Annotated in this window: 52 protein-coding genes (2 of these 52 cut by a window edge); 43 read left to right on the top strand and 9 right to left on the bottom strand. The window is 45.7% G+C overall.

Going from position 1 to position 57,671, the window contains the following annotated elements:
• The 4 genes from JFQ59_RS08760 to JFQ59_RS08775 form a co-directional block, all read left to right on the top strand.
• Positions 1-463, top strand: the end of a protein-coding gene (locus JFQ59_RS08760) for a nucleotide sugar dehydrogenase (RefSeq protein WP_230972423.1). 710 nt of this gene lie to the left of the window's left edge; only the last 463 of its 1,173 coding nucleotides appear in the window; the start codon falls outside the window, past its left edge; its stop codon occupies positions 461-463.
• A gap of 3 nt (positions 464-466) precedes the next feature.
• Positions 467-1,462 (top strand): MraY family glycosyltransferase, encoded by a 996-nt coding sequence (locus tag JFQ59_RS08765; protein ID WP_202320051.1) that lies wholly within the window; start codon positions 467-469, stop codon positions 1,460-1,462.
• A gap of 115 nt (positions 1,463-1,577) precedes the next feature.
• A complete protein-coding gene (locus JFQ59_RS08770) occupies positions 1,578-2,018 on the top strand; it encodes a VanZ family protein (RefSeq protein ID WP_202320052.1) in 441 nt (146 codons plus the stop codon).
• Entirely contained in the window at positions 2,015-2,335 is a 321-nt protein-coding gene (locus JFQ59_RS08775; RefSeq protein WP_202320053.1) for a DUF1616 domain-containing protein, read from the top strand. The genes JFQ59_RS08770 and JFQ59_RS08775 overlap by 4 nt, the downstream gene beginning before the upstream one ends.
• On the opposite strand, the gene JFQ59_RS08780 is transcribed toward JFQ59_RS08775, so the two are convergent.
• Entirely contained in the window at positions 2,305-2,745 is a 441-nt protein-coding gene (locus JFQ59_RS08780) for a hypothetical protein (protein WP_202320054.1), read from the bottom strand. The genes JFQ59_RS08775 and JFQ59_RS08780 overlap by 31 nt on opposite strands.
• A 72-nt stretch (positions 2,746-2,817) precedes the next feature.
• A complete protein-coding gene (locus JFQ59_RS08785; RefSeq protein ID WP_202320055.1) occupies positions 2,818-3,618 on the bottom strand; it encodes a vWA domain-containing protein in 801 nt (266 codons plus the stop codon).
• Positions 3,619-3,867: 249 nt separating this feature from the next.
• Between JFQ59_RS08785 and JFQ59_RS08790 the strand changes: the two genes are divergently transcribed.
• The 11 genes from JFQ59_RS08790 (at position 3,868) to JFQ59_RS08840 (ending at position 15,584) form a co-directional block, all read left to right on the top strand.
• Positions 3,868-5,286 (top strand): hypothetical protein, encoded by a 1,419-nt coding sequence (locus JFQ59_RS08790; RefSeq protein ID WP_202320056.1) that lies wholly within the window; start codon positions 3,868-3,870, stop codon positions 5,284-5,286.
• Positions 5,283-5,906 carry a PIG-L deacetylase family protein gene (locus JFQ59_RS08795; RefSeq protein ID WP_202320057.1) on the top strand — a complete coding sequence of 208 codons (624 nt, stop codon included), beginning with the start codon at positions 5,283-5,285 and terminating at the stop codon, positions 5,904-5,906. The genes JFQ59_RS08790 and JFQ59_RS08795 overlap by 4 nt, the downstream gene beginning before the upstream one ends.
• A gap of 37 nt (positions 5,907-5,943) precedes the next feature.
• Complete coding sequence (gene artC, locus JFQ59_RS08800) at positions 5,944-6,768, top strand: archaeosortase C (protein ID WP_202320058.1); 825 nt, start codon at positions 5,944-5,946, stop codon at positions 6,766-6,768.
• A gap of 142 nt (positions 6,769-6,910) precedes the next feature.
• Positions 6,911-7,813 carry a hypothetical protein gene (locus tag JFQ59_RS08805; RefSeq protein WP_202320059.1) on the top strand — a complete coding sequence of 301 codons (903 nt, stop codon included), beginning with the start codon at positions 6,911-6,913 and terminating at the stop codon, positions 7,811-7,813.
• Between the two features lie 40 nt (positions 7,814-7,853).
• Positions 7,854-8,915: a DUF354 domain-containing protein gene (locus JFQ59_RS08810; RefSeq protein WP_202320060.1), complete on the top strand. Its 1,062-nt coding sequence runs from the start codon at positions 7,854-7,856 to the stop codon at positions 8,913-8,915.
• Between the two features lie 11 nt (positions 8,916-8,926).
• A complete protein-coding gene (locus JFQ59_RS08815) occupies positions 8,927-10,267 on the top strand; it encodes a phenylacetate--CoA ligase family protein (RefSeq protein ID WP_202320061.1) in 1,341 nt (446 codons plus the stop codon).
• Positions 10,268-10,278: 11 nt separating this feature from the next.
• Positions 10,279-11,649, top strand: a complete 1,371-nt coding sequence (locus tag JFQ59_RS08820) for a polysaccharide deacetylase family protein (protein WP_202320062.1) — start codon at positions 10,279-10,281, stop codon at positions 11,647-11,649.
• A complete protein-coding gene (locus tag JFQ59_RS08825; protein ID WP_202320063.1) occupies positions 11,650-12,678 on the top strand; it encodes a GNAT family N-acetyltransferase in 1,029 nt (342 codons plus the stop codon).
• Positions 12,675-13,142 carry an acyltransferase gene (locus JFQ59_RS08830; protein WP_202320064.1) on the top strand — a complete coding sequence of 156 codons (468 nt, stop codon included), beginning with the start codon at positions 12,675-12,677 and terminating at the stop codon, positions 13,140-13,142. Before JFQ59_RS08825 ends, JFQ59_RS08830 begins: the two co-directional genes overlap by 4 nt.
• Entirely contained in the window at positions 13,142-14,161 is a 1,020-nt protein-coding gene (locus JFQ59_RS08835; RefSeq protein ID WP_202320065.1) for a lipid II:glycine glycyltransferase FemX, read from the top strand. The genes JFQ59_RS08830 and JFQ59_RS08835 overlap by 1 nt, the downstream gene beginning before the upstream one ends.
• A 4-nt stretch (positions 14,162-14,165) precedes the next feature.
• Positions 14,166-15,584, top strand: coding sequence for an MATE family efflux transporter (locus JFQ59_RS08840; protein ID WP_202320066.1), 1,419 nt, complete (start codon positions 14,166-14,168; stop codon positions 15,582-15,584).
• Here the strand turns inward: JFQ59_RS08840 and JFQ59_RS08845 are convergent.
• Positions 15,581-18,970 (bottom strand): hypothetical protein, encoded by a 3,390-nt coding sequence (locus JFQ59_RS08845; RefSeq protein ID WP_202320067.1) that lies wholly within the window; start codon positions 18,968-18,970, stop codon positions 15,581-15,583. The genes JFQ59_RS08840 and JFQ59_RS08845 overlap by 4 nt on opposite strands.
• Before the next feature lie 551 nt (positions 18,971-19,521).
• On the opposite strand from JFQ59_RS08845, the gene JFQ59_RS08850 reads away from it, so the two are divergent.
• The 6 genes from JFQ59_RS08850 to JFQ59_RS08875 all read left to right on the top strand — a co-directional run bounded on the left by JFQ59_RS08850 (position 19,522) and on the right by JFQ59_RS08875 (position 28,323).
• Entirely contained in the window at positions 19,522-20,556 is a 1,035-nt protein-coding gene (locus tag JFQ59_RS08850; RefSeq protein ID WP_202320068.1) for a radical SAM protein, read from the top strand.
• Positions 20,553-21,575, top strand: a complete 1,023-nt coding sequence (locus JFQ59_RS08855; protein WP_202320069.1) for an ABC transporter substrate-binding protein — start codon at positions 20,553-20,555, stop codon at positions 21,573-21,575. The genes JFQ59_RS08850 and JFQ59_RS08855 overlap by 4 nt, the downstream gene beginning before the upstream one ends.
• Positions 21,576-21,629: 54 nt before the next feature.
• Positions 21,630-22,646: a FecCD family ABC transporter permease gene (locus tag JFQ59_RS08860; RefSeq protein ID WP_202320070.1), complete on the top strand. Its 1,017-nt coding sequence runs from the start codon at positions 21,630-21,632 to the stop codon at positions 22,644-22,646.
• Positions 22,633-23,397: an ABC transporter ATP-binding protein gene (locus JFQ59_RS08865; RefSeq protein WP_202320071.1), complete on the top strand. Its 765-nt coding sequence runs from the start codon at positions 22,633-22,635 to the stop codon at positions 23,395-23,397. Before JFQ59_RS08860 ends, JFQ59_RS08865 begins: the two co-directional genes overlap by 14 nt.
• Before the next feature lie 248 nt (positions 23,398-23,645).
• The gene (locus JFQ59_RS08870; protein ID WP_202320072.1) at positions 23,646-27,293 is read left to right on the top strand and encodes a DNRLRE domain-containing protein; all 3,648 of its coding nucleotides are present in this window, start codon (positions 23,646-23,648) and stop codon (positions 27,291-27,293) included.
• Positions 27,294-27,369: 76 nt separating this feature from the next.
• Positions 27,370-28,323, top strand: coding sequence for a Gfo/Idh/MocA family protein (locus JFQ59_RS08875; RefSeq protein WP_202320073.1), 954 nt, complete (start codon positions 27,370-27,372; stop codon positions 28,321-28,323).
• A 249-nt stretch (positions 28,324-28,572) separates the two neighbouring features.
• On the opposite strand, the gene JFQ59_RS08880 is transcribed toward JFQ59_RS08875, so the two are convergent.
• Positions 28,573-29,934, bottom strand: a complete 1,362-nt coding sequence (locus tag JFQ59_RS08880; protein ID WP_202320074.1) for an Ig-like domain-containing protein — start codon at positions 29,932-29,934, stop codon at positions 28,573-28,575.
• 137 nt (positions 29,935-30,071) lie between these two features.
• Here JFQ59_RS08880 and JFQ59_RS08885 point away from each other — a divergent pair, with 137 nt between their 5' ends.
• Positions 30,072-30,719 carry an acyltransferase gene (locus JFQ59_RS08885; RefSeq protein ID WP_202320075.1) on the top strand — a complete coding sequence of 216 codons (648 nt, stop codon included), beginning with the start codon at positions 30,072-30,074 and terminating at the stop codon, positions 30,717-30,719.
• 4 nt (positions 30,720-30,723) lie between these two features.
• Complete coding sequence (locus JFQ59_RS08890) at positions 30,724-31,485, top strand: undecaprenyl-diphosphate phosphatase (protein ID WP_202320076.1); 762 nt, start codon at positions 30,724-30,726, stop codon at positions 31,483-31,485.
• Positions 31,486-31,487: 2 nt separating this feature from the next.
• On the opposite strand, the gene JFQ59_RS08895 is transcribed toward JFQ59_RS08890, so the two are convergent.
• Positions 31,488-33,740 carry a vitamin B12-dependent ribonucleotide reductase gene (locus JFQ59_RS08895; protein WP_202320077.1) on the bottom strand — a complete coding sequence of 751 codons (2,253 nt, stop codon included), beginning with the start codon at positions 33,738-33,740 and terminating at the stop codon, positions 31,488-31,490.
• A 157-nt stretch (positions 33,741-33,897) separates the two neighbouring features.
• On the opposite strand from JFQ59_RS08895, the gene ala reads away from it, so the two are divergent.
• The 9 genes from ala (at position 33,898) to JFQ59_RS08940 (ending at position 42,620) form a co-directional block, all read left to right on the top strand.
• Positions 33,898-34,866, top strand: coding sequence for an alanine dehydrogenase (ala, locus tag JFQ59_RS08900; protein WP_202320078.1), 969 nt, complete (start codon positions 33,898-33,900; stop codon positions 34,864-34,866).
• Positions 34,863-35,546 (top strand): diphthine--ammonia ligase, encoded by a 684-nt coding sequence (locus JFQ59_RS08905; protein ID WP_202320079.1) that lies wholly within the window; start codon positions 34,863-34,865, stop codon positions 35,544-35,546. The genes ala and JFQ59_RS08905 overlap by 4 nt, the downstream gene beginning before the upstream one ends.
• A gap of 151 nt (positions 35,547-35,697) precedes the next feature.
• Entirely contained in the window at positions 35,698-37,068 is a 1,371-nt protein-coding gene (gene sat / locus JFQ59_RS08910; RefSeq protein WP_202320080.1) for a sulfate adenylyltransferase, read from the top strand.
• Between the two features lie 10 nt (positions 37,069-37,078).
• Positions 37,079-37,426, top strand: a complete 348-nt coding sequence (locus JFQ59_RS08915; protein ID WP_202320081.1) for a DUF6955 family protein — start codon at positions 37,079-37,081, stop codon at positions 37,424-37,426.
• Positions 37,427-37,469: 43 nt separating this feature from the next.
• A complete protein-coding gene (gene aprB, locus JFQ59_RS08920; RefSeq protein WP_202320082.1) occupies positions 37,470-37,922 on the top strand; it encodes an adenylyl-sulfate reductase subunit beta in 453 nt (150 codons plus the stop codon).
• Positions 37,923-37,936: 14 nt separating this feature from the next.
• Positions 37,937-39,868: an adenylyl-sulfate reductase subunit alpha gene (aprA, locus tag JFQ59_RS08925; RefSeq protein ID WP_202320083.1), complete on the top strand. Its 1,932-nt coding sequence runs from the start codon at positions 37,937-37,939 to the stop codon at positions 39,866-39,868.
• Between the two features lie 78 nt (positions 39,869-39,946).
• A complete protein-coding gene (locus JFQ59_RS08930) occupies positions 39,947-41,248 on the top strand; it encodes a phenylacetate--CoA ligase family protein (RefSeq protein ID WP_202320084.1) in 1,302 nt (433 codons plus the stop codon).
• 11 nt (positions 41,249-41,259) lie between these two features.
• Entirely contained in the window at positions 41,260-41,673 is a 414-nt protein-coding gene (locus tag JFQ59_RS08935; protein ID WP_202320085.1) for an ACT domain-containing protein, read from the top strand.
• Positions 41,673-42,620, top strand: a complete 948-nt coding sequence (locus JFQ59_RS08940; RefSeq protein WP_202320086.1) for a potassium channel family protein — start codon at positions 41,673-41,675, stop codon at positions 42,618-42,620. The genes JFQ59_RS08935 and JFQ59_RS08940 overlap by 1 nt, the downstream gene beginning before the upstream one ends.
• A 2-nt stretch (positions 42,621-42,622) precedes the next feature.
• On the opposite strand, the gene egsA is transcribed toward JFQ59_RS08940, so the two are convergent.
• From egsA to JFQ59_RS08955, 3 genes are read right to left on the bottom strand one after another with little or no spacing between them, the layout of a single operon-like run.
• On the bottom strand, positions 42,623-43,678 hold the full coding sequence (egsA, locus tag JFQ59_RS08945; RefSeq protein ID WP_202320087.1) for a sn-glycerol-1-phosphate dehydrogenase: 1,056 nt from the start codon (positions 43,676-43,678) through the stop codon (positions 42,623-42,625).
• Between the two features lies 1 nt (position 43,679).
• Entirely contained in the window at positions 43,680-44,555 is an 876-nt protein-coding gene (htpX, locus tag JFQ59_RS08950) for a zinc metalloprotease HtpX (protein WP_202320088.1), read from the bottom strand.
• Positions 44,556-44,585: 30 nt separating this feature from the next.
• Complete coding sequence (locus tag JFQ59_RS08955) at positions 44,586-44,978, bottom strand: thioredoxin family protein (protein ID WP_202320089.1); 393 nt, start codon at positions 44,976-44,978, stop codon at positions 44,586-44,588.
• Positions 44,979-45,028: 50 nt separating this feature from the next.
• On the opposite strand from JFQ59_RS08955, the gene cobB reads away from it, so the two are divergent.
• Complete coding sequence (gene cobB, locus JFQ59_RS08960; RefSeq protein WP_202320090.1) at positions 45,029-45,766, top strand: NAD-dependent protein deacetylase; 738 nt, start codon at positions 45,029-45,031, stop codon at positions 45,764-45,766.
• Here the strand turns inward: cobB and truD are convergent.
• Positions 45,747-47,009 (bottom strand): tRNA pseudouridine(13) synthase TruD, encoded by a 1,263-nt coding sequence (gene truD, locus JFQ59_RS08965; protein ID WP_202320091.1) that lies wholly within the window; start codon positions 47,007-47,009, stop codon positions 45,747-45,749. The genes cobB and truD overlap by 20 nt on opposite strands.
• A gap of 242 nt (positions 47,010-47,251) precedes the next feature.
• Between truD and JFQ59_RS08970 the strand changes: the two genes are divergently transcribed.
• The 10 genes in view from JFQ59_RS08970 to JFQ59_RS09015 are tightly spaced (at most 49 nt apart) and all read left to right on the top strand, a layout consistent with a single transcriptional unit that may run on beyond the window.
• On the top strand, positions 47,252-48,412 hold the full coding sequence (locus tag JFQ59_RS08970; RefSeq protein ID WP_202320092.1) for an HD domain-containing protein: 1,161 nt from the start codon (positions 47,252-47,254) through the stop codon (positions 48,410-48,412).
• 40 nt (positions 48,413-48,452) lie between these two features.
• Positions 48,453-49,133, top strand: a complete 681-nt coding sequence (locus JFQ59_RS08975) for an aspartate/glutamate racemase family protein (protein WP_202320093.1) — start codon at positions 48,453-48,455, stop codon at positions 49,131-49,133.
• Between the two features lie 24 nt (positions 49,134-49,157).
• Positions 49,158-51,800, top strand: coding sequence for a UPF0182 family membrane protein (locus JFQ59_RS08980; protein ID WP_202320094.1), 2,643 nt, complete (start codon positions 49,158-49,160; stop codon positions 51,798-51,800).
• 45 nt (positions 51,801-51,845) lie between these two features.
• Positions 51,846-52,595: a slipin family protein gene (locus JFQ59_RS08985; protein ID WP_202320095.1), complete on the top strand. Its 750-nt coding sequence runs from the start codon at positions 51,846-51,848 to the stop codon at positions 52,593-52,595.
• A 25-nt stretch (positions 52,596-52,620) separates the two neighbouring features.
• On the top strand, positions 52,621-53,439 hold the full coding sequence (locus JFQ59_RS08990) for a ribose-phosphate diphosphokinase (protein ID WP_202320096.1): 819 nt from the start codon (positions 52,621-52,623) through the stop codon (positions 53,437-53,439).
• Between the two features lie 36 nt (positions 53,440-53,475).
• Positions 53,476-53,904 carry an adenylyltransferase/cytidyltransferase family protein gene (locus tag JFQ59_RS08995; RefSeq protein WP_202320097.1) on the top strand — a complete coding sequence of 143 codons (429 nt, stop codon included), beginning with the start codon at positions 53,476-53,478 and terminating at the stop codon, positions 53,902-53,904.
• Positions 53,904-55,022 carry a pyridoxal-phosphate-dependent aminotransferase family protein gene (locus JFQ59_RS09000; protein WP_202320098.1) on the top strand — a complete coding sequence of 373 codons (1,119 nt, stop codon included), beginning with the start codon at positions 53,904-53,906 and terminating at the stop codon, positions 55,020-55,022. The genes JFQ59_RS08995 and JFQ59_RS09000 overlap by 1 nt, the downstream gene beginning before the upstream one ends.
• On the top strand, positions 55,019-55,480 hold the full coding sequence (gene ribC / locus JFQ59_RS09005; protein ID WP_202320099.1) for a riboflavin synthase: 462 nt from the start codon (positions 55,019-55,021) through the stop codon (positions 55,478-55,480). The genes JFQ59_RS09000 and ribC overlap by 4 nt, the downstream gene beginning before the upstream one ends.
• Positions 55,481-55,529: 49 nt before the next feature.
• The gene (locus JFQ59_RS09010) at positions 55,530-57,299 is read left to right on the top strand and encodes a chloride channel protein (protein WP_202320100.1); all 1,770 of its coding nucleotides are present in this window, start codon (positions 55,530-55,532) and stop codon (positions 57,297-57,299) included.
• Positions 57,296-57,671, top strand: the 5' portion of a protein-coding gene (locus JFQ59_RS09015) for a dihydropteroate synthase-like protein (protein WP_202320101.1). The gene runs 1,058 nt beyond the window's last position; 376 of the gene's 1,434 nt are visible here — the first part of the coding sequence; it begins with the start codon at positions 57,296-57,298; its stop codon lies beyond the right edge, outside the window. Before JFQ59_RS09010 ends, JFQ59_RS09015 begins: the two co-directional genes overlap by 4 nt.

The raw sequence follows: 57,671 nt of genomic DNA on the forward strand, positions 1-57,671 counted from the left end.
CAGGAAATATGCAAATCACGAGTACTGCCACATCCACCTACCATCGACGGGAGTGGGGGGACACTGTATTCCTGTGTATCCATGGTTTTTAATTAAGGAGATGGAGAAGAGAGAAAAATTTGAAAAGGCCAGACTGCTGAGAACCGCCAGAGAGGTAAATGACGAGATGATTGATTACTGGATAGAGAAGCTGGTTCTGGAGTGTTTGAAGGTTGATAAGCCATTGAGCGAAGTGAAAATCTGCATCAGGGGTATTACATTCAGGGAGGGTGTTAAGGAAACGTATCACAGCAGGGCTCTGGCCATAGTTCAGCGTTTGAGAGAAAAGGGTCTGAATGTCGGGGCTTTTGACGAGATGTTCAGTCCGAAGGAGCTGGAAGAAATGGGAATTTCTCCTATGAAACCCGAGGATGCTGATATTGTATTCGATACATTCAATCTGAAATTTCATACGAGGGCGTAAAGCATGGAGAATTCGGGAGTTTACCTGCTGATTGCGATTTCTTTCTTACTCTCCGTTATCGTGGTTTCGGCGCAAATAAGGAAGTTCAGAAAAGTTGGACTGCTTGCTCCGGATTACTATAAACCAGATTTGAGAAAGGTACCAACGGGTGGTGGCATTTCGATACTCATTGTCCTGTCTGCAGTCTTTTCTCTTGTTTACATCTTAAACAGTTTCTGGAGCAACTCCATTTTACCCCCAATAACCCGGCTTGACTGGAAGGCATTGATTGTAATATGTTTTTTCGGACTTTTTGGGCTGCTCGATGACTATGCGGATGTTGGGAGAATAACGAAGATAATTTTGACGTTCTCCTTCTCTCTGCCCCTTGCAATTGAGGTTAGTACCGGCAGCATATTTCTGCCATATCTCGGCCTGGTATTCCTTGGAATCTTTTACTGGCTGATCGTCATTCCAATGTATATAATGGTTACTTCAAACCTCGTTAACATGCATTCTGGATTCAACGGGATGGCAGTTGGCCTTACGTCGATAATTATCGCTTTTTTACTGATTAAATCAATTTTATCCGGTCGTGATACTGTTTTTACACTTGCAACAATGCTGGGGGTGTTGCTGGGATTGCTGTGGTACAACAGATATCCGTCGAGGATATTTGAGGGTAATGTCGGGGCTCTATCAATGGGTGCGGCCATTGGAGCCAGCATCGTAGCTAACGGATTTCTGGTGTCAGGCTTTATTATGCTTGTACCCCACGTGGTTAATTTTTTGATGTACGTTTACTGGAGGCTGATGCGGAAGCTGCATCCGGAAGACCCAAGATGGGAATCTGTAAAATTTGGGAAAGTGCGGGAGGATGGAACGATTGAGGTACCGAACTCCCTCACCCTTAAATGGGTGCTGCCACATCGATTTAGAATGAAAGAATGGCAGATCGTGCTGGCTATGTATTCCCTGACATTCATTTTTTGCATTTTTGGTCTGTTTGTTGATTACTGATCCAACACTCACTAAGCTTGTCTCCCCATTCAAGCCAGATTCCTGCCAGATTCTGCAGAGTGATCCACTCCAAAACCTGCGGTAGATTTTTATATTTTCTTTGAAGGTATATGTTATGGCCAAAAAGTACCTGTTTGTGATTGTATCTTTTATATATGCAGTTATGATATTCTATCTGTCTTCGATTTCTTCTCCTCCAAACCCCGTTCCTTCGAGCCTCTTTTTGTTTTTGCACCGGAAAATGGTTGAATTGGGTGTCGAGTTTCTGGGCATTCCTTTTTATTTTGTGTATCGCTATCCCGACAAGTTCGCTCATATGATGCTGTACATGGGATTCGGTCTCGTTCTCAACCCGGCCATAAGATCGACCGTGGGGAGGCAACCGGAGCTGCTTTCGATCATAATCGGTGCGATTTATGGAGCAAGCGATGAGTACCACCAGAGTTTTGTTCCGTACAGGTCTGCAAGCACGTCTGATTTAATGGCAGATGTGGCTGGACTGGTTCTGTCGCAAATCCTGCTGATAGCTGTGGGGAGACTGAGGGTGGCAAAATGATTTTGCAGTTTTTCAGAATAGTTTTTGGATTGGCATTTCTGTTTTTCGTTCCGGGCTTTGCCTTCAGCCTCATACTGTTTCCAAAAAAGGAAGATTTGACCTTGACGATGAGATTGGGACTTTCAGGAGCCTTAAGCGTTGTATTCGATGTGCTGGTTACTCTATTCATCGATCTGGTTTTGCACATACCCACAACCCCTGTGAATATACTTGTGGCTCTCCTGACCTTCACTATGATCTGCCTGGCTGTTTGGAGACTGGAAATCTTGATTCTCACGAGAAAACATCAGGAAGGAGAGCCTCTAATCCAGAAATGAGCTTCGTACGTATCTTTGCCCACTTCAACAACAACACTCACTTTTGCGGGTAGTTTTACGTTCTTCGGGATGGTGACGGATTCCAGCTCCTCGAAAGTTTCCCCTCTTTTTATTTTAACCTGTTTGGACTTTATAAGCTTACCATTCAAAAAAATGCTGATCTTGTAAACCTCATCTCTTGTTTCGTGACTGACAATTCCGTATCTGAATGTAATCTCTTTTGGCAAATCTGAAACATTTATGTAGTTGGTGTAGCTGTCGGGGTAGATGTAGACTGCAGAGTAAGACTCCTGAAGGCTTGACCAGATCAGAAAAGCTGCTATGGCCACCCCCACGATCATGGCCACCATCGCACTTTTCTGGATGATGCCGTCATAAGCCTCATCGGTCTCACTGCCTCCCTGCTCCATGACCTGATTGTAATTTTATACAATATATTTGTTTTCCGCCATTACAGACAAAAAAATGGATAAAAAATATTTTTACTTTCTCCTTAGCAGCACTACCGCTCCGAACAGTCCGAGAGCAGCTACTGCTATTGGTGAAAACTCAGGGACTGATGGCGGTACGTTGTACTCGTTGTTGTCCTGCGGCGATGAGCACCCCGGATCGTTGGGATAGTCAATAAGCCCGTCCCCATCGTTGTCGATACCATCATTACATTGGGTGGTGACATTTTGCAGTGCCTGTGTACAGTTGTTTAGTATTATGTTCAGTGTACCGGTCGGATCGCTGTTGAAATCGGCGAGATTCACCTGAGTCCCACCTGTCGCAACCAGTCCGGCAACACCGTTGGGAGTACCGTAGTCATTCTGAGCTGATCCCCACTGTGGATCAAATATTCCGATGAAGTAGGCAGGTACGGAATCAAGTGCATTTACGGCATCGGTCTTGTTGTTGACTCCCGGATCCGCATCTTCGTCGGTGATCAGTATAACACAGGAAGCAACACCCCTCAAACCCAAAGCAGTCTGATTCGTTGCGAGCACGATTGCATCAAAACCCGGCTGATATCCGCCTGTGGGAACAATACTATCAAGGCAATTCGTGAATGTCGTACTGTCATCTGTTAGCTGACATACCACACGCGGATTATTTGGATTTGGACTGAAGGTTGCACCGAATCCCACCAGACCAACCTTAAAATCTCCATGCGACTGGAGGTAGTTGAAAATATACCCTACGTTATTCTTTACTGCGGTTATTTCATCGCCCATACTTCCTGATTCGTCTATAACAAACACCACATCACCCTGTAACTGCTGGGCAATTGCGTTTCCCATCGAAATCAGCAGAGCTACCGCAGCAACCAGTAAGAGTCCGCTTACTTTAATAGTATCACCCCCTTACTGTTTACGATTATTCATAACAAAACAAGATATATAAATATTTCCTTTAATTATAAAATTATAATTGTTATAGTTGTTGTACTTGTTACTATAATGAATTTCCCTTCCGGATCGAATTCAATCTCCATTAGTTAACTATAAATATTACAGAAAAATAAACAATAGAAGATTGGTGAAGGGTGAATGAATTGGGATGAGATTTTGAGAATCATTGGCAGGAATAAAATTAAAGACAGTGAAAATATGGACCCTGTTGTCAGATGTGCGAAAAAGTTTCACAGGCATGCGCGCATCGAAATGCCAGAAATTGATGGGGATGCGGTTGTGGAAACCGGGCATCAGCCCAACTTCCTTCCTCATCCGGGAACGTTCAAAAAAGCCTTCCTGGCCAGTTTTCTGGAGTCCGTCGGTGGAGTTATATCCTTATTTGGAATATATGACTACAATCCGGCAACGGCGAAGCTGCTGTATCAGAACAGGGTTCCCGACATCAGCAAAAACGGATTCAGGAAAATCGGGTTTAAGCTGAGTAAAAAAGACACCTTGAAGAGATTTGATCAGCTAGAGAAACCACCGAAGGAGGAATGGCGCAGAGAGATTGCAAAGATTGAGGAAATTTACGACAACGTTGACTGGATAGCAGGTGAAATGGAGAAAAGCTACAGGTTGGGAAAGAATTTTGCAGATGTGAATGCAATCCTTTTTGCGAGAATATGCCACCACCTTGGTTTTGACAACGTCCTGTATTTTAAATACTCCGACCTCCAGAAGAATGGAGTTTTTTTAAACGAGTGGCTGGAAATCTCAGGAGATGTGAGCGAGTATAACCAGATCTACAATGCCGCAGTTATCAAAAAAAGAATTTCTGATGGAAAAATTAACGATTTGACTCTTGCCCCCTTCTGGTACCTCTGTGACTGTGGAGGCAATGCTCCGGTTTACCATAAAACCGTTTTCACGGCAAAATGTCCAGTCTGCAAAGCAACCCATGAGTTCCACAGCATTGAAGAGGTTTTTGCCCGATTGTCCCCGAGAGCGGTATTTCGAAACCTCCTGTTTGCGAAGGGGCTTGGTACCTCGCTGTTCATCTCTGGAAGTGGCGGTAGCCTGAGGTATGGACAGATTTCCAATGAAATGTACGCAAAGTTCGGAATAGACAGGCCGCTGGTGGTGTACTGGAAAAGCAAGGACTATTATCTGTCTCCGATCCGCAGAAAGGTAATCACGGAGATTTCAAAACTGTACGGGAACGACTTTTTCGAGATCGATGTAATGAAAAAAAGACTGGAATGGTTCCATGGGTTGAAGTCAGATAGAAGATTTATGGGATATTACCTGTATTCCCATACCCTGCTTCAGATCGCTGCGAAGGTCTTTTCTCTCGATTACTCAATGGTTGATCTTCTGGCCAGCGCCGGTATCGATGAAATCGTGAGAAAATGGAAGGAATCGCTGGAGAATGCCAGCATTAACCTGAATGAATTCTGTTCCGTAACTTCGGATGTGGATTTTGGGTGTCTGAGTTACCACCGTCGGATAATGGAGCTGGTTGAGGAAAGTAAGGTTTCAGATCCTGCAAATTTGCTGGGTGATGGGAGATGAGGAGAGTACTGGTCCTGAGTCCGCATACAGATGACGGAGAGCTTGGTTGTGGTGGGAGTATAGCGAGATTTGTCGAGGAGGGTGTGGAGGTGTACTACGTGGCCCTCTCAGCATGTGAGAAATCCGTACCTGAGGAGTTTCCGCCAGATATTTTGAAGAGAGAGGTTAGAGAGGCGACTAAGATCCTGGGAGTCGACAGTTCAAATTTACTCCTTTATGATTTTGAAGTAAGGGAATATCCCATACTGAGACAAAAGATCCTGGACACCCTCATTGAGATAAGGGAGGAGGTGAAGCCTGACTGGGTGTTTGCACCATCATCCTTCGATACCCACCAGGACCACAAGGTCACGAGAGAGGAAACTTTGAGGGCGTTCAAAAAATACACCATTCTCGGTTACGAGCAACCTTGGAACAACATAACCTTCAACACGACGTGCTTTATCAAACTTGAAGAAAGACATGTGGATAAAAAAATAGAGGCTCTGGAATGCTACGAATCGCAGAGAGACAAGGCTTACATTGGAGAAAAGTTCATTAGAAGTTTGACGAGGACCAGAGGGGTGCAGATCGATGCAGAATACGCCGAGGCATTCGAGGTAATTCGCTGGATAATCTGATGCAAAGAATTTTATAATGTTTTAATAAAGAAGTTGTGTGGTTCAAAAGAAAAAAGGTCTGGCATTAGTTCTGGTGGCGTTATTTCTGGTTGCCGCATTTATCGAACTTAGCTACGGTTCTGTGTATTTTGGTCTGGTTTTCTTCGCTTTGATTGTGGTTTTTCTTTACCTGCTCACAAAACAGAGCGGAAGAAAAGAAATTAAATCGTCGAAGCTCCAGATTCTTTTTGGTGTACTCTTAATTCTTCTTGTTGTGGTTTACAATATTTACAGAAATTCGGAATTTCAGACACTGGACTCGATGGTGATGTTACTGGGCTTCTCTCTGATAATCTCAAATCTACGTCGATTTGCAGAGATTGGCAGATTTTCTGTTTATTTTTCCTTCACATTCCTCTTTTTTTACACCATTCTTTTCCTCATACCCGAGAATATTGGATTTGATCTGCCGTACTACTACGGCCACTATTTTGTTACGCTACCTGTGGTCACTCTAATGCAGAAAATTGGGTACAATGTTAGCATCCCGGCGATGAGACTGATTGAGGTGTGTGGTGTGGAGGAAACGGTGCTGAAAATTGATCTTGCGTGTTTTGGATGGTACTCGCTGATTTTAATAGTAAGTCTGGTTTTTGCCTATTCCGAGACAATTGAGAAGATACGGACAAAGAAATTGCTGACGATCTTGGTAATGCTTGTTCTGGCATCGTATTTTGCCAACCTTTTGAGAGTGGCGATTCTTGTCCATCTGGCCTATTTTTACGGCGTTGGAACGATGATGGAAGTTCACTCTCATCTTGGCTGGATACTTTTTGCCATTTTTCTTTTACCTGTGGCCTTTTTCCTCCTGAATAGAAACTGATTTCTACGATTTTCATAATAATTGTTATTCGATTATTGTAACTGTTGTAAGTATAATTGTAATTGTTAGTATAATAATAATTTTATTAAATAGGAAAATTATTTATACTCTTAAGTAACTATTAATGTTGAGGGGATGTAAAATGAAAGTATTGAAATCGACAGTTCTGTCGATAGTGATAGGAATACTAATGGCGATAACCCCCACTCTTGCCGTTGACGTTTCTGTTGACGGTGATCTGAGTGATTGGGGATTATCCCAGATTTTGACAGACGATTGGAGCAACAAAACCACATGGATTCCAACAGTGGATGGTATCAGCTTCTTTGTGGAGGACAATCAGGACCCTGCAAACAGCGCAGCGATAAACTACAACGCTTCTTACACAGGAGTGCACATTTACGGCAATACGACCTGGCAGGCACCCTACCGTGAACCGTTGCTGGTTGGGAACAGAGCGGAACCCTATGGTGGACCATCTGGAAAGTTTGGAGAAAAATTTGACATCGAGGCAATGTACGTTGCGGAGAACAGTTCACACATTTTCGTACTCATAATAACCTCTACTGCTACCGCCATGGGAGATCTGGCGCTTGATTTTGGGCCTGGCGGAGGGTATGGTTACGAGTATGCCGTGAATTTCCACAGATCGGGAGATACTGAAGGGGTTCTTGGTGGAGTTTATATGACCCCTACAAAGAACGACTGGACGAAACCGAGCCCGTTCCCGGAGAACGTGCCCGATAAGATCAATTTCTCAAGTGTTGATCCAATGAGCTATCTGTGTGTTGCGCAGATCAGCCTTACTGATCTGGGTGTGGATGATTTTGGCAGATCGAACTATGCATTTGAAGTGGCGATTCCGAAGAACTGTGTTGGAAACCCGGATCTGCCTGAAAAGCCGTCAACTGCTTTGAATAGATTCTGGATAACCGAGTACTGCGGAAATGATTCCGGACCAAGTATACCAGAGTTCATTTCGATTCTGATACCTGCAGGTATTCTTCTTGGTTCTGTGTATTATTTCACAAGGAGAGAAAGGTAAAATTAAATTTTAAATTATTTTATTTTTAAGGTTGAAAAATATGAAGATAATGGTTGATGTGGGGCATCCCGGACATGTCCACTTTTACAGAAATCCAGTAGCGAATTGGAAAAGAAACGGTCATGAGGTCCTTGTTGTTGCGAGGGATAAGGATCTCACCGTTAGCTTACTGAACTCGTTTGGTATCGAACATGTCAAAATAGGTGAGAGTAAAAATGGACTCATTGGTAAGGGTCTGGACATGATTGCCAAGGACTTGAAGCTCCTCAAAATTGCCAGAAAGTTCAAACCGGATATTCTTACCGGTATTTTCAGTCCGTACATATCTCAGGTCGGCTCGCTGATAAACAGACCTTCGGTGATATTCAACGATACTGAGATGGTGAGGTACAGCCAGCTCGTCACCACATTTGCTTCGGTGATATGCACGCCCAGATGCTTTCGTGGGAATGTGAGAAAGAACATCAGATATGACGGCTACCAGGAACTGGCGTATTTGCATCCGAATTATTTCGAACCTGACAGGTCAGTTTTGGAGGATCTTGGCATTGATGGTGAAAGATATATCGTGATGAGACTCATCTCCTGGAGTGCGTATCATGATTCCGGTCTCAAGGGGCTGGATTACAAGCAATTGCTTGAGACAGTAAAACACTTTGAGAAATATGGCAGGGTGTTCATAACTTCCGAGAGGGAAATTAACGGCCCTCTGAAGAGGCATCTCCTGAAAGTTTCCCCGGAGAAAATACATTCCGTTCTCCACCATGCCGATCTTTATTTTGGGGAGGGTGGCACGATGGCTGTCGAGTCTGCGTTGCTGGGCACACCGGCAATTCATGTCGAGTCCGATAAAAGCGGGAGACCAACCGGTGAGACGAGCGGAAACTTTGTTGAGCTCAGGGACAGGTACGATCTCCTTTTCTTTTACGCCGACCACGATACAGCGGTTGAAAAGGCTACAGAATTGCTTGAATCCGATAATACAAAGAGAGAGTGGCAGAAAAAGAGGGAGAAATTGATAAGAGATAAGGTTGATGTTGCGGAATGGGTAACGCAGTTTGTTGAAGAGTATCCAGAAAGTTTTTATGAATTATCATATTAGATAATTAGGAGATGTGGATGTCAGGTTACTCAACTTTGTTCAGGAGTTTGATTTTTCCAATAATGGAGAGATATCAGAGAACGGAGATAAGAAAACATCTTGCATGGCTCAAAAAAACACAGTGGCTGAGTCATAGCGAAATTGAAGCTCTGCAGAATAAAAAGTTAAGGGCGCTGGTTCGGCATGCATACCGGAACGTTCCATATTATCATAGGCTCTTCAAAACTCTGGGATTGACACCCGATGACATCAGGAGAAAAGAGGATCTATCAAAACTACCGGTGCTGAAAAAGGAGGATATCCGAAAAAATCCGGATCAGTTTCTGGCACGAAATGTTCCGGGATCACGGGTGATGGAAACTCAATCAAGCGGTTCGACCGGAGAACCGCTGAAATACTACATGGACAAAACGTCTTACAGTATCGGCTGGGCCCATACATTTCGGTGCTGGAGCTGGGCGGGGTACAGTCTGGGCGATCCCTATGTTAAGATCAGCATGAGTGCAAGAACAACTCTCAGAAAAAAAATTCAGGATATTTTGATGAACTGCCATTACATACACTTCTCAGATGTAAGTGTGGAAACGCTGCCGGGAATTCTGGAGGTCATGAAAAAGGGTAAAATAATCAGAGGTTTTGCATCTTCGATGTATCTGATTTCGAGAATGATTGAAGAGAGTGGCGTTGAGGACATACCAAAGCCCGCTGCCGTAATGACTACAGGAGACACGCTATTTCCACATTATCGGGAAGCTATAGAGTCTGTTTTCGACTGCAAGGTTTTTGATGGGTATGGTGGTGAAAGCACACCCATTGCATTTGAATGCGAGGAACACTTTGGTTATCATCTATGCGAGGAGAGTGTGGTTGTGGAATTTCTCCGGGATGGTGAGGAAGCGTCCCCCGGAGAGCTGGGCGGGATTGTTTTTACAAATCTGGATAATTTTGCCATGCCATTTATAAGGTATAAGATAAATGATGTGGGAGTGAAGGGGGAAGAGGAATGCCCTTGCGGTAGGGGACTCTCGTTAATGAGTTCTGTAGAGGGCAGAAATACGGACATTGTGGTAACACCAGATGGCCGGTACATTGTAGCCCAGTTCTTTGCAAACCTCTTCAAGTACATTGAGAGTGTGCAGCAATTTCAGGTAATTCAGGATCGTATCGACAGGCTTGAGGTAAGAATTGTTGCAAATGAGAAGTTCAGTGAAAGTGATGAAAGATACATCTATTCGAAATTAAGGGAGCAGGTAGGGGAGAATGTGGATCTGGTCATCAGGCTGGTAAAAACGATCCCCCCTGCAAAGTCGGGCAAGAGACGATTTGTGATCTCCAATGTTTCGCCATTTTGATAAGTGGTAGTATGGATAAGGAAGACATTTTCATGCTTCACGGAATAAAACACTTTGAGATGAAATACAAAGTTCATCCGGATGGTCAGCTTCTTAACGGGTGTTCCTCGATTGACTTTGCCAGAGATACGAACGTCTTTGGCTGGATAGGCAGGGTGCTGTCGGGACATATTGAGGAACACTATCACAGCAAAAATTCCAGGAAGGAGATTTCCAGAGAGCCATTTCTGGACATTGTCGAGAAGCGGATATTTGATGCAATTCTTAACGAGAACAGAGAAAAACCGGTGGTCAGGCACTCATTCTGGCCCCACGGTAAAAAGTTTGCGCTCCTCCTCACACACGATGTGGATGAAGTCAGAAAGACCTATCAGTATCTGACCTATCCCGCAAGACATCTCAGAAGGAGAAACTTCAGAGCCTTTAAAAATCAGATCATCTCGTTTGTTAAGAAATTGGGTGGTAAGGAACCTTTCTGGACTTTCGAGGAAATAATGCAGATTGAAATGGAGCTGGGTGTAAGATCCACGTTCTTTTTCCTCAACGAAACTGCGAAGGTGAATTTGCTCGACACCAAAACCTGGAGACACTACGGAAGAAAGTTCAACATCAGGGATAAAAAAATCACTGAGCTGTTGAAAACCCTGACCTCAGGGGGATGGGAAGTAGGTCTGCACGGCTCGTTCGAGTCCTACAGAGATTTTAAAAAGCTGAAAAATGAATTGATGGTACTGGAGGAAGTACTGGGCGAAAAAGTGTGTGGGACCAGGCAGCACAACCTGAATCTGGAAATTCCCGAAACGTGGAAGTACCATGAAAAACTCGGTTTGATTTATGACACAACTCTTGGATTTAACAGTTGCGCTGGATTCAGGTGGGGTACGAGTTTTCCATTCCACCCTTTGGATGCCGAATCTGGCAGGGCACTTGATCTTCTCGAAATCCCGCTCGTGGTCGAGGATATAGCTCTGTTTTCGTACGAAAAACCGTGGAAGGAGTTTTTGGAAATTGCCAGGAAGGTTGAGAGTTATGAGGGGGTTCTAACGATCCTCTGGCATCATTCTGTTTTTAATGACCTCGAATTTCCGGAATGGGGCGATATGTACAGGAAGATTGTGGAATACTGCCTGAATAGAGATGCCTGGGTTGCGACGGGGTGTGAGATCGCCAGATGGTGGAGAGAAAGGGAAATTTCCGACGTTAGGGTTGACTACGGCGAGGGCGAAATCACGATACGGCCGGTTCCGGCAGGGCGGCAGCACTTTCTTGATATTCACATTGAGGGAGATGCTGAAATCGAATATGGAGCTGAAGTGGTTAAAAGAGAAAAGGACAGAGTTACGATCCTCACTACAGGTGATGAGGTTAGAGTGGTGTTTTGAATGGAGATTCTGATGACGGACAGCAGAAAAGATTGGAATGATGTGGTTAACGTCTCTTCTCAGGCCACAGCCTTTCATGAGTATGAATGGCTCAAAATAATGGAGAAACATACGGGATTCAGACTTTATCCGCTGATTGCATTCAAGAATGGAGAACCGGTTGGTCTGTTTCCCCTTTTCTTTTACAGAAAACTTTTCTTGAGGTCCGTCTTTTCCCCACCCCCGGGTACGGCAACATCGTATCTGGGCCCGGTATTCGTGGAAGATGCAGGTTTAAGACTGTCCAGACGAGAGAGTCTGGGTACTGAGTTTCAGCAATCAGTCGATAATTTTATTGAGGAGACTCTTAAAGCCAATTATATCTATTTCTCTGCACCACCGGGAGTAAATGATCCGAGAGCTTTCCAGTGGCTGGATTATGAGGTCAGACCGGCGTATGGGTATATGATCGATTTAAAAAATGGACTGGACTCGGTTCTGGAAAGGGTAATGACGAAGAAAATCAGAAAAGAGTGTAAAAGGGCTGAAAGAAAGGGTATAGTCGTGAGGGAAGGGGGGAGGAAAGAATTAATCGCTATTTACGATCTGATGAAGGATAGGTACAAAAGGCAGAACAAACCCGTTACCGTGTCTGAAAAATACCTGCTGGAGTTATTTGACAAATTCAACTTAAGAGTTTTTGTTGCTGAGTATGAGGACGAGGTCGTGACGGGAACGGTTTGTATCGGCTACAGAGACCGATTTTTAAGCTGGATAGGATTTCCGAAACCGAGAATGAAGCTTTCACCTTCGCCAAACGATCTGCTGGTGCTGGAGGAGATAAGGTATGCATGTGAGGAGGGGTACAGCTATTATGAAATTATGGGTGCGGCAGGAGACAGAAGGCTTCACAATTACTATTCAAAGTTTAATTTCGATCTTATTGTTCGCTTTTCTGCAAAGAAGTCGTCTGCGATTGCATCACTGATCGAGAGAGCTTACATGAAGATGAAGGACAGGTTTGGGGTTAGCAGGAGGAGGGGACCATGAGCAAACTTCGTGACATCTACCTGGCCTTTTTACATTCGATGGCGATGAGCATCCCGCTGGGCAGGGCAAAGAGGGCACTGTACAGGTTAAGGGGAACGAAAATCGGTAGGGGTGTGGACATTGCAAATGGTGTATTCATTGAAGACTCGTTTCCAGAGCTTATAGAGATCGAGGATGGTGTTGATATCGGGCCAGGTGTAATCATACTTGCGCACGATTCGAGCGCTCACTGCATTGACTCCCGAATTCCAATAACGCTGAAGCCTGTTGTGGTTAAAAGAAACGCGTATATCGGTGCCAGAGCCGTAATCTTACCGGGTGTTACAGTAGGCGAATCGGCGATTGTTGCTGCAGGTGCTGTCGTTACGAGAGATGTTCCTCCCGGTAAAATTGTTGCAGGCGTTCCAGCGAGGATTATCGAGGATGTTTCAGAGTACATGAAAAAGTTCAGAGGTGAGGAATAATGGGCGTTGAAATTGAGCTGGCAAAAGATCCGGAACTGTGGGATGGTATTGTGAAGAGTTCTCCGCATGGTACAATTTTCCATCTCTGGGACTGGTTGAAGATTGTTGAAGGGTACACAGGAATGAAACTGTATCCTCTGATGGGCTACAAGGGCTCAACGCCAATTGGTGTATATCCATTCTTTGGAAAAAAGGTAAAATTTGCGAAAACACTCTTTTCACCCCCTCCCAAGGCTCTTCTGCTCTATCTTGGACCGGTAATAGCGAATTACGAAACCCTGAAACAGAGCAAAAAAGTCAGCCACTTTTACAGTTTCCAAAAGCAGGTCGATGAGTATGTTTTTTCCGAGTTAAATGCAAACTATGTACGGGTAAGAAGTGCACCACGTCTGGAGTGCAGACCTCTCATATGGTGCGGATATGATGTGAAACCACTCTATACCTACATGATACGTCTTGAGAAGAATCCGGAGATGGTGTGGAAAAAATTTAACAGGAAAACAAGAGTGAACATTGAGAAAACAAAAAGAGAGGGTGTTACCATTGAGATGGGCGATTATGATGATCTGGATTATCTCAGAAACGCACTCTACGGTAGATTCGAGGAGCAGGGATACAGGCCTACTGAGGATTATTACAGGGAATATCTCAATGATCTGATGGAGAGGTTTTACCCCGATAACATGAAAATATTTGTGGCCAAGTTAAATGGAGAGAGGGTAGGCGGACTTGTGACTCTCCACTATCGCAGATGGGCCGGTTTGTGGATAGGCATTCCGAAAACAAAACTGGCGGGAGTGTATCCCAACGATCTGGCACAGTGGGAGGCGATAAAATGGGCATGTCAGGAAGGGTACGAGTACTATGAGCTGATGGATTCGGGAGAAAATCCAAGGCTCGTCGATTACAAGTCAAATTTCAATCCGGAGCCTGTTCCGTGGTATTCGGCGGTAAAATACTCATCTCCAATTTTCGGAATTGCGGAAAAGATTTCCAGAGTCATCAGGATGAAAGGGTGAATGTATGAAAAGAGGCCTGCCCTTTTACACGCTGTTTTTCATATTTTCACTTGCGCTGATGAAACTGAGCGGTGTGATCAGCAAGATTATTGTTGCCAGGTTCATAAGTCCGTATGAATATGGAATAATAACCCTTGTTACGATATCTCTGCCGGCCATGTTCTTTTATTTCACAAACTTCTGTTTGCACGACCTTCTTTCAAATTCAAAAAAGGGAAGGAATTATTTTGGATTTGCATTCAGCTATTCGCTTACAGCATCTCTGATTGCAGCATTTTTTGTATTTACATTCCATAAATCCTTTTTCAGCTTTTTAAACCTGCCTCTTGACAACTGGGAGTTGTTATTCATTGCTTTCTTTGTCTCCCTTACTTCTGGAAGTTTATTGAATGACATTACCGGTCTCTTCAGGGGTTTGAAGCTTTATTCCTCAACAAGCATTATAGCATCACTTCCGGCAATACTCAAACTTCTCATGCTCGTTGGTTTTCTGGCAACACTGAGAAAACTTGATTTTATAATCGCCATTCTGGTGTTCTCGTTCTCCAGTTTTGTATCTCTTGGTTTTGTGCTCCTGTTTCATAGGGGAACGATATTTGGAAACTTCAGGTTAACACCACCCGACCGCGAAATACTGTATTTCGGAGCTTCCGTGTATCTGCTGGGCCTGTTCGGGGGACTCAGCCAGACGATAAGCAAGGTTGTGGTCAGCCATGACCTGGGAGTGACCTGGCAGGGCTATTTTGATGCGTCGCTGACGGTTATTTCAATACTGTCATTTGCGTTTGCGTCAATGAGCTTCATATCGATTCCGGAAGCTACAAGCAGTGCAGACAGAGATGAACTGCTTTATGAAACCGGAAAGCTGGGTGATGTCGTCCGGGCACTGTTTGCATTTTTGGTTCTGGGCATCATGCTGCTCTGCATGTATCCATCTCAGTTTGTGGGACTACTTTTTGGCAAGGATTACACAGTTTCGTCCAGATTCCTCCCTGTTCTGGCTGTCGGTTATATTTTTCTTTATGTTCAGCAGTTTCTGGCGTATCTGAATGTGTCCTACCAGAAACCTGCAGAGTACAGATCCCTTGTCTTGGCGACACTCATTTGCCTTCTGTTCCTTGTCCCGACTGTACACACTCTCACCACAATGGTGGGAATTTTGGGTACGTATTCGGTTTTAACCTTCTTTTATTTCCTCTATTTGTTGATAACCTTGAAACTTTCAAAGGATCTATCTCCCGCATCTGTATTCGTTAAAAAGATTCACAGGCTGGTCATCGCAACGGCGATCACCGCTTTCATTGGTTATTTCACATCATTTCCAAATTTTCTCTACGATGTCTTATTTGTTTCCATCATCTTTACACTGCTGATTTTTCTTACAGGCTACCTAAGTAAAGATCTGCTGAAAAGCATTTTTTAAATATATATCCTTACCGTCTTTGTTTCTTCGGGCATGATATCTGTTGAGATGTACCACGTGTCCCCTTCTCTGTACAGCAGCTTTCCGTTTTCTACCCTTGGTTTTGCAGGAAGAACTATTTTTAGAGTTAGCCCGTTTATGGCCACATTATTTTTATTCGTGATTGTTGCATTTATAACTCCGTTTCTGTCATCCGTGGATACGTTGATTGACACTTTTTTGAGGAGCATCATGTGAGATGCAAGTTCATATGGGTCGGAGATGGTCAAACCTCTTTTTTTGGCATATTCCAGTACCTGCAGGGCCATTTTTTGAACTGCAGAGCTGTTCAGGTATTCAGAATCCCATCTGAAAACTGTCAGAGAGTCATACCTTGCTGAGGCATCTATTACGCTGGCCATACTCGTGAAATCGGGATAACCTCCTTTCTTGATTGTTGGTTTGGAGATGGGTATCAGCAGTATGGGGGTCTCTTCTCCTCTGAAGTAGGCGAAATGTGGCACTCTAACTCCCTCTCTCCAGTATATGTAGAATGGAGAAGGAACCTCTTTGGAAAATACGAATCCTGTTCCCGTTTTCTTCATGGATTTTATGAGTTCCAGATTGTATTTCAGGTTTCTGGGGAAATATCCAACTGTTTTTAGGCCTTCTGGCAATTTCTGACTTCTGGACGTGTAAATAACGTCGCTGGTAATTCCTTTGAGCAGGTTCAGGTCACTTCCCACTTTCACGATTTCAAAGTAGTGCTGTATCTGGTGCTGTGCGAAAAATTCGTGTACGCTTTTGATAAGGTTTAACTCGTTCACCGACATGTTGTTCAGATCTCCAAGATAGCTGATGAGCACCAGAGGTTTGACCCCATTTGGGAATGGGTATATGGACAGGGAATACCTGTCAGTGCTGTTTGCGGTAAACTTTTCGTCACCCACAGAAATCCACTGGGTGATCTTTATCGATTCACCCGGAGATAGCTCATTCTGAAATGGATCCATAATCTGGTTGATCATGTAATATCCTGTCACCGACCCTGTGTAGATTATTTTGTTTGGATACGGGACGTTCTGGCCGTATTTAAACAGAATTCCCGTACCGTTGTGATGTATGAACATCTCGCTGAATTTTGTGTCCTTGAGCAACACAAAATCTTCATTCGGATAAAGCCTTCTTGTCTCTACGTTCTCACCGTATTTGATTTTGAACATATCCAGCGGAGAGTAGACTCTGACTGTGTAGCCCACCCTCATGGAGCTGTTACTCCAGTCGTTGGCTATGAGTATCTCTCTCTTAAATGCCCTTTCGAAGAAGGTATACTTGACGGACAGGGTTGCCATCTTCCGGCCATCTTCCGTTTTGACTGTTGTGGTGTATATTATCTGGTTCTTTCCAAGAGTGATTTCAGAATATGGTATTTCCTGAAGCCCGTAGATTACCTCCTTCCGTTCAGGAGTCAGCAGATTCAGATCAATGATGTCTGCAAAACCGCCTTCGCCCAGATAGTTCTTCAACCGGGTGCCCATGTACTGAATTTCAGGTGTTTCCTTACTGAGTCGGACTCTGTAGTACTCGGTGTCAATTAGGTAACTCCCACCCGCATCTTTGATCAGAACCCCGTCTTCAAAGTTAATCTTTGGGAGGATATTGGCTATCCTGAGCTTTGATGGAATCTGGCGGTAAATTGAGAAGAAATTTTTGGTGGAATATATCTTGTCAAGCTGCCTGTTGTTATCCACGGATAGATTTAGCGGTGATTGTCCGTATATTCTGAATATTTTGTCAGTGGAAACAAGATAGCTTATCCCGAAGGATGCCAGCAAGTCTTTGGTGCGATCTTCGTGCTGTGGACCAAAGTAGGTGTAGTACTCATCTTTTATCAGTCTGGACATCTCAGATCCTGCTGTAACAGATAAAACCTTTACAGGTATTTTATTGCTGTAAATAGCCAGTCTTGCTCCGACAGGCCCGGTTGCTCCCTCTTCCGAGTGGCCTATTCCGGAAAGCCATTTCAACCCGTCTATTTCATATTTTGAGCCACTAATGTCCTGATGGTAGTAGAGATTCCCAACCACGGGGATCGCAATAACTGAGAGAAAGACAATCAGATACGATGCGAAAGCGATGGTGTTTCTAAGGCCGGGCATCTTTATTCCCGAGATATACTGCTTAATGGCTGAAAAACCCAGTGCGGATAACGGAGGAACGATGAGAAACATGTAGAAGAGCTCTCTCAATGCTCTCTCACCTGCGAAAACTCCTGAGGGGAGTGCGATAACGGTAACTGAAATGATCAAACTCAGGATAAGCGGTTTTCTCGTTCTCAGCAGCCCAATAATTGCCAGAATTACGTTAACCGGACCGAGCCATACCGGCCAGAAAAGAGGGCCATGGGAGATTGTACCTGCAAGACCGGCCGGTAAAATTGCCTGAGAACTGATGCGAAATTCTTTTAGGGCTTTGGATGCGTATCTATTTATCCACACGACAAGGTAGCCGGCGAGAAACAGGAATGACATCCAGAAAACGATAAAGGATATACTAAGGTTAACAAGCAACTGATTGTAAAGCGTTTCCAGGATGGGCCTCATGGAGAGCGGTCCTATGGACATGAACTCTCCAATCGAGATTAAAATCCGCCCCTTCCCTATGTATTGAGAGTGGATGTGGGGGAACATGTGCATGGATATTACGTAGTACACTAACGTGAGCAGGGCTAGCAGGTACGATTCTCTATGCAATCTACCGGAAATTGCGGCAAAAACTATGAAGAACATCATCGAAAGAAAGATCATAAACAGGTATGTACCCGTGTGGGTTATGCTTAGGAAGAGGACGAAAATATTCAGCAGGATGAATCTTTTAACCGCACTCAGCCTCTCTTCTAGCAGCAGGTAGATGATCATAACATCCACGAACATCGCAAAAATGGATGTGGAGTATCCAAGAATGCTCAGTGATATTGAAGGGGTTGAAAGCAGGAACAGAATTGATAAAATTCTGGTTTTGCCATTCCGATCGAATATGCCCGAGTAGTGGTAGTAAAGCAGCAGCAGGATGGTGAGACAGCCGAAAGGTGTCAACAGGGCTAACTGAAGCGGCTCTGCTCCTGTTATTTTGGAAACTATTGAACCGAACATCCAGAGTCCGAAGGGGTAGTCGTATCCGATATATTCCTTTTCGAAGTTCATCTCGTAAAATTCGCTTAGAGAATTTGTTTTAGCCATCAGGTTGGTGTATATAAGATGGGTGAAAGCATCGGTGCCGTAGGGGATATCGACATAAACGAGGGTTGGCAGAATGAAGCCGAAAAATAAAACAAAGCAGAGTACGATTACAGGTGTGTTTTCACGGTTTTTTATGAATTTTAAGTAATTTTTTATTTCAACATCCATTTGCACTATACTGCCCTGCCCATTAATATTATTTTTCGTTACTCATCCTCTAACTCGGCAAGTCTTGCGGAGTTGAAGAGGGAGGCGGTATGGCCGCATCTTCTCTCTAGATCGCCTAAGAAAGCTTGGATATTTCGAAATACGAGTTGAGCAAAATAACTGGTCAGAATAGACAGAATCATTTCAACTTTCGAAAGAGACCCTGAGTTCTGGATTGAGCATGACTTGGGTCGGATATCCGACGATCTGCCTACCTCTGCGATGAAGAGGGGGCGGAGAAGGTTGAGGAGTTGCTTGAAAGAGCCGAGAGGGAGAGGTAAGGCTGTTCATGGACTACGTCTGAGGTTTACTACATTATTGCGAGAGAGTTGAGTGTTGCGAAGGCAAATGAAGACTACAAGACGAGAACGGCCCCTCAGACAGAGTGTTAAAATCTCTGGGAGCGAGGTACGCTGAGTCAAGACATGAGTATACACAACAGATTAAAAATGGCAACATTTAAGAACCTTTTAAGAAATTCAACACATATAGTGTTACGGAGGTGAATAATTGTGTTAAGTGACGTTTTACGTGAAGCTTTAAGCGATCCAGTAACACAAGATGAAGCTCTGTACATCCTGAATAAAGTGCAAACAATTGAAAATTTTTTAGAACTTGCGAAGGTTGCCTCTAAGGTCAGAGATGATGAAGTTGGAGCAGTTTTCAAGTTTGATGGGTTCATAGGCTCAGTAACTCCGTGCACAACGAATCCGCCTTGTAAGTACTGCAGCAGATCAACTGGAAACCGTCCAGATTTCGCAGAAAAACCACTGACAACTGAAGAGATTGAACTGGGTGCGAGGTTAATAGACAGCACAGGCACAAAAAGAGTCGAGCTTGGTGGGGGAACATTATGGAGTGGAGCGGGTGAAAAGGTAACAGAAGCTGTGAAGGCCGTTAAAAAGGTGTCCTCAATGGACATTTGGATAAACGTTGGTCCTGCCCTAAATAAGGACGACCTCATCAGGGTAAAGGAATTGGGTGTCAGGGAGGTATGCAGCAGTCTTGAAACCATAAATCCAAAAGTTTTCAAAGAAGCAAAGCCGGGAGACAGTCTCGAGGCTAGAATGAAGCTTGCAGAAGAAATAAACGAGGTTGGATTGGGTCTTAAAAGCGTTATGATGGTTGGATTAGGCAGTAGCTACGAAGATTACGTAAAACACATCTTCTGGTTCAAGAAGTTCGAGAATCTCAGTAGCATCTCTATAACTGGATTGAGACCAATTCCTGGAACGCCTTTTCAAAATAGGCCTATGGCAAATCCGCTTGAAGTTGCAAAAGTCGGTGCGGTTGCGAGGCTAGTTTTGAGAGATGTGGATGTGGGGTTTGGTGGGATAATGAATGATCCCCGACTGTTGCCACTCTGGATAATGGCAGGTGCAAATAGGGCAATTCATCTGGGTGCTCACGTTCACAGATTCTGGTCAACTCCGATAAGACATCCGAATACGTTCGTAGAGAAGCATGGTGATATAGAATTCATAAACATGCTACCCCTGACGACTAGACTTGTTAGGGAGATGGGAATGGAGGCTGATGTGGAATGAGGAAAATTTTGCCAGTACTTATTTTACTCATCATTGCATCTACAGTTCTTGGATGTGCTCAGCACAGAGAAGCGAAGATAAAGATAGTTGATCAGTCAGGGAGAGAGGTAGAAATTGGTAAGGTTGAAAGAATCGTCAGCCTATGGCCAGAAGCGACGAGAGTACTTTTTGCACTGGGTGTAGAAGATAAAATAGTTGGATTGGATAGCGATAGCAAGAAATGTCCAATTTTGACAAGAGCTTTTCCAGACAGGCTAAAAGAGATACCGGATGTTGGAAGCGCTGTCAGAGGAACTCTAAGCCTTGAAAAACTTGCAGAACTCAAACCTGATATCGTGTTCGTAAGGACTGAAGATAGAGAACTTGCGGACAAAATACAGCAAACTCTCGGAATTCCGGTTGTATGTGTCAGAATGGATAAATTCAATCCACCTCAGACGAGTTTTGATATTATTACGGTCATAGGGAAAAGTGTTGGAAAGGAGGAAAGAGCCAGGAAAATAAGAGAATACCTCGAACGTAAGATAGAGGAAGTCAAATCCGTAACATCAAAAATACCCAGTGCAGAAAGACCCAAGGTTTATCTTGCAAGCCCATACAATCTCAACTCTGTAATCGCTCTCGCTACGGATGTAGAAATTGCTGGAGGAAAGAGTCTGTCAGTTTACTGCAAGAGCTGGGCCTGCAGTGTAAGCTTTGAGCAGATCGCAAGCTGGAATCCTGACGTAATTTTGCTTCATGCTTATGGTAAGTTCATGCCAGACGATTTGAAGAAAGACTCTAACTGGCAGAAGATTAAGGCGGTAAAGGAGAACAGAATCTACAGAATACTGTTTGGTTACACAGGAAAAGATCCGGGACTCTTTGTTATAAACGTTCTAACCGAGGCAAAGATTCTGTATCCGGATAAGTTCAATTACGACGTTGAAAAGGAAGGAAATGAGATTTTCAAAATGCTTTACGGCGTTGATGGATTGTACACCAAGATAAAAGAAGATTTTAAGCTTTCGTCAGTTTAAAATTTTTATTGTCAAAGGGTTAAATAAGACTGGCGAATGGTGAGGCGAGCAACCGTGCCAACGGAATTTATGCGAAATTTCGAGAGGAAGTTTGAATTACTTTCGTACAAAGCCAGTTTGATCCTCTTACCTCTCTTGCTGTTTGTCCTGTATCTGTCCATTGGAAAATATGCAATATCGCTGGACTCACTACCGTCGGTCTTGTTTAACGATTCGATCGAACATACAATACTCCTCAATGTGAGATTGCCAAGAGCGATCGAGGCAATGCTTTTCGGAGCTTGCATGGGCATTTCGGGGGCAGCTTTACAGACAACACTTAGAAATCCACTTGTAAGCCCGTATATACTCGGAATTTCATCAGGAGCTGCTTTTGGAGCTGCTTTGGCAATAGTTTCACTTGGAACGGGCTATTTCTTCTTAATACAGCCTTCAGCTATCCTCTTCGCTTTGATTGCTGTTGCCATTACATTATCCTTATCGAAGTTCAGGGGGCAGTTTTCACCGGCATCCTTAGTTCTGGCAGGTATTATTGTTTCAGCTTTGTTTTCTGGTTTGATTTCGTTAGTTCAGATACTTGTCGAGCCTGAGAAGACTCAAACCATCGTTGCCTGGATAATCGGCAGGCTGTATGCAGTAACCTGGAATGATGTTGTTACCTCTGCTCCTCTGGCAGTGGTGGGGATACTGGGGCTTTTGGTTTTTAGGTGGAGAGTTTTTGCTCTTTCAATGGGTGACGAGGAGGCGAAATCTCTTGGTATTAATGTTGAAAGGGAGAGGTTGCTCGTAATACTGTTTGCATCAATTGCTACTGCATCGGTTGTTTCTGTAACCGGAATAATAGGATGGGTTTGCCTGATATCCCCACACATAACGAGATTTATAGTCGGCTCAAATCCGAAATATCTCCTCCCAGCTTCGATTTCGATCGGCGCCTCATTTATGTTAATTGCTGATTTGATTTCGAGAACTGTCTGGGTCTACGAGATACCCGTAGGGGTAATCACCACACTTATCGGAGCCCCCATGTTTCTTTATCTCATGAGGAGGGCTATGCATGAGTGGAGTTAAGGTGAGAAGCTTGAGATTTGGTTATGATGAAAGGACTGTGCTAAAAGATGTATCCTTTGAAGTTAATGAAGGTGAAATTTTAACGATACTTGGCCCAAATGGTAGTGGTAAAACCACTCTGCTTAAATGTTTAAACAGACTACTGAAACCAAAGGGTACGGTGTTTATCGACTCGTTTGAAATTTCAGGGCTTAACGAAAAGGAACTCGCAAAGTTCATTGGATATGTTCCGCAGATACATTCACCGGCATTTCCATATAAAGTCGTGGATGTCGTGGTCAGTGGAAGAACCCCACATTTAGGCCTTTCAATGCCAACTAAAAAAGATTACGAGCTTGCTTATGATGTTCTCGGCAAGCTTGGTTTAGGTCATCTGGCAAATAGGCCTTACACGCAGTTGAGTGGTGGAGAACTGAGGCTGGTCCTCATAGCAAGGGCTTTAATTCAGCGGCCGAAAATTTTACTCCTTGATGAGCCCACGTCTCATCTGGACCTAAAAAACAGGGTATCCGTTTTAAAAGTTTTGAAAGAAATTGCAAAGGAGGGTATTGCTGTAATAATGAGCGAACACGACCCGAATTTGGCCTCTCTTTTTTCGGATAAGGTTCTGCTGATGAGTAATGGCGGAATGGTTGGATACGGGAATGTTCGAGATGTGCTGACCAGGGAGAACTTAATGAAAGTTTATGGAGTTGATGTAAAAATTTTTGAGAACAATGGAAAGCGGTACATATTTCCGGTTATCGGTTAGCCTTTATGTCATTTACTGATAGCCCAGAGTGCTCTGTTCCTGTATATGCCAGCAGTCACGCATTCATCTTCCTTAAGCTTTAAACTCCCTAGCGAGTCCCGTTGGGCATGCGCGGTGGATTTTGCCAATTGCCATGGTTTTTTATGTCACCTCTTTTTTACGGGCATGTCCCTGGGCGTGCCCAACAACAGAAAGGTTTATCTGCCATCAGACGTAGATTAATCATTCAGTTTTGGTGATGATGAGGGATGAGTGGAAAACTTAACGCCGGGTGGATTGGTGCAATCCTGTTCCTGTTGATCGTGGCTATCCAATCTGCATCAGCCCAACCCCAGCTCATCGGCAAATGGGACTACGGTGCAGCTTTCGATGTGGCAGCTTCAGGGAACTACCTGTATGTTGCTGCGGGAGAGCAGGTAAGAATATACGATATCTCCACCAAAGCGAAGATAGAGAATATAGAGTTCACCCCTGTCAGACTGTTCAAGAGCTACTCCGATGTGGGTACCTTCAGGGAGAAAACGCCCCCCGTCAGTATCCTCCACACCAATGCTGGAGTTATTCAGGCCCTTTTCATTGATGGAAACTACCTGTACATAGCGGGAGAGAAGAAGTTCGTCATAGCGGACGTAACCAACCCTACATCCCCCCATACTCTCTCCACCCTCAACATCCCTGCCACCGATGTTGAGGTTAAGGGCAGCTACGCCTACGCAGTCTCACAGAAGAGCATAGTCATAATCGACATTTCAGACAAAACCAATCCGAAAGTTATCTCACAGATAAGCGTCAACGACAAAATCAGAAGGCTCTGCATCCACGGAAACTACCTGCTGACTGGAGGAAACGATATCTTCCTCTACATCTACGACATCTCCAACCCTGCAAACCCGGTCCTCCTCGGAAAGTGGGCCGATCCGAACAACGATCCCCGCAGAGTAGTTTCCAGCATTGCTGTGAAAGGTAACTACGCCTACGTGGTTGACTACCACTATGGCATTCACGTCGTCAACATCTCCAACCCTGCAAATCCTGTAGAAGTGAACTCCATAATTGGACAGAACGATCCCAATGCCAACGACATCAAGGTTTTCGGCAACTACCTCTTCCTCTCCACACGCTACGAGGGATTCAGAGTTTACGACATCTCCAATCCGGAAAATCCAGCACAGATATCGGTCTTCTCAGGCTTTCCAGGATACGTTGAGGGCATCTTTGTCTATCAGACCTCCTTCGGCATGTACGTTTTTGAAACAGGCTACTCAACAGGATGGGCAATAGTAAATGTCACAGACATCCACAACCCAACCCTCCTCGCCAGACTACCAGTCCCGACATGCGACAGCATCGCCGTAAAAGGAAACTACGCCTTCTACGGAGGACACAATGACGGCGTGTGGGTTGTTGATATCTCCGATCCCTCTCACCCCCAGGAAAAAATCCTGATCAAAAACAAGGGCAGAAACACCGGCCTTGCAATTGACGGCAACTACCTCTACATTGCAGGGAGCTGGGCGGATCTTACGATTGCAGACATCTCGAATCCCGAAGATCCGGTAATCACGGTATGGAACTTCGGAGGGAGTCTGGGAGGAAATCTCATCGTTGTTGACAACTACCTCTATGCGGGTGGAATCAAGATATTCGACGTATCGGACAAGCACAATCCGAAGCTCGTCTATTCAGCAGATCTGGGCTTTGGTAGAGGAGCCCAGCCCCTGGCGAGATATGGCAACTATCTCATCTTTGGCGGGCAGAACGGGCTTTTCATTGTTGACATCTCCAACAGAACGAACCCTGTTGTTGTGGCCAATTACAGCCTCAACATGTACACCGGAGATGCTGAAATCCACGGCACCACCCTCTTTGCGGTAGAGGGGACAGGAGGTATATACTCAATAGACATCTCCAACCCGGCAAATCCAAAGCTTCTGGACAGCATTACCAGCATCATCGCCAACAAAATCGCCATATGCGGTAACAAAGCCTACCTACTACCAAGAATCTCAAGCTGGGGAGGAATGAGAATCATCAACATCTCCGACCCCTCCAACCTGAAACTGGAGGGCACGGTTGATGGCGTGTATGGCAAGGATGTGGCCGAGTACAGCGGAATTCTCTACACTACAGAGGGACACGTAGTATTCACAGGTGTGACAGAAATACCACTAACGATCTCACTGCTGAGTGTACAGGATATCACTCAGAACTCCGCTGTGGTAGTCTGGCAGACAAACAAGGACTCTGATTCCCTCGTGGAGTACGGAACCGCTTCTGGTCAGTACACTGAAAGGGTCCATGATCAGACGATGACAAGGTATCATTCAATTACCCTGAGCAATCTCATCCCCGGAACCACATACTATCTCAAGGTTGTTTCCACCACCGGGAATGAAACTGCAGCGTCTGCAGAGATATCCTTCAAAACACAGGATCTGGTATTTACCGCAAACAATACTCTGAACAGTGCCTCTTCTGGTAACAGCAGTAGTGGTGGCAGTAACGGTGAGGCAGCAACCGTGAATGCAAAATCTGTTGCCAGAATCTACCCATCCAAAGACTCGAGAATATCTCCGATCTCGACCTGGAACAGCGGAGATAGGGATCTGGCAGTGGGCAGCTTCGACAGATACAGAACCGTGCTTGAGTTCAAACTTCCAGAAGGCACAGGTGAGATCAAGTCAATTCAGCTCTACCTCTACGTCAAGTCCACCAGAAACAGCCAGTACAACCACACAATTGAGCTTTACACACTCAACGGCGATTTCAATGAGCAGGAAGTAAACTGGACTCACAAAACCAGCAGCGAAAAATGGAGTACACCTGGAGGCGACCTGGGAATACTGGTCGACCACTACAATGCAACGGGAGACCTCTCAGGTAAGTGGATATCCTTCACTCTGAAAGGAAGTGATGCGGACAACTCCCTCAACCTCTCATGGGGAGACACGGTAAGGCTGATACTAGTCCAGAAAGTCACAGGAGACTGGCACAACAAGTACAGACACGATCACTTTGACTCAAGGGAGGGAGAGAACAAGCCATATCTTGTTGTGGATGTTGTAAAAGACCAGGATCCACCCACAATCACAATAATCAGTCCTGCAAACAATTCCGAGCTTCCAAGCAATACTGATAAGGTACTGGTCAGGATTGCAACGAATGAAGAGGCAAAATGTCAGTATGCTACAAGAGACTTTGTGTATGGAGAAGGAATTGATTTCCTGTCGAATGGAACGGAGCATACATTTGAGCTTAATGTAGAGAGCGGCAAGGAGTACACGTTTTACTATCGCTGCATTGACAAATACGGTAATGCAGATTTGTCGAGTGTGGTTCATAAATTCAGTGTACAGCCCTCTGGGCCAGCCAGAATCTACCCATCCAAAGACTCGAGAATATCTCCGATCTCGACCTGGAACAGCGGAGATAGGGATCTGGCAGTGGGCAGCTTCGACAGATACAGAACCGTGCTTGAGTTCAAACTTCCAGAAGGCACAGGTGAGATCAAGTCAATTCAGCTCTACCTCTACGTCAAGTCCACCAGAAACAGCCAGTACAACCACACAATTGAGCTTTACACACTCAACGGCGATTTCAATGAGCAGGAAGTAAACTGGACTCACAAAACCAGCAGCGAAAAATGGAGTACACCTGGAGGCGACCTGGGAATACTGGTCGACCACTACAATGCAACGGGAGACCTCTCAGGTAAGTGGATATCCTTCACTCTGAAAGGAAGTGATGCGGACAACTCCCTCAACCTCTCATGGGGAGACACGGTAAGGCTGATACTAGTCCAGAAAGTCACAGGAGACTGGCACAACAAGTACAGACACGATCACTTTGACTCAAGGGAGGGAGAGAACAAGCCATATCTTTTAATAATCCGGTAAAAATATCGAACCAGAATTTAAATATTTACCAAAATTTTTATTAAAGGATTTGCGTATATTTATTTAGTTGGTAATTATGAAAAGTCTCAGAGTAGGTGTTATCGGTGCAGGGATGATGGGAAGGCACCATGCGAGGGTGTACTCAGAGATACCATTCGCTGATCTCGTTGGTGTGGCAGATTCAAATGGGGAGAAGGCCAGGGAGGTTGCAGCAGAATTTAAAACTCGAGCGTTTACGGATTTTGGGGATCTTCTGGAAGAGGATCTGGATGCTGTCAGCATAGCAGTTCCGACAAGCATGCATAAGGACGTGGCACTGAGAGTTGCTGATTACGGGGTAAACATGCTTATAGAAAAGCCAATCGCCGATTCGATCGAAAATGCACGTAGGATTGTGAAAGCTGCAAGAATCAACGATCTGAAGGTGATGATTGGGCACATAGAGCGCTTCAATCCCGCTGTGTTAAAGCTGAAAGAGTTGATAAAGAATGGAGAGCTTGGAAGCATACTTGCAATCTCATGCAAAAGAGTTGGTCCGTACTCACCCCGCATAAGGGATGTTGGAATCATAATAGACCTGGCGGTGCATGAGATCGATACGATATCGTTCCTTTACGGGATGAGAGCGGATAACGTTTATGCTGTCGCTGGAAACAGTTTTCATAAATGGGAGGATTATGCATCGATTGTTGTTAAATTCAGTCCAGACAGGGTTGGACTGATCGACACAAACTGGCTGACTCCAACCAAGGTAAGGACTCTGAATGCGGTGGGAACTGGTTGTGTGGCAAATCTGAACTACCTTGAGCAAAGTCTTGAGATTGTGAGGGAGGATGGAAAGGTAGCTGTGAATGTCAGGAAAAGGGAACCTTTGAGGAATGAGCTGGAAACTTTTTTGAACTGCATTTTGACCGATACGGAGCCAGAACCTTCAGCGGAAGATGGCCTGTACGTTCTTTCTGTGGCAATTTCGGCAATAAAGTCCTACAAATCTGGTTTGCCTGTCGAAATAGGGGGTATAATCGTCTGATTGGGCAGATATGTCTGGGTTTTCAGTACATTGAGCTCAGTCAGAGGTATTCTTCCTCGTATCGCTCCGCCCAGAACCCTTCCAGCTCTTCAAGAATTTTCGGGTCTAGAGCAAACTCTTCCGTTTCAATATGTCTGATTCGCCTGTCTGATATCATTATAACTATTGTCCTAATAGTAGTATTTAAAATTAACTGGTCGTGAGTCAGGCTGTTCGAAAACTAAAAAAAAAATAAATAATAATTTATAATTATTCTCTTCTCGCTCTCAGCAGTACAATAGCTGCAAGCATTCCCAGGGCACCAACAGCCACTGGCGGAAATTCAGGAACCGATGGCGCTCCTTCCCACGTCTTCTCGACCTGATTTGACTGAACCGTAACACCCTGGCTGTTGACCATACTCGCCACAATCACATCTGTTCCGGCGGATGTACTGGTGTAAGTGAAGCTCGCCTGTCCGTTGATATCTGTAACTGCTATATCCGTCAATCCGGCATTCGGACCGGATACGATCGTAAACGTCACATTGCGACCGGCAATCGGCTGTCCATGGTCGTCCTGGACTGTAGCGGTCACCGTATGCTGGGTGTTGAGAGCATTTGTTGCTGAGACAGGAGATAGGACAATACCCTCACCGACAACGGCCGATGTTGACAGGAAGAACGCTGCGAAAAAGATATTATCATCGTTTGACGGGTTATCTGTGTAGACGGTTATGGTTGTGTCACCATCCGCAACGAGCGGGATAAGGCTGTAGAGCTCATCATCATATCTTGGACTCGTGGCATCGCCATGTGAGTAAGCATCGGCCGGATTTGCGTTGCTATCATCCAGTCCACCGACAGTTAATAAAGCACCGTTATGAGCCTGTCCATCATCATGCCCTCCTGCTGACGAAGTCAGGCGAACGCCGTTGACATCCACATTGCTGTACTGGGTGTAGTCACTTGAGTCCTGATAACCGTAGGAAATACCAAGTGACATGTCGAGCACCAGATTGGGATCACTCTTGTCTATCGGTTCTGCGAACAAAACCGCAAAGGTGTCGCCATTAACATCCTGCGCTCCAAAGAGCAGTATCACAGTGTTATCGGTCACCTGATTCGGATCATCGAATATCACCGCAAGAATTACACCATCTATACGATACGTGTTGGCTTCGCTTATGTTGAAATCAATCCTTCCTGCTGGAGCAGAATCAATCTTGGACTTCACGATTGAAGTCACATTGGCCCAGTAGTTCCACGAGCTTATACTGCTTGGAGTTTCAATATCCCATGAAACACCAACACCATCAATGGCCACATCACCATCGGATAGTTTATAGCGTGTAAAACCCGTAGTTGCTGCTGCCAGATAGGCCGCCCTTACCGTAGCACCATTCGGTTTCTCCACCTGAATGATGCCGCTGCTTGCAGGATATATGCCGAGACCATCTATTGACAGGCTGATTTTTCCGGATTCGGTTACAACCGGGACAATTGAGCCCATCGTAACCTCTGTTAACCCTGCATCATCGATATCGGTGCCTGTGTCGACAGCAGAAACGTTTGTCAGAAGTAGCATGAATGCTGCCATTGTTACCAGAACTGGCAGTAACGCTTTTTTCATTTTTACACCTCCATGTAATTTCTTAAACTCTACTTTTAACTATATAAATTTTCCTTTTAGAAAAATTTTAATTCTAATAATCATAATGAGATTTCCGGTTTGAGACCAAGCTTTTAATATCGGCGAGCTATTGAAAAATGATGCTGCGCATTCACGACTCCGTTAGGATATATGGTGATACCGAAATTGGGGATGACTCTATTGTAATGGAAAACGTCATTCTGGGATATCCATCCTCCGATTTATTGAGGCAGGAGTGGGAAAAGGTTAAGTTTAAGGGCGCCACCATAGGCAGAAACGCAATTATACGTTCGGGGACGGTTATTTACTGCAATGTAGAAATCGGGGATAACTTCATGACGGGACACAATGTGATAATAAGGGAGAGAACCGTAATCGGTGATAACGTTCTGGTGGGCACGAACACAGTTATTGAGGGAAGCACAAGAATTGGAAACTACGTTAGCATCCAGTCAAACGTTTTCATTCCGGTCAACACGGTAATCGAAGACTTCGTCTTTCTTGGACCCAATGCAGTCCTGACCAACGATAAATTCCCCCTGAGGAGAGATTATGAGTTAAGAGGTCCGACAGTAAGAAGAGGAGCAACAATTGGTGCGAATTCCGTAATTCTACCATCTGTGGAGATTGGAGAAGGCGCTTTTGTGGCTGCCGGGGCGGTAGTTACGAAAAACGTTCCTCCCTGGAGCATGGCTGTTGGCTCTCCAGCGAGAATTTACGATCTTCCTGATGAACTGAAAACTCTCAACAGGATGAAGAAGTGAAATCATGGTCGATATCATCACGTTAACACTTCTGAGTATTTTTCAGGGCATATTTGAGTGGCTCCCGGTTAGCAGTGAGGGAATCTCCGTCTTTCTGATGATTAACCTGTTCAAACTTGACCCGACCCCTGCCCTGTCTTATGCAATTTTTCTTCATATTGGCACGATGCTGGCGGTTCTGGTTAAATTCAGACGGGATTTTCTCAAAATGCTCCGGTTCAGAGACACAACACTCCTGAGTCTGGTGGCGGTTACGACAGTATTTACAGCCATAACAGCGATACCGATTCTGAAAACCATCAGTGGATTTGGTAACGGGGAAGTGGTCAATCTTCTCATAGGGGTTATGCTCATAGTTACTGGATTGATTTTGAGACTGCCGAAAACTGGAAAAAGATACCTTTACGAGCTTGGTTTGAAGGAGGCAGCATTGCTGGGTTTGGCGCAGGGGTTTGCAATAATACCGGGAATTTCAAGGTCCGGCGTAACTGTGAGCTTTTTGCTTTTGAGAAAGCTGAATGAGGAGGATGCTCTAAAGCTCTCCTTTATTATAAGCGTCCCTGCCGTTATTGGCGCAGTTGCGGTTAGTGGATTACCGGAGAACGTGACAGTTACATCATCAATTCTCGCAGTTTTCGTGGTTTTCGTTGTGGGCTACATGGCAATGGATTTGCTGCTAAAATTTGCAAGAGAGGTTAATTTCTCAACGTTTTGCATTGCTTTTGGCCTCCTGTCTGTTGTGACCACCACACTACTGATGTTTTGAAGTTATCCACATTTTGTAAATCCACAGAATTTGCATGTTGCGCAGCCCTCACCGTATTCAAGAACGTTACCGCACTCCGGACAGACTCCGCCAATCTGTTTCGTTCTTTTATCTTCTTCCGCGCCCTCTGCGAAAGCGGTTAAGGGCTTGATCCCCTCCACCTCAAACCTTATTCTCCTGTACTCTCCTTTGAGGTGCTTTTCCAGAACCTTTGCAACTCCATCGGCACACGAGGTGATAACCTCTCCACTGTCGAATCCAGGGGAGGGGCAGCGAATGTTCTTCAACTGTCTTATCAGCACTTCTGGATCAATCCAGCTCCTGAGAGCAATTGAAAGCAGTCTTCCCATCGCCTCAGTCTGCGAAGCGGCACATCCGCCACTCTTCCCGAGCTGCACGAATACCTCTGCAATCCCGTATTCATCCTCGTTTATAGTAACGTAAAGAGAACCGCATCCCGTCCTCGTTTCTATTGTCCTTCCAGTGGTTATCCTCGGTCTGGGTCTCGGTTCTATATACCTTGCCGGAGGTCTGGGTTTGCCTTCCTTCTTTTCATCCTCGGCCTTCTTCACTTTCAATACCTGTTCCTCCCTGCTACCGTCTCTGTAAACGGTAATGCCCTTACATCCAAGTTCATATGCGAGCAAAAAGGCCTTTTCCACATCTTTTCTCGACGCAGAGTTTGGAAGGTTAATCGTTTTGCTTACAGCGTTATCTGTGTATTTCTGGAATGCTGCCTGCATCCTCACATGCCATTCTGGCAGGATGTCAAGGGCACATTTGAATACTCTCTTGATGTCTTCTGGAATCCCGTCAATGTTCTGGATGCTACCCTCACCTGCAACCTTTTCTATCAGTTCCTTGCTATAGAGACCCCTTTCTTTCAGTACGTTCTCAAAAATCTCGTTAATTTCGAAAAATTCCTCTCCATCAAGAATGTTCATTCTTTTGTATGCCAGGGCAAATATCGGCTCGATGCCACTGGAACATCCGGCAATGATGCTTATCGTACCTGTTGGGGCAATGGTGGTTGTTGTTGCATTTCTCATCTTTATACCCTTTTTTTCCCATACGCTGCCCTTCCAGTTGGGAAAAACTCCCCTTTCTTCGGCCAGATGCTGTGAGGCTTTGTGACTTTCCTCCTGAATGAATTTCATTACCTTCTCAGCAAGCTGCAGCGCTTCCTCGCTGTCATAGGGGACACCGAGCAGGAAGAGCATGTCTGCCCAGCCCATGACTCCCAGACCTATTTTTCTGTTAGCTTTGGTCATCTGCTCTATCTCGGGGATTGGGTAGCTGTTGACGTCGATAACGTCATCAAGGAATCTCACCGCTGTCCATACGGTCTCTTTCAAACCATCCCAGTCTATCTCAGAACCATCAACGAATTTGGCGAGATTGATGCTGCCGAGATTGCAGGATTCGTATGGAAGCAATGGTTGTTCTCCACACGGATTTGTTGCCTCAATCTGGCCAACGTGGGGCGTCGGATTGTGCCGGTTTATGGTGTCAATAAAGATCATACCGGGCTCGCCGTTTCTCCACGCCCCCTCCACTATAAGGTTGAAAATTTTTCTTGCGGATATTTTTCTGACAGTTTCACCCGTTCTCGGGTTGATGAGTTCGTAATCGTTATCACTCTTTAAAGCCTCTATGAATGCATCTGTTACTGCAACGCTGATGTTGAAGTTCCTCAACACTCCTTCCTCCCATTTTGCTTTGATAAACTCCTCAATATCCGGGTGGTGGACGTTCAGCACGCCCATGTTTGCACCTCTCCTCCTTCCACCCTGCTTGATCTGTTCTGTTGCGGCGTCGAAAATCTTCATGAAACTTACAGGACCGCTGGCAACTCCCATTGTTGATTTCACAATGTCACCCTTGGGTCTAAGCCTTGAAAAGCTGAAACCCGTCCCACCACCGCTTTTTTGGACTCTTGCCATGTCCCAGAGAGCTTTGAAAATACCATCTATTGAATCGTCTATGGGAATAACAAAGCAGGCTGAAAGCTGATTTAACTCGGTTCCAGCGTTCATCAGGGTTGGAGAGTTTGGCATGAATTTCTGCTCCCATAAGAGCCTGAAGAATTTTTCAGCCCATCTCTCCACATCATTGCCGTAGTTTTCTTCGGCCTTAGCAATAGCCTTCGCAACTCTCCAGCACATTTCTTCTGGCGTCTCGATTACATTACCCTCATCATCCTTAAGGAGATATCTTTTCCTGAGCACAGTTTCGGCAGTTCGGTTAAGCTTCATCAGACCACCTGTAAAGATTGATTTGCCCTCCAATAAAACCGTTATGGCTGGCCTGCCACTGCACCCATTGAAGGAATTTTCGTTTGAGAAGATTTATTTTACACATTATCAAATTATCTTGACATTAGCTTTAAAATGGTTCGGCAATACTGGAAGTATGGAAACTTTATTGCTCACCCAGCAGGAGGTTGAGAAACTGATAACGATGGATGAAGCTATGGATTCGGTGGAGGAAGCTTTCAGGCTTTATGCACTCGGCAAGGCTTCGATGCCCCCCAAGGTATATCTCGAGTTCTCCGCTGGAGACCTGAGAGCGATGCCTGCACATCTGATGGGGTATGCAGGATTGAAGTGGGTAAATTCCCATCCTCAAAATCATGAAAAGGGATTGCCAACTGTGATGGCCTTGATGATTCTGAACGACCCTGAGACAGGCTTTCCACTTGCAGTGATGGATGCCACCTTCCTTACATCTCTGAGAACAGGAGCGGCCGGAGGAGTTGCGGCCAAGTTTCTGGCTAGGGAAGATAGCGAGGTTTTTGGTTTCGTTGGTTGTGGTACGCAGGCGTATTTCCAGTTCGACGCTCTTTCCAGAGCTTTTGATATACAGCTTGTAAGGGCTTACGATATAAGGAAAGAATCGGCAGAAAGGTTTGTGGGGTACTGCAAAAAAGCCGGTGTGGATGCGGAGATTGTGGAGGTGAAAAAAGCGTGCAGGTGCGATGTGCTTGTTACAACCACCCCATCTAGAAGTCCGGTTGTCAGGGCAGAATGGGTGGAGGAGGGCACGCATATCAACGCCATAGGTGCAGATGCTGCCGGGAAACAGGAACTTGAAATCGAGATTCTCCTAGCAGGAAAAATTGTTGTTGATGACATCGAGCAGGCGGTGCACGGAGGGGAGGTAAATGTGGCCATTTCGAGGGGATACATGGATGTGGGCAGGATTCACGCCACCCTGGGGGAGGTAATTGCCGGTCTGAAAAGTGGGAGAGAGAGTGATGATGAGATTACGATCTTCGATTCCACAGGACTTGCGATCCAGGACATAGCCGTCGGGAAGATTGTTTACGAAAATGCTTTGAACAGGAATACAGGTACCAGAATTCAGTTTTTCGGGCCATGAGGGTTGTTGCTCTAATATCTGGCGGTAAGGATTCCATGCTTGCGCTTCATGAGGTTGCCAGAGAGCACGAAGTAGTCGGACTTTTAAGCATACATCCGGACAACACAGATTCTTACATGTTTCATTCTGTTAATCTCCACATGCTCGATGCGATAGCCGCAAGCCTGAACTTACCACTGACCAAACTTAAAGTCTCCGGCATTGAGGAGATAGAGGTTGAGGAGCTTGCAGATCAGGTGAAGGGCATCGAGGCAGATGCGCTTTGCATCGGTGGTATAGAGTCAAATTATCAGAAAAAGAGGTTTGAAAAGATTTGCGACGCCGCTGGACTGGAGCTTCTTGCTCCACTCTGGAAAAGAAGCCCTGAAGATATAATGTTCAGGGTGGCGAGGGATTTTGAGGCAATAATTGTCAGTGTTTCAGCAATGGGTCTGAATGAGACTTATCTCGGGCGAAAAATTGATGAAAAGTGTGTTAGTGACCTTCTGGAACTTAATAGAAAGTATAAAATCCATGTTGCTGGAGAAGGAGGAGAATTTGAAACTCTTGTCCTTGATGCACCATTGTACAGACATAAAATTGTGGTAAACAGGGCCAGAAAGATCTGGGATGGGATGAGAGGATACTATTTTATTGAAAGTTATTCGAAATTTTCGAAATCGCCGAATGGAAAAATTTAGAAAACCTCCGCACTTCTTTTTCGAAAATTTAAAACAACTGCGGTTTTTACAAAGACGGAAAATTCGCAAACCTTTAATCATTAAAATATTTTTCGAAACCTTTATATAAGGTTTTGAAAAAAAATACATCATAGGCTAGGAGGTGGAAGAAATGCCCTTAATAAAAACACCGCCACCACACGGCGGAAAGCTTGTTGAAAGGGTTGTTAAAAAGAGAGAAGTTGCCGAAAAAATGATTGCCGGTTGCCCCACGTACGAATTGAAGCCCACAACACTTCCCGATGGGACGCCAATTCGCCATGTTTACAGAGAAATAATGTCCGTCTGTTATGGCTTCTTTAGCCCGGTGGAAGGTTCGATGGTTCAAAACGAGCTTGAGAGGGTTTTGAAAGAAAGGAGACTTCTCAGCGAGTGGATATTTCCGTACCCAATTCTCTTTGACATCAGTGAGGAGGACTATAAAGCTCTGAATGTTGGAGAGGGAGACAGACTGTTGCTCATGCTTAAAGGACAGCCCTTCGCCATTATAGACATTGAGGAGGTTTACAAAATTGATCCAACGGACGTTGCGACAAGAACCTTTGGTACACCGGAAAATAACCCCGAAGTGGTCAGGGAACCTTTCAACGATAAGCACCCCGGCTATATGATATACAAGATGCACAATCCGGTAATTCTGGCCGGGAAGTATACCATCGTGAACGAGCCGAAATTTAAGGAACCCTTTGACAGGTTCTGGTTCCCGCCCTCAAAGTGCAGGGAAGTGATAATGAACGAGAAGAAATGGCGGACTGTTATTGCACACCAGACGAGGAATGTACCGCATGTGGGACACGAAATGCTCATGAAAGCTGCTGCCTTTACCGGTGATATCGAACCATGTAATGGAATTCTCGTGAATGCAATAATCGGTGCGAAAAGGAGAGGAGATTATCCCGATGAGGCAATTCTTGAGGGACATGAGGCCGTTAACAAATACGGCTACATCAAGCCCGAAAGACACATGGTCACCTTTACGCTCTGGGACATGAGATATGGCAATCCAATCGAGTCTCTGCTGCATGGCGTTATAAGGCAGAACATGGGCTGTACGCATCACATGTTCGGCAGAGATCATGCGGCAGTAGGTGAGTACTACGACATGTATGCAACCCAGATTCTGTGGAGCAAGGGAATTCCGAGCTTTGGATTCGAGGCTCCGCCAAACGAAGTTGATTACGGCCTGAAGATAATACCGCAAAACATGGCCGAGTTCTGGTACTGCCCCATCTGTCAGGAAATTGCCTACAGTGAGAGCTGCGGTCATACTGATGCAAAGCAGAAATTCAGTGGTAGCTTCCTGAGAGGAATGGTAGCTGAAGGTGTATTCCCACCGAGAGTGGTCATGAGGCCGGAGGTTTACAAGGCGATAGTCAAGTGGTGGAAGGTATACAACTATCCGTTCGTGAACAGGAAGTATCTTGACATGAAGAACAAGGAGCTTGAGGTCGATCTTCCGGCGATGGAGGTACCCAAGGCGTGAGGTGATGAAAATGCCGCACTACATTTCGGTAATTCTGGATGATGAAAGGTACGAGAAAATCAAGGGAACTCCTCTTGAGGAGAAGATAACCTATCTCTTTGGCGGTCAACTGAAGTCTCTCATTGTGGAGGTTCCCGAAGAGAAGTCTGAGAAAATACTCAAGGCCTTTGACAAAGCAAGGATCGACTCAAGAGGATACATCGAGGATGTTCCTGTAGCATTTAGAAGGGCCGTATTCGAGGAAATTGCAAAAGCCAAGTCTCTGGACGTCATCGATAAGGTCCTTGAGAGATTGGACGAGCTGGTGGAGGCTGCAAAGAAGGAGGATGAATACATTCCTCCGCCGGAAATTGAGTAATATTTTTAAATTTTTAAAAGTGTGAGAATAGGAGGTGAGTTGAATGCCGTCGTTTGTAAACCCGGAAAAGTGTGATGGATGTAAGGCGCTGGAGAGAACGGCATGTGAGTACATCTGCCCCAACGACTTGATGACACTGGATAAGGAGGCAATGAAAGCGTACAACAGAGAGCCCGACATGTGCTGGGAGTGCTATAGCTGTGTTAAGATGTGCCCGCAGGGTGCAATTGATGTAAGGGGTTACGTGGACTACTCCCCGCTTGGCGGTGCATGTGTGCCCATGAGAGGTACCTCGGACATCATGTGGACCGTGAAGTACAGAAATGGAAAGGTGCTGAGATTCAAGTTTGCCATCAGAACGACTCCTTGGGGGTCAATCCAGCCTTATGAGGGATTCCCCGAACCAACTGAGGAGGCACTGAAGAGCGAACTTCTGTCGGGAGAGCCGGATATTATTGGCCTGAGCGAGTTCCCGCAGGTAAAGAAGAAGGCTTAAAGGTGGTGGTATAAATGGTGTATTATCCGAAAAAGTATGAGCTGTATAAGGCTGCCGATGTGCCCACAGAGGTAGTCGAGACCGACATCTTGATTATAGGAGGCGGTTTCTCCGGCTGCGGTGCGGCGTACGAGGCTGCGTATTGGGCAAAGCTTGGTGGATTGAAGGTTACGCTTGTTGAGAAGGCGGCAGTTGAGAGAGGTGGAGCTGTTGCCCAGGGTCTTTCCGCTATAAACACATACATCGACCTCACTGGCAGGTCTGAGAGGCAGAACACCCTTGAGGATTATGTCAGATACGTCACTCTCGACATGATGGGTCTTGCAAGAGAGGACCTTGTTGCGGACTACGCAAGGCATGTCGATGGTACTGTTCACCTCTTTGAGAAGTGGGGTCTGCCAATCTGGAAGACTCCAGATGGGAAGTATGTGAGAGAAGGTCAGTGGCAGATAATGATTCACGGTGAGAGCTACAAGCCGATCATCGCCGAGGCTGCGAAGATGGCCGTTGGTGAAGAGAACATCTACGAGAGAGTGTTCATCTTTGAGCTGCTTAAGGACAAGAATGATCCAAATGCAGTTGCCGGAGCTGTTGGATTCAGTGTAAGAGAGGCAAAATTCTACGTGTTCAAGGCCAAAGCCGTGTTGCTGGCCACCGGTGGTGCAACACTGCTCTTCAGGCCGAGAAGCACCGGAGAGGCTGCTGGCAGGACATGGTATGCAATCTTCGACACCGGCAGTGGCTACTACATGGGTATGAAGGCCGGAGCAATGCTCACCCAGTTCGAGCACCGCTTCATACCGTTCAGGTTCAAGGACGGTTACGGGCCAGTTGGAGCATGGTTCCTATTCTTCAAGTGTAAGGCCAAGAACGCATACGGTGAGGAGTACATCCAGACAAGGGCAGATGAGCTGAAGAAATACGAGCCGTACGGTGCAGCTCAGCCGATTCCAACACCGCTGAGAAACCATCAGGTGATGCTTGAAATCATGGATGGCAACCAGCCGATCTACATGCACACCGAAGAGGCTCTGGCAGAGCTGGCTGGAGGAGACAAGAAGAAGCTGAAGCACATCTACGAGGAGGCTTTCGAGGACTTCCTCGACATGACCGTCAGTCAGGCACTGCTCTGGGCGTGCCAGAACATCGACCCGCAGGAGATGCCATCCGAAGCCGCACCTGCTGAGCCGTACATCATGGGTTCACACAGCGGTGAGGCCGGATTCTGGGTGTGCGGCCCAGAGGATCTGATGCCGGAGGAATATGCAAAACTCTTCCCGCTGAAGTACAACAGAATGACGACAGTCAAGGGACTGTTTGCAATCGGTGACTGTGCAGGAGCCAACCCGCACAAGTTCTCCAGCGGTTCGTTCACCGAGGGTAGAATTGCTGCAAAGGCTGCAGTCAGATACATCCTTGAGCAGAAACCCAACCCAGAAGTTGACGAAGCAGTTGTTGAAGAGCTGAAGAAGAAGGCTTACGCACCGATGGAGAGATTTGAGCAGTACAAGAATCTTTCAACTGCAGACGATGTCAACCCAGAGTACATCTTGCCGTGGCAGGGACTTGTGAGGCTCCAGAAGATAATGGACGAGTATGCTGCCGGTATTGCTACGATCTACAAGACCAATGAGAAGATGCTTGAGAGGGCTCTTGAGCTGATCGCTCTTCTCAAGGAGGACCTTGAGAAGTTGGCAGCGAGGGACCTGCACGAGCTGATGAGAGCATGGGAGCTTGTACACAGAGTCTGGACTGCCGAGGCCCACGTCAGGCACATGCTGTTCAGAAAGGAGACAAGATGGCCCGGATACTACTACAGAACAGACTATCCAGAGCTGAACGATGAAGAGTGGAAGTGCTTTGTCTGCAGCAAGTACGATGCCGAGAAGGACGAGTGGACATTTGAGAAGGTACCCTACGTCCAGATCGTGGAGTGGGCGTTCTAAAATTTTTCCAATTTTTATTTTCCCTTGCCTTGCCTTAAACAAACTCAAACTTTTTAAAGCAAATGATAACTTCATCCCATGTACTGGAATCCTGCGATTGAAAGGCTTTCGACCGAAGAGCTCGAAGAAATTCAGGAGAGAAGATTGAGGTCTCTAGTAAAAACGGTCTATGATTATTCACCATTCTACAGAAAAAGGTTCAGAGATGCCGGAGTGGACCCATCGGATATCAGGAGTCTGGAAGATCTGTCCAAGTTGCCCTTTACAAGGAAAAAGGATTTGAGAGACACGTATCCATTTGGAATGTTTTCCGTTCCGCTTTCGCAGGTGGTCAGGTTCCATGCCTCCAGCGGAACTACCGGGAAACCAACTGTTGTTGGATACACCGCAAACGACATTAGAAACTGGGTGGAAAGTCTCTGCAGAGCTCTGGTAAGCTGTGGTGTGGGCAGCGAGGATATAATGCAAATAGCATACGGATATGGCCTGTTCACAGGAGGTCTCGGTTTTCACTACGCTGCAGAAAGACTTGGGGCAACAGTCCTTCCGATTTCTGCAGGAAACACGGCGAGACAGGTTGAACTGATGAAGGATCTGGGTACAACCGTAATTGCCTGCACACCATCATACATGCTTTACCTTTCTGAGTACGCCGAGGAGATGGGCGTCAGCATCGAAAGAGATACAAACCTGAGAATGGGCATTTTTGGAGCCGAGCCCTGGAGTGAGGAAACGAGGAAAAGAATTGAAAGTAAAACCGGTATAACCGCCTACGATGTTTACGGCACCTCAGAGCTGAGTGGCCCGCTCTTCACCGAATGTGCTGAAAGACAGGGCATCCATGTGTGGGCGGATATGTTTCTGATCGAAGTGGTGGATCCAGAAACTGGAGAGCAGGTTGGTGAGGGCGAGAAAGGGGAACTTGTCGTAACAACACTCACTAAGGAAGCTTTGCCGCTGATAAGGTGGAGGACGGGTGACATAACCTATGTTGAGACTGATAAATGTGCATGCGGCAGAACTCATCCGAGGATAATGCGCATTCTTGGCAGATCGGATGACATGCTGATAGTCAGAGGAGTCAATGTATTTCCGAGTCAGATCGAGCATGTTTTGATGCAGATACCGGAGGTTGGCGAGCATTACATGATAATCCTGGATCGCAGGGAGGATGGCATGGACGAAATGACAATTCAGGTAGAGCTGAGTGACAGAGTTGAAATAGATACTACTGGGGACATCTTGAGGCTGGAGAAGAAAATATCAGAGCGTCTGAAGAGTGTACTCAACGTCTGGGCAAAGGTGGAGGTGGTCAACCCCGGTACGCTCCAGAGGTTCGAGGGAAAGGCTAAAAGAGTTATTGATAGGAGAAAGATATAGAGGTGAATAGTATGATCAGGCAGATTTCGGTATTTGTTGAGAACAAACCCGGGAGACTTGCGGCGGTTACAGAGGTTCTTTCAAAGAATGGAGTGAACATCAGAGCTTTCACGATCGCCGATGCTGGGGATTTCGGGATAATCAGGATGGTTGTTGATAAAACAGATGAGGCTTATAAGGCTCTGAAGGAAGCGGGATTCACAGTAAGGTTAACCAGCGTTTTGGCAGTAGAGGTGGAGGACAAGCCGGGTAGCCTGCATCGAATCGCTGAGGCCCTTGGTGATGCAGGTGTCAACATCGAATACGTTTACGCCTTCACGAGTGAGCAGCACAAGGCGCTCATAATTTTCAGGGTAAATGATGTGGAAAAGGCGAAGGAAGTTCTTGAGAGGCTTGGTGTGCTTTTCAAGGGAGAAATTAAGTAATGAAATCTCTCCGTTCACAAATTTTTAGGGTTGCAGCACTCCTTCTTGCCATTATTGTAGCCGGAACTCTGGCATATCGCATTGTTGAGGGCTGGCCCTGGTTTGACTGCCTTTACATGACCGTTATAACGATAACCACAACAGGATACGGAGAGGTCAGACCAATTGGATTGGGCGGTAGGGCAATATCGATGCTTTTGATGTTTGTGGGAGTGGGAATATTTCTCTACTCCGTAAACATTTTCATGACGGCGATTGTTGATATAAGGCTTGACAGAAGGTGGGAAAGCATGATTGAAAAAATGAAGGACCACTTCATTCTGTGCGGTTATGGCGTTATGGGCAGGGAAATTGCAAAGGAACTTCCTGCTGAGTATGTTGTCGTTGTGGACAGCGATATGAACAAGGTAAACACAGCAAGGGAAGATGGGTATGCTGCGATTCACGGCGATGCGACGGATGAAGTCACACTTGATAAGGCTGGCATTTTACGGGCAAAGGCTTTAATTTGCTGTATGAGTGATGCAAGCAACGCTTTCGCCGTTCTGACGGCAAAAGAGCTTAACCCCTCTGTCACAACAATTGCTGTGTTGAGAAGCCCGGATGCCGAGAAAAAAATGCTCAGAGTAGGTGTTGACGTTCTGCTCTCGCCCTACAGAGATGCTGCCAGGAAGATAATGAGCATAGTTTCGGACAGAGTTACAGCCGAGTTCATAGAAACTGTGATGAGCGGTACAAAGTCTCTCAATCTGGAGAAAGTGATCGTGAAAGGTGCAATGGCAGGAAAGTCTCTGAGGGAGCTGGATCTGAGGAAAAAAACGGGATGTATTGTTGTAGCCATTGTGAGAGGTGGAGACGTCCTTTTGCCCGAGGCAGAGACCGTGCTGGAAAAGGGAGATATCCTCTACATTCTCTGCTCGGGAAATGCAAAGCTGGAGATTGTGTGAGGTCAGGCAATCCCTGTTTTTGAAAGTACAAGCTCAAAATCTTCTTTTGTTGGATTCACAGCCTCGAGGATTGTGTATCTCTTTTTTCTCAGCTTCTTTGCTAGCATTAGCGCCTCCAGAATCTGATCTTTGTTCAATCCAATCTCCTTTGCTGTTGTCGGGGCGTGGACCTTTTCAAGAGAGCTTTTTATCTGCTCCCAGTCCCCTCTCCCGTAGTGCCTTTCGTGGAGAAACTCCATTATTATCGTCCCTATGGAGACCTGTTCTCCGTGAGTCCCGTTGCCATATCCAAGGTAGTCAAGGGCATGACTGAACTTATGTTCGGCCCCACTTGCAGGTCTGCTTGTTCCCACCAGGCCGATGGCAACCCCGCTCATGATAAGTCCACGCATAAGCATCAGGAGGTAAGGAGGAAGGGTCAGATCGATCTCATCCGCTTTGCTTATCATAAGCTGTGCTGGCATCACGGCTATCGATGCAGCCACCTCGTTGTAGTCCTCACCCACGAAGTCCCTTGCAAGCTGCCAGTCCTTCACGGAGGAGATATTCGAGACGAGATCACCGTATCCAGACCTCAGAAGTCTTATAGGGCAGTTTTTTATTATGTTCAGATCTGCTATCACGGCCGATGGTGGATTTGTTGAGATCGATACCGGCTTGCCGTTCTCCTTGAAACTCGCTACTGGAGATGCCACTCCGTCGTGGGATGCGGTTGTTGGTATGCTGATGAAAGATGCGTTGAGTTCTGTCGCAACAACCTTGGAAACATCCAGAACCTTCCCTCCTCCTATTCCGACAACCGTATCGTAGTCTGCAAAGCCCGATTTCAGGACGATCTTCCTGGCCTCCTCCATTTTAGCGCTCTCCACGATCATGATGTCGTATTCCCAGTCCGAAAGCTGCTCAATCAGGTTGATGACAACAAGGTTCTTCACCACTTCATCTGTTAAAAGGAGGAAATATCTGGTTTTAAGACTTCTCAGGACCTTCTGGAGTTTGGAAATCACACCTTCTCCTATATACACCTGATACGGAAGTTCTACGGTTTTGAACCTCATACTACCACCCCATTTCTTCTGCCAACCTTTCAAGTCTTTCAATCCGTTTTTCAACCGGTGGATGGGTCGAGAAGAGGGAGAGTACCGTTTTACCGCTGACGGCAGGAATTATGAAGAAGGCACTGAGCCCCTCCACTCTGGCCTTCTCCTCTTTCCCGACGAAATCCATTTTCCGGCTGATTTTCATCAGAGCAGATATGAGCGATCTCGGTTTTGATGTCAGCAGAGCACCTCCTGTATCGGCGGCATATTCCCTGTATCTGCTTAAAGCCCTGATGAGAAGGAAGCTTATCAGCCATACAAGGGATGAAACCACGAAAAGCAGAACTGCCGAACCCCCTGAATCTCTCCTGCTGCCGAACATGCCCATGAACATTGCCCATCTCATCACAAAGAAGGCGAGAGTGGAGATAACGCTTGTGAAGGTTAGAACTGCCATATCATGGTTCTTTATGTGGCTCAGCTCGTGTCCCAGTACGGCCTCCAGCTCGTCCCTGCTGAGAGTTTTCATCAATCCGGTTGTTACCGCCACGACAGCACTTCTGGCGTTTCTTCCGGTTGCAAAGGCGTTTGGCATCTCCGTGTTTATAATGGCAACTCTGGGCATTGGAAGACCCGCTCTACTGGAAAGTTCCCTGACAATCCGGTAAAGTTCCGGAGCCTCACCTTCGTCCACAATTCTGGCACCCGTGCTCAGCAGAACAATTCTGTCGGAGAGGTAGTACTGCAAAAACATGAAAAGTAAGGCGAAAAGAATGAGAAAACCGAAGTTCACACCCAACGCTGCGAGTAAGGTGAGGAAGGTGAGGTAAACTACTGCGAGTAAAAACATCGTAACCAGCATCCTGAATTTCAGTTCCCGGTCATTAATCCACATGATTTATCCACAGCACACTTGTTTATAAGGCTATTGCGAATACTGCTTTAAATATTCCATGAGTTCACCAGGCTCCACAGCAGAGAAGCAGGAAAGATTGTCCGCAAAACCAACGCAGAATACGGGAACGAAAGTTACAGGAACCGGAGGTTTCTCCTTCGCCGCATCAACGTAAACAGGAATGAAATTCTCTTTGATAAACTCCATAGCAGTCTTGTTGGAGTTGAAGAACGTCTTGAACCTCTTGCAGATGGAACAGGAATCCGTGCCTATAAAGACGAGCATTTTCTTGGCCTCCTTTTCCGAAACCGCTTTCCCCTCTGTGTAGGAGTACCACCCGGTCAACTCTACTCGCTCGCTGAATTGCGAAATGGCTATCAGGGCGATACCGGCCACAGCAATGAGAATGTATATGCTTCTCATTGTTTTCTGAGATGGGAGAAGACTTAAGAAAGTTGTGCAGAATTTGATACATGGTAAAAGATGTTGCAGAGGTGATTCTCAACTCGACTTACCTGACTGCCTTAACCGGAGCAGGGGTTTCGGCCGAAAGCAACATACCAACATTCCGGGGGAAAGATGGTCTGTGGAACAAGTACCGCCCTGAAGAACTTGCGAACCCTCAGGCATTTGCAAAAGATCCTGAAAAGGTTTGGAAGTGGTATGCCTGGAGGATGGAAAAAGTTTTCAATGCCAAACCGAACAAAGCCCATATCGCATTTGCAGAACTTGAAAAGCTCGGTATTTTGAAAGCTATTGTGACGCAAAATGTGGATGATCTGCATGAAAGGGCCGGCAGCAAAAACGTTCTGCACCTGCACGGAAGTTTGAGGGTGGTTAGGTGCACCGGTTGCGGGTTTGAATTTGAAGTTGAAGAGCCACCCGAAATACCACCCTTACCTGCTTGTGAGAGGTGCGGCTCGATTCTAAGACCAGGTGTGGTGTGGTTTGGAGAGATGCTTCCTCCAGAAGTTCTGGATAGGGCATTTATGGAGATGGAGCGATCGGATGTTGTGATAGTTGCAGGAACATCAGCCGTGGTTCAGCCTGCGGCATCACTTCCGCTTGTTGTGAAAAGAAACGGAGGTATCATTATTGAGGTAAATCCCTCCAGAACTCCGCTGAGTGAGGTGGCCGACTTCTCAATAAGGGGAAAGGCTGGTGAAGTTATGGAGGAAATTCTCAGTGAAGTCAGGAAAGCTCTGTTTTAAGGAACTCTCTGAGCAGTACCGTTGCATAGCAGCCTTTGGGAAGGTAGAACTCGAATATCTGTCCGTCGAAACTTATCCTTGAAATCTCAATCAGCATATCCGCCGCTCTGTAAGAGCCGCTGGATGAAAACTCTTTGTGGCCTGTTTTAAAACTTTCAAGGTCGAGATCATCCTGATGCAGGAACTCAAGAGCGATTCTGCTCCATCCTTTTAGCTCGGAATTGTATCCGACCAGTGGCAGAGCGAGGGAAGCAATACGCTCTTTAATCAGATATCGGACTCTCGGCAAGTTTGCGGAGACCTCGCTGCAATCACTGAATGTTGGCATAGTTTTGAACGTCAGATAGCAAGCGCTGTCCCCTTCAGTTACTTCCTTCAGTGATCCAAAACTTCTCAGCCTCTCAGACAGCAGTTTGTTGAATATGTAAGATTGATATGCGTGAACAAACATCATTTTCAGATTCTTCGGGAGAGACAGCAAAGCCCCCTCTTCAGTCTTCCCTTCCCTCAATTTTTGCAGGAGCACTCTTTCGTAGCGCAGGTATCTGGGGAGCTCTTTCAATCCGTATCTTGGATCCCTTGTTTCCCACAGTTCCCGGCGAATTTTTTGGATCTCTTCATTTTCCCCCTTGAATGGCTTGGCAACGTAAACCCAGAAAGCTTCTCTGTAATTTCCCTGTAAAATTAGTTTTCCGACCTCATGTGTTATGTATCTGACACTGCCAAACCTCTGGAGTCCAAAAAAGTTTGGTGTACCCTTTTCCTCAAGTTCCTCTTTTGTTTTTTGGAATATATCTCCATCCCCGCAACCCTGAACTCTTACTCTAAAGATATTTCCAAGAAGATCTCCGAGCTGCAACCGTCTTCTTGAATAGCCGACGACTTCTATGCCCGCATCCTTTATGACGATTCTTTCCACGTCTTCTTTTTTCACACCCTTCACCGCATAATACTGTACGGTCAGGGCCCTTTTGTCCTTGGTTCCGGCAAAACTGACCCTTTTCTGGCTTATTCCAAGGGCGTTTGACAGAACACGTGCGAAGTTGAGCGTATCCCAATTCCTCTTTTTTACCTTGAGGATCAGATAATCTCCATCTTCTGAAAGTTTTAGATCTGCAATTTCCTCGACGTAAAAATCGTCCGGATCCTCCTTTATTTTTCCGCCCATCCCGGCTGTGCGGGTGATGTACCCTTCAATTCCAACAATCTTTTCAACTTGCAGGGAATTTGATCTGTGTTCCATGACTCCTACTGCCTCCTGACGTTTCTATAACTCCTGAACTGGATTTATCACTTCCACGTTATATCTCTTACCCCGTACTCAAGAAGTTTCTGTCGAGAGTAAAATCACATCTACGTATCGGTTGCTGAGGACTTCAGCGGTATAAATCTGCAGGGCGATCAATTGTCCATCCACCGGATCGGGAAGATGTACCGGAGACACAACCGGGGGAGTATTTAATAAGCCCACACTAAATTCGATTGATGGAGAAGAGCATTCAGGATTCAATCCACGGTGTTATCAAGCTTGAAGACTGGATGATCGAGATCATCGATACCCCGCAGTTTCAGAGGTTGCGAAGAATCAAACAACTCGGCTTTGCAAACCTCGTTTATCCCGGAGCGAACCACACAAGATTCGAGCACAGTCTTGGCGTGATGCACATCACAAGACTTCTGAAGGAGAAACTGGATCTCGATGATGTCGTTGTTGTTGCCGCTCTTCTTCATGATGTTGGACACGCCCCCTTCTCCCACAGCAGCGAGAGGCTGATGAAAAAGTATGCTGGAATTGAGCATGAAAGAATATCGGCGGCTGTGAGGAATGAATTGAAGGATACTCTGAACGATCTTGGGTTTACGGTGGGGGAGATTGAGGCGATAGTTACTGGCAAGAGGAAATCAATTGTTAACGGCGACATTGATGCAGACAGAATGGATTACCTTGTCAGGGACTCCCACTACACGGGTGTTGCCTACGGTGTTTTTGATCTCTACCGTTTGATTGACAAGATAAAACTTGGTAATGGTCTGGTGGTGGAGTATGGTGGTATTAAGGCGGCAGAAAGTCTGCTGATTTCCAGATACATGATGTATCCAACAGTTTACTTCCACCATGTGTGCAGAATTGCGAGAAAAATGTACGAGAAGGCAATGGAGAGAATTATAGAGGGTGGGTTTGATGCCAAAAAACTGATGGATATGGACGATTTTGATGCCATGCAGCTTTTGAAAGAGAAAGACAGGGAATTTTATCACATGCTGGTCAATCGGAGACTGTTCAAAAGGGCTGTTTATGTTTCTAAAAATGCAGTGGATTTCAGGGAAGTTATGAGGGTCAATGAGAGAAGGGCTGAGGAGGAAATCGCCGAGGATGCAGGTGTTGATGAGAGGTACGTGATTGTTGATATCCCCCCAGTGGAGGAGATGAAGGAGTCGGAAGTCCTCGTTGAGACGGAGAGTGGTTTGAAAAGCCTTGATGAAGTTTCACCCCTTGTAAATGCGCTAAAAACGGCCTCAGTAGAAAACTGGAGACTTGGCGTTTACACAAGGAAAGAGTATATCGACAGTGTGGGAAAAGCGGCTATGGACTACTTTGGGATTAAGAGAGTTGTTCAAAAATCTCTCGATGAGATCTTTCCGTAAATGCCAGTAACCTTTATCTCTCCGTTGAAGACCATTATGTATGATAGGTCTTATAGGTGGAATGAGCTGGGAATCGACCGTAGAATACTACAGGATCATGAACGAGCTTGTGAAAGAAAAACTTGGAGGATGGCACTCTGCCAGGCTGCTTCTTTATTCTGTTGATTTTGATGAGATTGTTAAATTGCAGAAGGCTGGAGAATGGAAGAGAATGGGTGAAATTCTGGGCGAGATAGCAAAAACGCTTGAAAATGCAGGTGCCAAAGCGGTTTTAATATGCACGAACACAATGCATAAGGTTGCTGATGATGTTCAGAACAGAATTAATGTACCGCTGATAAATATAGTGGACGCTACCGCCGAGGTTTTGAAAAAAGATGGGGTTAAGAGAGCCGGACTTCTGGGGACAAAGTTCACGATGGAAGATGGTTTTTACCAGGAAAGGATGAAAAGACATGGAATTGAAATAATAATTCCGGAGAAGGAGGAAGACAGAAATGCCGTGCACAGCATAATTTTCGACGAATTATGCCTAGGCATCTTTAAGGAGGAATCAGAAAAAAGACTTAGAGATATCGTGGATGAACTTAAGAAAAGGGGGGCTGAGGGAATAATTTTGGGCTGCACAGAGCTCCCGTTAATCCTGAAAGACGATGAATTTTACGATACAACCAGAATACACGCTGAAGCTGCAGTCCAGTTTATGCTGGGTAACATTTAACTAACATGATTGGGGAAACATTGTATGCAGCAGTTACCGGTTCCACCCTATCCTCCACCCTACAAACCTCCCGAACTTAAGGTGCTCTATTTCATAGCCGGGATCATTGCGGTTACAGCTTTAGTTTCCCTTTCGGTCTACTACTATACCGAGTATCTCTGGTTCGAGTCTGTGGGGTATGGCAGCGTCTTTATAACTTATCTGAAGTACTCCATCGGATTCTTCATTCTGGTCTTTGCGATATTCATGACTTTTCTGACAGCAACGATAGTTGCTGTAAAGAAGGTAACCATGGAGTTTCTCGGTGAACCGCTGAAAATACCGCATCTCCTATCGCTGGCAATCTCACTCTTTGCTGCCTTCTCAATGCAGAGTCAGTGGAAGTCGATGCTTTTCTACATAAATTCTGCAGAATATGGAATAAAAGATCCGATATTCGGCCTGGATGCGGCGTTTTACACATTCCAGCTTCCGTTTCTCAAGATGGTTATTGGTATACTTCTTGCTGCAGCAGTCATATCCATAACAATTGCAATTTTTGCCTACATCTATGCGTTCAGATGGGTGAAGAGTTTCGATGAGTTCAAGGAGATCTTTCCCACCAGCGGCTTTGTCCATCTGGGGATAAATGTCCTGATACTTCTCTCGCTTGCTGGAGCTCTCATCTACATATCCCGATTTGAAATAGTGCACTCACAGCATGGCCTTCTGAGCGGGGCGGGTTATGTTGAGGTGAACATACTTTCTCCTGCTTTATTGCTGGTCTCAGCCCTTTCATTTGTTTCGGGGATTTCTGCGGCCTATTTGATCGCAAAGAAAAACTTTGAAATGGTGTTTTATGTTATTGTTCTGTTTGTAGCAATCTCCATTCTTGCAGCAGTAATCGTTCCGTTTGCCGTGCAGAAGCTTCAGGTTGAGCCGTCGGAGTTAAGCTATGAAAGCAGGTATCTTGAATACAGCATAAATTACACCCTTTATGCCTATGGTTTGCAGAACGTGGAGTACAGATTTTTTAAATACAGTCCAACTCTGAACTACACTGATGTTCTCAAGGCTAAGGCGACGATAGACAACATCAGGGTATGGGATCACAGACCGATAAGGGACGTATTCAGACAGCTACAGCAGATAAGAACCTACTATTTTATCAACGATGTGGATGTGGACAGATACTGGATTAACGGGAATTACACTCAGCTAATGCTTGCTGCGAGGGAGCTTTCAACGGACCTTCTCCCTTCAAGAGCACAGACCTGGTTGAACAAACATCTCATCTACACTCATGGATACGGGATCGTTGCCTCACCCGTCAATGCGGTTTCAGCAGAAGGACTTCCGGAAATGGTACTCTATGATATCCCGCCGAGGGGAGAAATCAAAATTAAGAGGCCTGAAATATACTACGGGGAGCTCACGGATGATTATGTTGTTGTGAATACTCTTCAGCAGGAATTTGACTATCCCGTTGGCAACAAAAACTACTTCACCAAGTATTCAGGTGATGGTGGCGTTAAGCTTGATTACATGAGGAGAGTTCTCTACTCATTCAGATTCGCTGACATCAATCTCATTTTGAGCGAGTACATAACCGACGAGAGCAGATTAATGATGCACCGTGACATTATTGAGAGAGTTAACACGATAATGCCATTCCTTACCTATGACAGTGACCCATATGTTGCGGTCATCAATGGCCAGATTTACTGGATAATCGATGCATACTCTCTTGTGGACAGATTTCCGTATTCGGCTGAGATTGGAAGGTACAACTACATGCAAAATCCTGTTAAAGTGTTTATAAATGCCTACAATGGTAGTGTCAAGTTTTACATCGTCAAGGAGGATGCTTACGTCAAAACTCTTGAAAAAGCCCTTCCGGGCGTCTTTATAAAAGAAATGCCAGAAGAGTTCAAAAAGCACATAAGATATCCACGTGACTTCTTCAAGATTCAGGCCTATATCTACTCCACATATCACATGAAGGATGTTACGGCCTTCTACAACAGGGAAGACGTTTGGGATGTTCCAACGGAGAAGTTTGAGGATGATGTCATAAAGGTCGAGCCGTACTACGTGACGCTGGCAATAGAGAACAAACCGGAATTCATACTTATGGTACCGTTCACTCCCAAGAACAGGGACAACATGATTGCGTGGATGGCGGCGAGATGTGATGATAAGTACGGCGAACTTATAATTTATGAGTTCCCCAAGGGAGAACTGATATACGGTCCGATGCAAATTGAAGCAAGGATTGATCAGGATGCAGAACTTTCGAAGCTTTTTACACTGTGGAATCAGGCCGGATCGAGGGTAATCAGAGGAAATCTGCTCGTTATACCTCTCAATAACTCCATTCTGTATGTCGAGCCGATCTACCTGAGAGGCGAGTCCACGAAAATACCCGAACTCAGGGGAGTTGTAGCAGTGCATAACGATGAGCTGAGAATGGGTTCCACAATTTACGATGCGCTCGAAATGATCTTTGGCAAGAAGTCTGAGGTCGTGGAGAAACCCAAGGAGAAAGCAGGTACTGCAGAAGAGAAATTAGGTCTGCTGAAAGAATACTACTCGAAACTGATGGAGGCCATGAAAAATGGTGACTGGAAGACCTTTGGAGAGATGCTGAACAGGATCGGGGAGGTGCTCGGATACAGCAAACAATAATTTTTTTGTAGAAAGATTTATTAGTCTATTGTTAATTTTTGTCCCATGGAGTGGTACTGGATTGGTCTGGCAGTAGTTGTGATACTGTTCTTGGTTTCGTCGATCAGAGTGGTGAAGGAGTACGAGAGAGGAGTTGTCTTCAGACTCGGAAGACTCGTCGGTGCGAGGGGGCCGGGATTGTTCTTCGTTATTCCTATATTGGAAAACATGCAGATAGTCGATTTGAGAACTGTAACATACGATGTACCCTCTCAGGAGGTTGTTACGAGAGATAATGTGACCGTCAAGGTTAATGCTGTGGTTTATTATCGTGTCGTCGATCCAAACAAGGCGATAACCGAGGTTTTTGACTATCAATACGCAACAGCCCAGCTTGCCCAGACGACCCTGAGAAGCATAATCGGACAGGCAGAGCTGGATGAAGTCCTTTCAGAGAGAGAAAAATTGAATTTGAAGCTTCAGCAAATAATTGATGAAGAAACAAACCCGTGGGGAATAAAGGTCACTGCAGTTGAGATTAAGGATGTCGAGTTACCGGAGGACATGCAGAGAATAATGGCCATGCAGGCGGAGGCGGAGAGAGAAAGGAGAGCAAAGATAATCAGGGCTGAGGGAGAGCATCAGGCTGCGATGAAATTAAAGGAGGCGGCCGATATTCTGGCTCAGAGCGAAGGTGCAATACTGCTGAGATATCTGCAAACCCTGAATGAAATAGCAACAGAAGAGAACACCACCATCGTCATGCCTGTGCCTGTTGAACTGCTTAAATTCTTTGTTGAGAAGGCTAAAAGTTAAATAGTCCTGCCACTTTTTTTATTTCATGAAAATAATTCCCTGCCCGTCTTCTCCATTACTGGCGAGGAGAATCAGCGAGACAACAGGAACTGAAATTGCTGACGTCACGTTCAAAAGGTTTCCCGATGGAGAACTTTATGTGAGGGTAGAAGGCTGCAGAGAAGGAGTAATTGTCGGGAGCATAACCACAAATGATGACCTGATCGCAATTGCGTTTTTGCTTGATGCGCTGGATGATGCAAGGATTGTTGTTCCATACATGGGTTATGCGAGGCAGGACAGGGTGTTTAAAGAGGGAGAGGCTGTTAGTATAAGAGTTGTGGCGAACATTCTGGAAAGGAAAGCCAGGGAAATTGTAACGGTTAACATCCACAGCAAACAGGCTGCATCACACTTCAGGAAGTTAAAGGACCTGGATGCAATGCCTGTAATTGGAAAGCATTTTTCGGACAGAGACGTCCTCATGATTTCTCCCGATAAGGGATCAGTTGAAAGGGTTAAAGTTGCAGCATCCCATGCCAACTGCGACTGGGATTATCTCGAAAAAACGAGGATTGATGAGGCGACGGTTGAAATAGCTCCGAAGAATCTGGACGTTGAAGGCAGGGATGTTGTTATCGTTGATGATATCATATCAACTGGTGGTACGGTTATCGAAGCTGCGAAAAAACTGTACGAACTCGGGGCGAAGAGCGTTTCAGCCACCTGTGTTCACGCAGTTCTGGCAGGAAATGCAGCATTAAGGCTTTTCAATGCAGGAATCAGAGATATAATAGCCACCGACACGATTGAATGTGCGTTCAGCAAAATCAGTGTTGCCGGTATTATAGGGGAGGCACTTTAGAAAACCCTTTTATGCATAGCTGAATTTGGGTGGGAGATGAAAAGAAGGGTCGTGGCTACGGGGACATTTGACATAATTCATCCGGGGCACATTACCTTTCTCAGGGAGGCCAAGAAGCTGGGGGACGAGCTGATTGTCATAGTTGCACGGGAGAAAAACGTGAAACACAAACCAAAGCCGGTAGTCCCGGAAGAGCAGAGAAGAAGGGTAGTTGAGGCTATAAAGTACGTTGATAGGGCAATTCTGGGCGATGAGAATGACATGTTCAGGCCAATAATGGAGCTGAAGCCTGATGTGATTGTTCTGGGCCACGACCAGCATTTTGATGAAAAATGGCTTGTGGATGAATTGAAAAAGAGAAATCTGAATTGTGAGGTCGTTAGGATAAAGGTAAGGGAGGATTGCGAGTTTTGCAGCTCTCACAGAATAATTGAAAGAGTTTTGGAAAAATACGGAGGGAGATAATGTTGTTGATGATTCCAGGTCCGGTACAGCTTCACGAGAGAATAATACGGGCGATGGCAAGGCAGATGATCGGCCACAGAACCGCTGACTTCAGTGAAGTAATGTCATTCTGTGTTGACGTTCTTAGAGAAGTTTTCCAAACGAAAGGAGACATATGTCTGATTTCAGGCTCCGGTACAGCGGGGATGGAGGCGGCAATAGCCTCTTTCAGCAATGTGAGGAAGATGGCCACAATTGAAAACGGAAAGTTTGGCGAAAGACTCGGGGAGATTGCCTCCCGATATACAGAGGTGGAAAGGCTGCAGTTTTCGTGGGGAGAGTCTGTTGATCTCGATGCTGTGAGGAATGCTTTTGATAATGGTTGCGAGGCGGTTGCCTTTGTCCACAACGAAACATCAACCGGAATTCTGAACCCCGCAAAGGAGATTGCATCGATCGCAAAGGAATATGATGGTCTGGTGATAATGGATGCCATAACCTCCGCCGGTGGGGATTACGTCAGGATGGACGAATGGGGGGTTGATGTTGCAATAGTTGGCAGCCAGAAATGTCTCGGCGCCCCGCCAGGTCTTGCGGCAGTGGCGGTTGGAGAAAAGGCATGGGAGTTTTACAATGAGAGGTGCCCGTACTATCTAGATCTGGCGGCGTACAGGAAAAAGCTGAAGGACATGCAAACTCCCTATACGCCGGCTGTGCCATTATTCTTCGCTCTGGCAGAGGCTCTTGAGATTATAAGGGAAGAGGGGCTTGAGAACAGGATCCAGAGGCACCGCATCCTGAGTTCGGCTGTAAGGAAATGGGCTGTGGAGGCAGGACTTGAACTGTTCCCGAATCTCAACGAGTACTCCAGTTACTCAAACACGGTCACTGCAATAAAGATGCCCGATGGTATAACTGACAGTGAGCTGAGGGGTACGCTGAAGAAGGAGTACGGTATATTGATCAGCGGTGGCCAGGGTGAGCTGAAAGGGAGGATATTCCGCATCGGGACAATGGGGAATGTTGGAAAAATGGAGACGATAACGACACTTGCGGCTCTTGAAGATATTCTCAGAAGAAAGAACATCATAAACCCTGCCCTTGAATATGCTCAAATACTTCTGAGGGACCTGCGATGAAGATCGGCATTGTTGATACTACCTTTTCCAGAATAAATATGGGAAAAATTGCAATTGATGAACTCAGGAGGATAAGCAGCATTCCTTACGAGAGGTATACCGTACCGGGTATAAAGGATTTGCCGGTGGCAGCCAAGAAGATGATAGAGGAAAGAAACTGCGATCTGGTGATTACACTTGGATGGGTTGGGGGAACGCAGAAGGATATGTTCAGCTACATTGTTTTAAGCATGGGACTTGTTATGGTTCAGCTCCTCACAAACAGACACATTATAGATGTAACAGTTCACGAGGATGAGGCGGAGAGTGAAGAAGAGCTTTTGAAGGTAGCTGAGAACAGGGTGAGAGAACACGTCAGAAATGCGGTAGACCTGCTTGTCAACCCCAAAAGACTTCAGAGGATGGCAGGCACAGGTCAGAGACAGGGCTATCCTGATGCAGGCCCGATCATGAAATGATTTTTTTCCATAGTAAACTATTTTATCCGGGAGAAGTGTTTACTGACTCGTGGATTTGAGGGCACCGCTGAGTTCAAAGTATCTTGTTATACTCGCATCGGTTGTTGGAGTTATATCAGGCTTAGGTGCCTTTATCTTCTATTTTCTGCTGGATCTGTTCACAAAATTCTTTCTTTCTGGGTTGGACAACTACACACCACCGCTGGCAGGTGGAGAGATAGAAGTCGTGAAGGTTAATTTTCATCTGGGCGTGGTGCCCCTTCCGATAGTTGTGGCACTTGGAGGGTTACTGAGCGGGTACATAGTCTATACCTTTGCACCGGAAACTGAAGGTCACGGAACGGATGCGGTTATCAGATCCTTCCACAGGGCGAGAGGTTATATTCGAGCAAGAGTGCCCATTGTCAAAACAGTTGCATCGGCGATAACGATAGGAAGTGGCGGAAGTGCAGGTAGAGAAGGCCCTATCGCTCAAATTGGAGCTGGTTTTGGATCTTTTCTGGCAGATTTGCTGAAACTCGCAGACAGAGATAGAAGAATCCTGGTCGTATGCGGAGTTTCAGGAGGGATAGGAAGCATATTCAGAAGTCCATTTGGAGGAGCCATGTTCGGAATCGAGGTTCTTTACAGGAGGGATAATGAGGTAGAGGCTATAATTCCAGCTTTTGTCTCTTCAATAGTTGCGTTCATAATTTTTGAGATGATGATGAGCTATGTCGCCAACACGCCATTTGGAGTGCAGACCATTTTCAGAATACGTCCGGTTGCAATTCATTCTCCGCTTGAATTTCCGATATATGCAGCAGTTTCAGTCCTCACTGCAGCCCTGGGCATTTTTTACATCAGGGTTTTCTATGGGGTTCATGAATTATTCAAAAGTCTCAAAATCAATCCGATTTTCAAGCCAGCCATTGGTGGCTTTTTTACAGGAGTAATAGGGCTGTTTCTACCCGGTGTGCTTGGAATGGGTTACGGTTACGTTCAAATGGCGATTGATGGGGAATTAACGTTGACGGTGATATTGCTGCTGATTTTCGGCAGGATAATAACAACATCCCTGACGGTAGGTTCTGGAGGGAGTGGAGGTGTTTTTGCTCCCTCGATAGTGATTGGGAGCATGATCGGTGCGTTTGTTGGATATCTCTTCCATCAGGCATTCCCCGGCATAGTCATACAGCCAGAAGCTTTCGTGCTTGTCGGGATGTCTGCGTTTGTTGCAGGAGTTGCAAAAACACCCATTGCAGCAATTTTAATGGTTCTCGAGATGTGCGGAGGATACACTCTCCTGCCTGCGTTGATGATCGCCGCTACCCTGTCCTACTACATGACTGGAGATTACTCCATCTACTCAGAGCAGGTGGCCAACAGAGCAGCAAGTCCCGCCCATAGAATGGAGATGTCTGTTGATGTACTCGTGAATGTTAATGTCGGAGATGCCATGGTTCCTGTCGAAAAGCTTGTAACTGTCTCTCCATATCAGAAGGTCAGTGAGGTGCTCGGGTTAATAGAGAAAACCGGCCACATTGGATTTCCAGTCGTGAGAGAGGGAAAGCTTGTTGGGATAGTAACCTTTGAAGACGTGGAGAGGGTTCCCATTGAGGAGAGGGATCAGAAGGTTGTGAGGGATATAATGTCCAGAGACCTGATTGTTACATATCCCGATGAGACACTGGAGGATGCTCTGATAAAACTCGTTCAGAAGGGAATAGGCAGACTTCCGGTTGTTGATAGGAATGATGAGAGAAAACTTTTAGGCATGGTGACGAGAAGTGATATAATAAAGGCACATGCCAGAGAGGTGGCGAGGCTGGCGAAATGAAGATTCTTCTCGTCACGGGGAGGCTCGCGGAGGAAATGGTCAGGAAATATGGAAAAGGTGCAGACGTTTACGTTTGCGATATAGATGTGGCCGCTTTTATAACACCATCCCTTCTTGAAGATGTGGATCTGACAGGTTATGATCTGGTTCTCGTTCCCGGACTGACCTATACCTGTGACTGGGGGAGCTTTGAAAAGAAGAAACGTGTCAGGGTCAGGCTTGGTCCGATTCACGCCTATGACCTGCAGCACGTTCTCAGGATTGCTGGAAGGATCGAACTCTCTCACAAAATACCGGCATGCAGGTTAATTGAGTCGGTAAAGGTAGAGGAAGTTTTGAAAGCTGTTGATGCTCTTGAAAAAGATTTCAGAT

The organism is Archaeoglobus neptunius, assembly GCF_016757965.1.
In the GTDB taxonomy this organism is placed as follows: domain Archaea; phylum Halobacteriota; class Archaeoglobi; order Archaeoglobales; family Archaeoglobaceae; genus Archaeoglobus; species Archaeoglobus neptunius.

What these genes read in the sequence shown, in the direction of transcription:
- JFQ59_RS08970 (WP_202320092.1), top strand. Translation starts at nt 47,252, where the DNA reads ATGGAGAAGAGCATTCAGGATTCAATCCACGGTGTTATCAAGCTTGAA.
- JFQ59_RS08985 (WP_202320095.1), top strand. Translation starts at nt 51,846, where the DNA reads ATGGAGTGGTACTGGATTGGTCTGGCAGTAGTTGTGATACTGTTCTTG.
- JFQ59_RS08915 (WP_202320081.1), top strand. Translation starts at nt 37,079, where the DNA reads ATGCCGCACTACATTTCGGTAATTCTGGATGATGAAAGGTACGAGAAA.
- JFQ59_RS08835 (WP_202320065.1), top strand. Translation starts at nt 13,142, where the DNA reads ATGGGCGTTGAAATTGAGCTGGCAAAAGATCCGGAACTGTGGGATGGT.
- JFQ59_RS08975 (WP_202320093.1), top strand. Translation starts at nt 48,453, where the DNA reads ATGATAGGTCTTATAGGTGGAATGAGCTGGGAATCGACCGTAGAATAC.
- JFQ59_RS08785 (WP_202320055.1), bottom strand. Translation starts at nt 3,618, where the DNA reads ATGGGAAACGCAATTGCCCAGCAGTTACAGGGTGATGTGGTGTTTGTT.
- aprA (WP_202320083.1), top strand. Translation starts at nt 37,937, where the DNA reads ATGGTGTATTATCCGAAAAAGTATGAGCTGTATAAGGCTGCCGATGTG.
- JFQ59_RS08840 (WP_202320066.1), top strand. Translation starts at nt 14,166, where the DNA reads ATGAAAAGAGGCCTGCCCTTTTACACGCTGTTTTTCATATTTTCACTT.
- ribC (WP_202320099.1), top strand. Translation starts at nt 55,019, where the DNA reads ATGAAGATCGGCATTGTTGATACTACCTTTTCCAGAATAAATATGGGA.
- JFQ59_RS09000 (WP_202320098.1), top strand. Translation starts at nt 53,904, where the DNA reads ATGTTGTTGATGATTCCAGGTCCGGTACAGCTTCACGAGAGAATAATA.
- aprB (WP_202320082.1), top strand. Translation starts at nt 37,470, where the DNA reads ATGCCGTCGTTTGTAAACCCGGAAAAGTGTGATGGATGTAAGGCGCTG.
- sat (WP_202320080.1), top strand. Translation starts at nt 35,698, where the DNA reads ATGCCCTTAATAAAAACACCGCCACCACACGGCGGAAAGCTTGTTGAA.
- JFQ59_RS08795 (WP_202320057.1), top strand. Translation starts at nt 5,283, where the DNA reads ATGAGGAGAGTACTGGTCCTGAGTCCGCATACAGATGACGGAGAGCTT.
- JFQ59_RS08810 (WP_202320060.1), top strand. Translation starts at nt 7,854, where the DNA reads ATGAAGATAATGGTTGATGTGGGGCATCCCGGACATGTCCACTTTTAC.
- JFQ59_RS08995 (WP_202320097.1), top strand. Translation starts at nt 53,476, where the DNA reads ATGAAAAGAAGGGTCGTGGCTACGGGGACATTTGACATAATTCATCCG.
- truD (WP_202320091.1), bottom strand. Translation starts at nt 47,009, where the DNA reads ATGGAACACAGATCAAATTCCCTGCAAGTTGAAAAGATTGTTGGAATT.
- JFQ59_RS08865 (WP_202320071.1), top strand. Translation starts at nt 22,633, where the DNA reads ATGAGTGGAGTTAAGGTGAGAAGCTTGAGATTTGGTTATGATGAAAGG.
- JFQ59_RS08855 (WP_202320069.1), top strand. Translation starts at nt 20,553, where the DNA reads ATGAGGAAAATTTTGCCAGTACTTATTTTACTCATCATTGCATCTACA.
- JFQ59_RS08885 (WP_202320075.1), top strand. Translation starts at nt 30,072, where the DNA reads ATGATGCTGCGCATTCACGACTCCGTTAGGATATATGGTGATACCGAA.
- JFQ59_RS08805 (WP_202320059.1), top strand. Translation starts at nt 6,911, where the DNA reads ATGAAAGTATTGAAATCGACAGTTCTGTCGATAGTGATAGGAATACTA.
- JFQ59_RS08870 (WP_202320072.1), top strand. Translation starts at nt 23,646, where the DNA reads ATGAGTGGAAAACTTAACGCCGGGTGGATTGGTGCAATCCTGTTCCTG.
- ala (WP_202320078.1), top strand. Translation starts at nt 33,898, where the DNA reads ATGGAAACTTTATTGCTCACCCAGCAGGAGGTTGAGAAACTGATAACG.
- JFQ59_RS08935 (WP_202320085.1), top strand. Translation starts at nt 41,260, where the DNA reads ATGATCAGGCAGATTTCGGTATTTGTTGAGAACAAACCCGGGAGACTT.
- JFQ59_RS08990 (WP_202320096.1), top strand. Translation starts at nt 52,621, where the DNA reads ATGAAAATAATTCCCTGCCCGTCTTCTCCATTACTGGCGAGGAGAATC.
- JFQ59_RS08790 (WP_202320056.1), top strand. Translation starts at nt 3,868, where the DNA reads ATGAATTGGGATGAGATTTTGAGAATCATTGGCAGGAATAAAATTAAA.
- JFQ59_RS08905 (WP_202320079.1), top strand. Translation starts at nt 34,863, where the DNA reads ATGAGGGTTGTTGCTCTAATATCTGGCGGTAAGGATTCCATGCTTGCG.
- JFQ59_RS08955 (WP_202320089.1), bottom strand. Translation starts at nt 44,978, where the DNA reads ATGAGAAGCATATACATTCTCATTGCTGTGGCCGGTATCGCCCTGATA.
- JFQ59_RS08940 (WP_202320086.1), top strand. Translation starts at nt 41,673, where the DNA reads ATGAAATCTCTCCGTTCACAAATTTTTAGGGTTGCAGCACTCCTTCTT.
- JFQ59_RS08775 (WP_202320053.1), top strand. Translation starts at nt 2,015, where the DNA reads ATGATTTTGCAGTTTTTCAGAATAGTTTTTGGATTGGCATTTCTGTTT.
- JFQ59_RS08815 (WP_202320061.1), top strand. Translation starts at nt 8,927, where the DNA reads ATGTGGATGTCAGGTTACTCAACTTTGTTCAGGAGTTTGATTTTTCCA.
- JFQ59_RS08890 (WP_202320076.1), top strand. Translation starts at nt 30,724, where the DNA reads ATGGTCGATATCATCACGTTAACACTTCTGAGTATTTTTCAGGGCATA.
- JFQ59_RS08880 (WP_202320074.1), bottom strand. Translation starts at nt 29,934, where the DNA reads ATGAAAAAAGCGTTACTGCCAGTTCTGGTAACAATGGCAGCATTCATG.
- JFQ59_RS08770 (WP_202320052.1), top strand. Translation starts at nt 1,578, where the DNA reads ATGGCCAAAAAGTACCTGTTTGTGATTGTATCTTTTATATATGCAGTT.
- JFQ59_RS08895 (WP_202320077.1), bottom strand. Translation starts at nt 33,740, where the DNA reads ATGAAGCTTAACCGAACTGCCGAAACTGTGCTCAGGAAAAGATATCTC.
- htpX (WP_202320088.1), bottom strand. Translation starts at nt 44,555, where the DNA reads ATGTGGATTAATGACCGGGAACTGAAATTCAGGATGCTGGTTACGATG.
- JFQ59_RS08845 (WP_202320067.1), bottom strand. Translation starts at nt 18,970, where the DNA reads ATGGATGTTGAAATAAAAAATTACTTAAAATTCATAAAAAACCGTGAA.
- JFQ59_RS08875 (WP_202320073.1), top strand. Translation starts at nt 27,370, where the DNA reads ATGAAAAGTCTCAGAGTAGGTGTTATCGGTGCAGGGATGATGGGAAGG.
- JFQ59_RS08930 (WP_202320084.1), top strand. Translation starts at nt 39,947, where the DNA reads ATGTACTGGAATCCTGCGATTGAAAGGCTTTCGACCGAAGAGCTCGAA.
- egsA (WP_202320087.1), bottom strand. Translation starts at nt 43,678, where the DNA reads ATGAGGTTCAAAACCGTAGAACTTCCGTATCAGGTGTATATAGGAGAA.
- cobB (WP_202320090.1), top strand. Translation starts at nt 45,029, where the DNA reads ATGGTAAAAGATGTTGCAGAGGTGATTCTCAACTCGACTTACCTGACT.
- JFQ59_RS08820 (WP_202320062.1), top strand. Translation starts at nt 10,279, where the DNA reads ATGGATAAGGAAGACATTTTCATGCTTCACGGAATAAAACACTTTGAG.
- JFQ59_RS08980 (WP_202320094.1), top strand. Translation starts at nt 49,158, where the DNA reads ATGCAGCAGTTACCGGTTCCACCCTATCCTCCACCCTACAAACCTCCC.
- JFQ59_RS08780 (WP_202320054.1), bottom strand. Translation starts at nt 2,745, where the DNA reads ATGGAGCAGGGAGGCAGTGAGACCGATGAGGCTTATGACGGCATCATC.
- JFQ59_RS08825 (WP_202320063.1), top strand. Translation starts at nt 11,650, where the DNA reads ATGGAGATTCTGATGACGGACAGCAGAAAAGATTGGAATGATGTGGTT.
- JFQ59_RS08765 (WP_202320051.1), top strand. Translation starts at nt 467, where the DNA reads ATGGAGAATTCGGGAGTTTACCTGCTGATTGCGATTTCTTTCTTACTC.
- JFQ59_RS08830 (WP_202320064.1), top strand. Translation starts at nt 12,675, where the DNA reads ATGAGCAAACTTCGTGACATCTACCTGGCCTTTTTACATTCGATGGCG.